60 protein-coding genes, 1 tRNA gene and 2 pseudogenes (2 of these 63 cut by a window edge) are annotated in these 57,295 nt (G+C 48.2%); 43 read left to right on the forward strand and 20 right to left on the reverse strand.

Annotated elements, in window-relative coordinates; translation table 11 throughout:
- The 6 genes from U6B65_04665 to U6B65_04690 all read left to right on the forward strand — a co-directional run.
- Positions 1–125: the end of an AraC family transcriptional regulator gene (locus U6B65_04665; protein ID WRS28430.1), read on the forward strand. 751 nt of this gene lie to the left of the window's left edge; only the last 125 of its 876 coding nucleotides appear in the window; its start codon lies off the left edge, out of view; the stop codon is at positions 123–125.
- 71 nt (positions 126–196) lie between these two features.
- Positions 197–775, forward strand: a complete 579-nt coding sequence (locus U6B65_04670) for a GrpB family protein (protein ID WRS28431.1) — start codon at positions 197–199, stop codon at positions 773–775.
- A 241-nt stretch (positions 776–1,016) separates the two neighbouring features.
- A complete protein-coding gene (locus U6B65_04675) occupies positions 1,017–1,493 on the forward strand; it encodes a TrmO family methyltransferase (protein WRS28432.1) in 477 nt (158 codons plus the stop codon).
- A gap of 497 nt (positions 1,494–1,990) precedes the next feature.
- Positions 1,991–2,602 (forward strand): hypothetical protein, encoded by a 612-nt coding sequence (locus U6B65_04680; GenBank protein WRS28433.1) that lies wholly within the window; start codon positions 1,991–1,993, stop codon positions 2,600–2,602.
- A gap of 96 nt (positions 2,603–2,698) precedes the next feature.
- Complete coding sequence (locus U6B65_04685) at positions 2,699–3,229, forward strand: GNAT family N-acetyltransferase (GenBank protein ID WRS28434.1); 531 nt, start codon at positions 2,699–2,701, stop codon at positions 3,227–3,229.
- A gap of 9 nt (positions 3,230–3,238) precedes the next feature.
- Complete coding sequence (locus tag U6B65_04690; GenBank protein WRS28914.1) at positions 3,239–3,670, forward strand: pyridoxamine 5'-phosphate oxidase family protein; 432 nt, start codon at positions 3,239–3,241, stop codon at positions 3,668–3,670.
- A gap of 12 nt (positions 3,671–3,682) precedes the next feature.
- Here U6B65_04690 and U6B65_04695 read toward each other — a convergent pair whose 3' ends face one another.
- The 6 genes from U6B65_04695 to U6B65_04720 form a co-directional block, all read right to left on the reverse strand.
- A complete protein-coding gene (locus U6B65_04695; protein ID WRS28435.1) occupies positions 3,683–4,144 on the reverse strand; it encodes a SufBD protein in 462 nt (153 codons plus the stop codon).
- Entirely contained in the window at positions 4,137–4,580 is a 444-nt protein-coding gene (locus U6B65_04700) for a DUF3788 domain-containing protein (GenBank protein WRS28436.1), read from the reverse strand. Before U6B65_04700 ends, U6B65_04695 begins: the two co-directional genes overlap by 8 nt.
- Complete coding sequence (locus tag U6B65_04705) at positions 4,577–5,008, reverse strand: DUF3795 domain-containing protein (GenBank protein WRS28437.1); 432 nt, start codon at positions 5,006–5,008, stop codon at positions 4,577–4,579. Before U6B65_04705 ends, U6B65_04700 begins: the two co-directional genes overlap by 4 nt.
- Positions 5,009–5,110: 102 nt before the next feature.
- Complete coding sequence (locus U6B65_04710) at positions 5,111–5,524, reverse strand: GFA family protein (protein ID WRS28438.1); 414 nt, start codon at positions 5,522–5,524, stop codon at positions 5,111–5,113.
- A gap of 77 nt (positions 5,525–5,601) precedes the next feature.
- The gene (locus U6B65_04715; GenBank protein ID WRS28439.1) at positions 5,602–6,807 is read right to left on the reverse strand and encodes an RtcB family protein; all 1,206 of its coding nucleotides are present in this window, start codon (positions 6,805–6,807) and stop codon (positions 5,602–5,604) included.
- 26 nt (positions 6,808–6,833) lie between these two features.
- Entirely contained in the window at positions 6,834–7,148 is a 315-nt protein-coding gene (locus U6B65_04720; protein WRS28440.1) for a cupin domain-containing protein, read from the reverse strand.
- Positions 7,149–7,474: 326 nt separating this feature from the next.
- Between U6B65_04720 and U6B65_04725 the strand changes: the two genes are divergently transcribed.
- Both U6B65_04725 and U6B65_04730 read left to right on the forward strand, forming a co-directional pair.
- Complete coding sequence (locus tag U6B65_04725) at positions 7,475–8,137, forward strand: helix-turn-helix domain-containing protein (GenBank protein WRS28441.1); 663 nt, start codon at positions 7,475–7,477, stop codon at positions 8,135–8,137.
- Positions 8,138–8,219: 82 nt separating this feature from the next.
- Entirely contained in the window at positions 8,220–9,128 is a 909-nt protein-coding gene (locus U6B65_04730; GenBank protein ID WRS28442.1) for a DUF4097 family beta strand repeat-containing protein, read from the forward strand.
- Positions 9,129–9,161: 33 nt separating this feature from the next.
- Here the strand turns inward: U6B65_04730 and U6B65_04735 are convergent, their stop codons facing one another.
- From U6B65_04735 to U6B65_04745, 3 genes and pseudogenes are all read right to left on the reverse strand, one after another.
- Complete coding sequence (locus tag U6B65_04735; GenBank protein ID WRS28443.1) at positions 9,162–9,692, reverse strand: methylated-DNA--[protein]-cysteine S-methyltransferase; 531 nt, start codon at positions 9,690–9,692, stop codon at positions 9,162–9,164.
- Between the two features lie 14 nt (positions 9,693–9,706).
- Positions 9,707–10,393 (reverse strand): DNA alkylation repair protein, encoded by a 687-nt coding sequence (locus U6B65_04740; protein WRS28444.1) that lies wholly within the window; start codon positions 10,391–10,393, stop codon positions 9,707–9,709.
- Between the two features lie 102 nt (positions 10,394–10,495).
- Positions 10,496–11,719, reverse strand: a pseudogene (locus tag U6B65_04745) (endonuclease Q family protein).
- Between the two features lie 430 nt (positions 11,720–12,149).
- Between U6B65_04745 and U6B65_04750 the strand changes: the two are divergent.
- Positions 12,150–12,797, forward strand: coding sequence for a bifunctional 4-hydroxy-2-oxoglutarate aldolase/2-dehydro-3-deoxy-phosphogluconate aldolase (locus tag U6B65_04750; protein WRS28445.1), 648 nt, complete (start codon positions 12,150–12,152; stop codon positions 12,795–12,797).
- Between the two features lie 230 nt (positions 12,798–13,027).
- Here the strand turns inward: U6B65_04750 and U6B65_04755 are convergent, their stop codons facing one another.
- Positions 13,028–13,258 (reverse strand): helix-turn-helix transcriptional regulator, encoded by a 231-nt coding sequence (locus tag U6B65_04755; GenBank protein WRS28446.1) that lies wholly within the window; start codon positions 13,256–13,258, stop codon positions 13,028–13,030.
- Positions 13,259–13,399: 141 nt separating this feature from the next.
- On the opposite strand from U6B65_04755, the gene U6B65_04760 reads away from it, so the two are divergent.
- From U6B65_04760 to U6B65_04785, 6 genes are all read left to right on the forward strand, one after another.
- Positions 13,400–13,552 (forward strand): hypothetical protein, encoded by a 153-nt coding sequence (locus tag U6B65_04760; GenBank protein WRS28447.1) that lies wholly within the window; start codon positions 13,400–13,402, stop codon positions 13,550–13,552.
- Between the two features lie 425 nt (positions 13,553–13,977).
- Positions 13,978–14,244, forward strand: a complete 267-nt coding sequence (gene rpsO, locus U6B65_04765) for a 30S ribosomal protein S15 (protein WRS28448.1) — start codon at positions 13,978–13,980, stop codon at positions 14,242–14,244.
- Positions 14,245–14,429: 185 nt separating this feature from the next.
- The gene (locus U6B65_04770) at positions 14,430–16,550 is read left to right on the forward strand and encodes a polyribonucleotide nucleotidyltransferase (protein WRS28449.1); all 2,121 of its coding nucleotides are present in this window, start codon (positions 14,430–14,432) and stop codon (positions 16,548–16,550) included.
- Between the two features lie 56 nt (positions 16,551–16,606).
- Positions 16,607–16,681, forward strand: a tRNA-Thr gene (locus tag U6B65_04775).
- A 226-nt stretch (positions 16,682–16,907) separates the two neighbouring features.
- On the forward strand, positions 16,908–18,098 hold the full coding sequence (locus U6B65_04780) for an IS256 family transposase (protein ID WRS28450.1): 1,191 nt from the start codon (positions 16,908–16,910) through the stop codon (positions 18,096–18,098).
- A 185-nt stretch (positions 18,099–18,283) separates the two neighbouring features.
- Positions 18,284–19,510: an IS256 family transposase gene (locus U6B65_04785; protein ID WRS28451.1), complete on the forward strand. Its 1,227-nt coding sequence runs from the start codon at positions 18,284–18,286 to the stop codon at positions 19,508–19,510.
- A 146-nt stretch (positions 19,511–19,656) separates the two neighbouring features.
- Here U6B65_04785 and rsmH read toward each other — a convergent pair whose 3' ends face one another.
- From rsmH to U6B65_04800, 3 genes are all read right to left on the reverse strand, one after another.
- Positions 19,657–20,700: a 16S rRNA (cytosine(1402)-N(4))-methyltransferase RsmH gene (gene rsmH / locus U6B65_04790; GenBank protein ID WRS28452.1), complete on the reverse strand. Its 1,044-nt coding sequence runs from the start codon at positions 20,698–20,700 to the stop codon at positions 19,657–19,659.
- A 170-nt stretch (positions 20,701–20,870) separates the two neighbouring features.
- A complete protein-coding gene (locus U6B65_04795; GenBank protein ID WRS28453.1) occupies positions 20,871–22,334 on the reverse strand; it encodes a hypothetical protein in 1,464 nt (487 codons plus the stop codon).
- Positions 22,335–22,660: 326 nt separating this feature from the next.
- The gene (locus tag U6B65_04800) at positions 22,661–23,851 is read right to left on the reverse strand and encodes an IS256 family transposase (GenBank protein WRS28454.1); all 1,191 of its coding nucleotides are present in this window, start codon (positions 23,849–23,851) and stop codon (positions 22,661–22,663) included.
- 382 nt (positions 23,852–24,233) lie between these two features.
- Between U6B65_04800 and U6B65_04805 the strand changes: the two genes are divergently transcribed.
- From U6B65_04805 to U6B65_04850, 10 genes are all read left to right on the forward strand, one after another.
- Positions 24,234–24,788, forward strand: coding sequence for a DUF5697 family protein (locus tag U6B65_04805; protein ID WRS28455.1), 555 nt, complete (start codon positions 24,234–24,236; stop codon positions 24,786–24,788).
- Positions 24,785–24,949, forward strand: coding sequence for a hypothetical protein (locus U6B65_04810; GenBank protein WRS28456.1), 165 nt, complete (start codon positions 24,785–24,787; stop codon positions 24,947–24,949). Before U6B65_04805 ends, U6B65_04810 begins: the two co-directional genes overlap by 4 nt.
- A gap of 50 nt (positions 24,950–24,999) precedes the next feature.
- Positions 25,000–25,446 (forward strand): DUF6100 family protein, encoded by a 447-nt coding sequence (locus U6B65_04815; protein WRS28457.1) that lies wholly within the window; start codon positions 25,000–25,002, stop codon positions 25,444–25,446.
- 271 nt (positions 25,447–25,717) lie between these two features.
- Positions 25,718–26,860, forward strand: coding sequence for a hypothetical protein (locus tag U6B65_04820; GenBank protein WRS28458.1), 1,143 nt, complete (start codon positions 25,718–25,720; stop codon positions 26,858–26,860).
- On the forward strand, positions 26,853–28,823 hold the full coding sequence (locus U6B65_04825) for a type IV secretory system conjugative DNA transfer family protein (GenBank protein WRS28459.1): 1,971 nt from the start codon (positions 26,853–26,855) through the stop codon (positions 28,821–28,823). Before U6B65_04820 ends, U6B65_04825 begins: the two co-directional genes overlap by 8 nt.
- Positions 28,824–28,835: 12 nt before the next feature.
- Positions 28,836–30,059: a S1 RNA-binding domain-containing protein gene (locus tag U6B65_04830; GenBank protein WRS28460.1), complete on the forward strand. Its 1,224-nt coding sequence runs from the start codon at positions 28,836–28,838 to the stop codon at positions 30,057–30,059.
- An 11-nt stretch (positions 30,060–30,070) separates the two neighbouring features.
- Positions 30,071–30,547: a hypothetical protein gene (locus U6B65_04835; GenBank protein ID WRS28461.1), complete on the forward strand. Its 477-nt coding sequence runs from the start codon at positions 30,071–30,073 to the stop codon at positions 30,545–30,547.
- Positions 30,540–30,965 carry a hypothetical protein gene (locus U6B65_04840; protein ID WRS28462.1) on the forward strand — a complete coding sequence of 142 codons (426 nt, stop codon included), beginning with the start codon at positions 30,540–30,542 and terminating at the stop codon, positions 30,963–30,965. The genes U6B65_04835 and U6B65_04840 overlap by 8 nt, the downstream gene beginning before the upstream one ends.
- Before the next feature lie 165 nt (positions 30,966–31,130).
- Positions 31,131–31,322, forward strand: coding sequence for a helix-turn-helix domain-containing protein (locus tag U6B65_04845; protein WRS28463.1), 192 nt, complete (start codon positions 31,131–31,133; stop codon positions 31,320–31,322).
- A 113-nt stretch (positions 31,323–31,435) separates the two neighbouring features.
- The gene (locus U6B65_04850; GenBank protein ID WRS28464.1) at positions 31,436–32,410 is read left to right on the forward strand and encodes a tyrosine-type recombinase/integrase; all 975 of its coding nucleotides are present in this window, start codon (positions 31,436–31,438) and stop codon (positions 32,408–32,410) included.
- Positions 32,411–32,620: 210 nt separating this feature from the next.
- On the opposite strand, the gene tnpA (U6B65_04855) is transcribed toward U6B65_04850, so the two are convergent.
- A complete protein-coding gene (gene tnpA, locus U6B65_04855; GenBank protein WRS28465.1) occupies positions 32,621–33,091 on the reverse strand; it encodes an IS200/IS605 family transposase in 471 nt (156 codons plus the stop codon).
- A gap of 174 nt (positions 33,092–33,265) precedes the next feature.
- Positions 33,266–34,798 (reverse strand): glutamine-hydrolyzing GMP synthase, encoded by a 1,533-nt coding sequence (gene guaA / locus U6B65_04860; protein WRS28466.1) that lies wholly within the window; start codon positions 34,796–34,798, stop codon positions 33,266–33,268.
- 278 nt (positions 34,799–35,076) lie between these two features.
- Between guaA and U6B65_04865 the strand changes: the two genes are divergently transcribed.
- The 13 genes from U6B65_04865 to U6B65_04925 all read left to right on the forward strand — a co-directional run bounded on the left by U6B65_04865 (position 35,077) and on the right by U6B65_04925 (position 49,091).
- Complete coding sequence (locus U6B65_04865) at positions 35,077–36,336, forward strand: Ig-like domain-containing protein (protein ID WRS28467.1); 1,260 nt, start codon at positions 35,077–35,079, stop codon at positions 36,334–36,336.
- A 346-nt stretch (positions 36,337–36,682) separates the two neighbouring features.
- Positions 36,683–37,696 carry a 3-deoxy-7-phosphoheptulonate synthase gene (gene aroF / locus U6B65_04870; GenBank protein ID WRS28468.1) on the forward strand — a complete coding sequence of 338 codons (1,014 nt, stop codon included), beginning with the start codon at positions 36,683–36,685 and terminating at the stop codon, positions 37,694–37,696.
- Positions 37,697–38,239: 543 nt separating this feature from the next.
- Positions 38,240–39,262, forward strand: a complete 1,023-nt coding sequence (gene aroF / locus U6B65_04875) for a 3-deoxy-7-phosphoheptulonate synthase (GenBank protein ID WRS28469.1) — start codon at positions 38,240–38,242, stop codon at positions 39,260–39,262.
- Between the two features lie 5 nt (positions 39,263–39,267).
- Entirely contained in the window at positions 39,268–40,095 is an 828-nt protein-coding gene (locus U6B65_04880; GenBank protein WRS28470.1) for a prephenate dehydrogenase, read from the forward strand.
- A gap of 29 nt (positions 40,096–40,124) precedes the next feature.
- Complete coding sequence (aroB, locus tag U6B65_04885) at positions 40,125–41,168, forward strand: 3-dehydroquinate synthase (protein WRS28471.1); 1,044 nt, start codon at positions 40,125–40,127, stop codon at positions 41,166–41,168.
- Positions 41,169–41,215: 47 nt separating this feature from the next.
- On the forward strand, positions 41,216–42,472 hold the full coding sequence (aroA, locus tag U6B65_04890) for a 3-phosphoshikimate 1-carboxyvinyltransferase (protein WRS28472.1): 1,257 nt from the start codon (positions 41,216–41,218) through the stop codon (positions 42,470–42,472).
- Positions 42,462–43,580 carry a chorismate synthase gene (gene aroC, locus U6B65_04895; protein ID WRS28473.1) on the forward strand — a complete coding sequence of 373 codons (1,119 nt, stop codon included), beginning with the start codon at positions 42,462–42,464 and terminating at the stop codon, positions 43,578–43,580. The genes aroA and aroC overlap by 11 nt, the downstream gene beginning before the upstream one ends.
- A complete protein-coding gene (locus U6B65_04900) occupies positions 43,549–43,830 on the forward strand; it encodes a chorismate mutase (GenBank protein ID WRS28474.1) in 282 nt (93 codons plus the stop codon). Before aroC ends, U6B65_04900 begins: the two co-directional genes overlap by 32 nt.
- A 614-nt stretch (positions 43,831–44,444) precedes the next feature.
- Positions 44,445–45,497, forward strand: coding sequence for an ABC transporter substrate-binding protein (locus U6B65_04905; protein WRS28475.1), 1,053 nt, complete (start codon positions 44,445–44,447; stop codon positions 45,495–45,497).
- Positions 45,498–45,654: 157 nt separating this feature from the next.
- Positions 45,655–46,566: an ABC transporter permease gene (locus U6B65_04910; protein WRS28476.1), complete on the forward strand. Its 912-nt coding sequence runs from the start codon at positions 45,655–45,657 to the stop codon at positions 46,564–46,566.
- 1 nt (position 46,567) lies between these two features.
- Complete coding sequence (locus U6B65_04915; GenBank protein ID WRS28477.1) at positions 46,568–47,365, forward strand: ATP-binding cassette domain-containing protein; 798 nt, start codon at positions 46,568–46,570, stop codon at positions 47,363–47,365.
- Between the two features lie 99 nt (positions 47,366–47,464).
- A complete protein-coding gene (locus tag U6B65_04920; GenBank protein ID WRS28478.1) occupies positions 47,465–48,055 on the forward strand; it encodes an HD domain-containing protein in 591 nt (196 codons plus the stop codon).
- A 313-nt stretch (positions 48,056–48,368) separates the two neighbouring features.
- Positions 48,369–49,091 (forward strand): hypothetical protein, encoded by a 723-nt coding sequence (locus U6B65_04925; GenBank protein WRS28479.1) that lies wholly within the window; start codon positions 48,369–48,371, stop codon positions 49,089–49,091.
- 143 nt (positions 49,092–49,234) lie between these two features.
- Here U6B65_04925 and U6B65_04930 read toward each other — a convergent pair whose 3' ends face one another.
- Positions 49,235–49,495 (reverse strand): GlsB/YeaQ/YmgE family stress response membrane protein, encoded by a 261-nt coding sequence (locus U6B65_04930; protein WRS28480.1) that lies wholly within the window; start codon positions 49,493–49,495, stop codon positions 49,235–49,237.
- Between the two features lie 340 nt (positions 49,496–49,835).
- On the opposite strand from U6B65_04930, the gene U6B65_04935 reads away from it, so the two are divergent.
- The 5 genes from U6B65_04935 to U6B65_04955 all read left to right on the forward strand — a co-directional run bounded on the left by U6B65_04935 (position 49,836) and on the right by U6B65_04955 (position 54,080).
- A complete protein-coding gene (locus U6B65_04935; protein ID WRS28481.1) occupies positions 49,836–50,228 on the forward strand; it encodes a VOC family protein in 393 nt (130 codons plus the stop codon).
- Between the two features lie 210 nt (positions 50,229–50,438).
- Complete coding sequence (locus U6B65_04940) at positions 50,439–50,921, forward strand: RNA polymerase sigma factor (protein WRS28482.1); 483 nt, start codon at positions 50,439–50,441, stop codon at positions 50,919–50,921.
- The gene (locus tag U6B65_04945; protein WRS28483.1) at positions 50,911–51,504 is read left to right on the forward strand and encodes a hypothetical protein; all 594 of its coding nucleotides are present in this window, start codon (positions 50,911–50,913) and stop codon (positions 51,502–51,504) included. Before U6B65_04940 ends, U6B65_04945 begins: the two co-directional genes overlap by 11 nt.
- A 306-nt stretch (positions 51,505–51,810) precedes the next feature.
- Positions 51,811–52,173 carry a BlaI/MecI/CopY family transcriptional regulator gene (locus tag U6B65_04950; protein WRS28484.1) on the forward strand — a complete coding sequence of 121 codons (363 nt, stop codon included), beginning with the start codon at positions 51,811–51,813 and terminating at the stop codon, positions 52,171–52,173.
- Between the two features lie 2 nt (positions 52,174–52,175).
- Positions 52,176–54,080 (forward strand): M56 family metallopeptidase, encoded by a 1,905-nt coding sequence (locus U6B65_04955; GenBank protein ID WRS28485.1) that lies wholly within the window; start codon positions 52,176–52,178, stop codon positions 54,078–54,080.
- 443 nt (positions 54,081–54,523) lie between these two features.
- On the opposite strand, the gene tnpA (U6B65_04960) is transcribed toward U6B65_04955, so the two are convergent.
- The 4 genes and pseudogenes from tnpA (U6B65_04960) to U6B65_04975 form a co-directional block, all read right to left on the reverse strand.
- On the reverse strand, positions 54,524–54,931 hold the full coding sequence (gene tnpA, locus U6B65_04960; GenBank protein ID WRS28915.1) for an IS200/IS605 family transposase: 408 nt from the start codon (positions 54,929–54,931) through the stop codon (positions 54,524–54,526).
- A 1,035-nt stretch (positions 54,932–55,966) separates the two neighbouring features.
- Positions 55,967–56,185: pseudogene (locus tag U6B65_04965) on the reverse strand (transposase).
- A 71-nt stretch (positions 56,186–56,256) separates the two neighbouring features.
- A complete protein-coding gene (locus tag U6B65_04970; GenBank protein ID WRS28486.1) occupies positions 56,257–56,715 on the reverse strand; it encodes a hypothetical protein in 459 nt (152 codons plus the stop codon).
- Between the two features lie 86 nt (positions 56,716–56,801).
- Positions 56,802–57,295, reverse strand: the 3' portion of a protein-coding gene (locus tag U6B65_04975; protein WRS28487.1) for an ankyrin repeat domain-containing protein. Its footprint extends 319 nt past the window's final position; the window shows 494 of its 813 coding nt (coding positions 320–813); its start codon lies off the right edge, out of view; it ends in the stop codon at positions 56,802–56,804.

The raw sequence follows: 57,295 nt of genomic DNA on the forward strand, positions 1-57,295 counted from the left end.
CAGCCATTGCAAAATACGATCCCACGGCTATCGGTTTCCAGTGGGATGACCAAAACCCACGCATTCAGCTGGAACCCATCGGCACCAGAGGCTACCGGGAGCTTGCCGCCATCAAGCCGCTTTAAATTCCAGCTGTAACAGAATCACAGAAAATGCCCACACAAATTAACCCTTTAAGGCAGGAGCTTGAGCAATCATGAACCCCATTAAAAGAAACCTTTCAGAAATGACATTGGAGGAGCTTTGGGCGCTTTTCCCCATCTGCCTCACCCCGCACCAGCCCTGTTGGATGCAGTGGTATGCAGAGGAGCTGCACAGGCTGGAAGCAATCCTCCCCACCGCCGAAATGGTGCGGATCAGCCATATCGGCAGCACCGCTGTTAAAACCATATGGGCTAAACCCATTGTGGATATTCTGGTGGAAACGGTATACCAAAGCGATTGGGGCATCATTCAAAGCAGCCTGCTGAAAAGTGGTTATCTTTGTATGTCGGATGAAAAACAGCGGATTTCCTTTAACAAAGGCTATACCCCCGAAGGCTTCGAAGAGCGGGTCTATCATTTGCATCTGCGCCGGGCCGGTGACCACGATGAGCTTTATTTCAGGGACTATCTCATGGATCACCCTCAATCGGCCAAGGCTTATGAAGCCCTAAAGCTTGACCTATGGAAAAGGTTTGAGCACAACCGGGATGCTTACACCCAAAGCAAGACCCAGTTCATTCAGGAGCACACGGCAAAAGCAAAAGAGCTGTATAAAAACCGTTACAACTAAAAGCATCGCATCCCCCGCCTAGACCTGTGGGTATGCGATGCTTTGTCTTTTGTTTCTTGCCCACACAACACACCAGATTGTATTCCCTTTCATTACGGCCTCCCGCATTTTTGCTGAATACTGATTCTTTTTCACTTATCTGAACCTTCAAAAAAATTTCAAAAAAGGCCTTGTAGTATAAAAACACACTGATATACTGAATATAACGGCGCCGTAAATAAACAAAATAGGAGCTTTATTTATGGAACAATTTATTGTAAACCCAATCGGAAAAATCTGTGTGGATGAAAGCGGTATGCGCATTGTGCTGGAAAAGAAATATTGGCCTGCGCTGACCAATCTGGAGGGCTTCGGCTATGTCAATGTTCTCTGGTGGTTCAGCCACAGCGACAATGCATCTTCCCGGGGCACCTTGACCGAGGCAAGCCCTTATAAGAATTCTCCCGTTGTTTTGGGAACCTTTGCGACCCGCTCCCCGGAGCGGCCCAATCCAATCGGGCTCACCTGTTCTTATGTAACCTATCTGGATCATGAAAGTGGAACAATCGGTTTGGCTTTTACCGATGCAGAGGATGGGACACCGGTTTTGGATATAAAGCCTTATACCCCCAGCCTTGACAGAGTGGAAGACCCCATTGTTCCCGATTGGTGTGCCAGCTGGCCCGCAAATGTTGAAACCTCCGGTGATTTTGATTGGAGCGGTGTTTTCAACTTCTAGCATAACTTTAAAGTTTGTTTCCCCTAATTGAGGGGCACCAGCGTTGACGGACAAAGCCTAAAAAGCCCTAACGCAGAATATTTAAAATTTGCGCAGCCTGACATCGATTTCCCCGCGGTGTCAGGTGCGTTTTTGTTTGTAAAAGGACTTGGAGTTATGGCTGCAAAGGCGCTTAATTTTGAGGCTTGAATTCATCTGCACACAGCTCTCTGAGGAGGAAATCACCCTGTGTGAAGCAGCAGAGTATCTGGAGAGCATACCTTACCATTTAGAAATCTCACCTTTTAGTTTCCTTTTGTTTCTGTGCCCAATAGTGTATTTCCGGTGGCTACAGTGGGTATATTTATCTAAAAGAAACGCTTATATCAGGCCCTTTTATGGAACTTATCTCGCTTGACTTGCGGAGAGACACGCTATATAATTTATACAACGGCTTGCTGAGCGGCTGCTCAGGTATTTCTCGGCCGGGATTTTGGATATATTACAGGAGGATTAAAATGCGAAAATCGGGTTCTATTCAGGTGATGACCGTTTCGGCCCTACTGATTGCGATTGGAATTGTGATTCCTATGTTTTCGCCCCTAAAAGTGGTTCTGGAGCCTGCCTCCTTTACATTGGCAAGCCATGTAGCTATTTTTCTGAGTATGTTTATCTCTCCCTTTGCGGCGATTGCCGTTACATTGGGCACCACCTTGGGCTTTTTGCTGGGAGGCTTCCCCATTGTTGTGGTTTTGCGGGCCGCCAGCCATATCTTTTTCACCGTGATCGGCAGCATTATATTACACAAGCGCCCTTCTGTGGTGCAGGGTGCCGCCAAGGCACAGGTTTTTTCTTTCTTCATTGGATTGATTCATGCTGTTGGTGAGGTTGCGGTGGTGAGCGCCTTTTATTTCGGAAGCAGTGTGCTTTCCTCCGGCTACTATACCAACGGGTTTATTTCTTCGGTGCTGGGGCTGGTGGGAATCGGCTCGGTTGTGCACAGCATGGTTGACTTTGCAATCGCCCTGCTTATCCTGAAAGTGTTTGCCAATCAGAGAGGCTTTTCTGATGTTTTCTCCTGTAACCCCTACGATGGTTATTCAGCGGCTAAACGTCTGAAATGCTTATAAAACTGGCTTTCAATTTGCAAAGCAGCCCTCTGCATCATGCTTTGGGCTGCTTTTTTATGCCCTTTCTCAGAGGTCGTATCATTAAGGAGACTGACAATGGATAAACGCTGGATACTGGAAACATCCCGGCTTGGTTTTCGCCCTCTCAGCCATGAGGATCACGGGGCCCTTGCCCCCATACTGGGCGATGTGCAAACGATGTATGCATGGGAATATGGCTTTAGCAGTGAGCAAATCACCCAGTGGATCGATGCGTGCCTGACCCGCTATGCCAATGAAGGCTATGCTTATTTCGCCGCTATCGATAAACAAACCGGTGAGCTGATCGGTGTAATGGGCCCCCTTAACGAGGATATCGACGGTCATGTTCATTTGGGGATTGGCTATATTGTGGCCAAGTGCCACTGGGGCAAGGGTTATGCCACCGAGGGTGCTCAGGGTTGGGTTCAGTATGCCTTTGATATCTTAGGCGCAGAATCAGTGATTGCGGATATCCGCCCGGAAAACACCGCCTCCCGCAATGTGGCTAAACGCTTGGGGATGCGCCAAATCGGCCAGCACATCAAGCATGTGGGCGGCAAAGATATGCTTCACATAATCTATGCATTGGAGCGGGAAAAGGAGTAAGGAATTATGATGCGTGACATTCCCAAAACAGTTGGAAACCTGATTGATAAGGCCAGCAATACCTTTATCAGCTATATTGATGACGACGGTTTCCCGGTTACCAAGGCCATGCTGTCTCCCCGGGAGCGTGAGGGGCTTCACACCTTTTATTTTTCCACCAACACCTCTTCCAACAAGGTTCGGTTTTTCCGGGAAAACCAAAAATGCAGCATCTATTTTGTGGATAAGCGGTTTTTCCGGGGCGTTAGCCTTTCGGGTACGATTGAAGTGCTGGAGGATGCAGAAAGCAAAAAGCGTATCTGGAAAACCGGCGATACCCTCTACTACAAGGGTGGTGTCACCGACCCGGATTATTGTGTGCTGCGCCTGACTGTAACCAAAGGCCGCTTTTACAGCAACTTTAAGTCGGAGGATTTTGAGGTATCCGCCCAAATGGAATAGGGAGCCTCCTGTTTAAAGAGGCTCCCCTGTTTGCTCTGCTATTTTCTCCAGCGCTGCCGCGATATCCTGCCGAATCAAGGGCGCCATGCTTGCCTTGTATCGGCTGGGGCGGGCCTTTCGCAGTGCATCGCATATATCCCCGGCAAGCTTCGGTTTATACAAAGCCATTTCCGGCAGTGCTGCAATGAATTGCCGTGAAACCGTTGGTTTTTCATCCATAATATGCCGCAGGCAGGAGTCGATGATTTCGTCAAGCTGGTACTCTTGATCCCATCTGGCGTTGGCGGCAATCAGTAAAAGACCCCGGGTGCGGATATAGGAATTTTCACTTTCCAGCATCTCGGCAAAGCGCTGAAAATAAGGATACACGCTGTCACCAAGGCGGCTTGCCTCCAACAGCGATTTCAGACAATCATGGCCGGTATTGGGGTTACGGTCTGTTAAGCCGATTACTGCCCCCTCTACATCATCCACCCTTAGCCGCCTTCTTTCCTTTAACACGCAGACTGATAAGGGCTTTTACATCCTCCAGTATTTCGGGGGAGGTTACATCAATCATCAGCCACCGGGAACCGTTAAAGGGTTTGCAGCTCCAATACAGCTCTCGGACATACTCGGTGCAGTTCCCTAAAAGCAGCTCCGCCTCCATGGCCTCCTTGCTCCCGATGGATACAAGGCAGGTAAAGTATCCCTCCGCTGGGTAGAGGGTACAGAGGGCACGGCTGCTTTTTCTGTATTTCACATTCCAGCCCGGTGCACCGGAACAGATGCTATAGTCGATTTTCGGTTCCACATTATAGGTGATTTCCAGATGATCCCGAAGCTCTTCCCAACTGGAGCTGGCAATATAGTCTCCAATCTGCTCTGGGGTGGGCTGACTATCCTTTGCAAATTGCTCTGTCCATTTCATTTTTGCATCCTCCTTCTGCCTAGTGGAAATTCTTTGCCGCAGCCGCTGCAATCGCCATCGTGCAATGAGATTATTCCACCGCAATCTGGGCAGCCATACTGCTTATGATGAGCGCTCAAAAGTGCCTCTATTCCCTGCTCCGCAGCAATCCGGGAAAACTCCACCAGACAGACTCCGTAACGGGTACGGTAGCTTTTATCCAGCGCTTTCATCTGGCCACAGGGGAAATCACCGCACGCAAAGCAGTGGCCTATTCCTTTGGCTTGGGTGCATTCTTTGATTTTGCAGGTCCGGCAGTGCTCCGGCTTGTTCTGCTTCTCCGACAGGCAACCGGGGCAGGGGCGCTTGCCCAAATGCTTGTAGCATACCATACAGTTCATGCCACAGGGTGCAAAAAGGGCTGTATTCAGCTTTGTGGGTTCACTCATCAGCCAATGCCCCTTCCTGTCCATTTCTTTATAGAATACCACACAGAACCTGACAATGGTTTACAATGTACAACTGCCGAAAATGCCGATAATGATGGGGACTTAGGGTTGGATTTCATTAAAATTGCTGTCGAGTTTTTTCCTTTCTCCTGCGAAAGAATAGTACTTAGGCTTCATGTCATAAAATAGTTCCAAATTGAATGAGGCATTCTTAATAATATCGTCAAACAATTCAGCATTCATACAATAATGGTTATCGGCGGGATTATGCCAGAACAGAGTACTCCCACAGACGGAGCAGAATCCGCGCTCAACTTCCTCGTCATGGTATATAGTGATTTTTTCTTCACCACGTTCGAACCTTACGTTTTCTTTCGGCCCGGGGTCAACGGAAAGCACTGGCCCCGAGTTCATTCGGCGGCAGTTGTCGCAATGGCAGGTATAGACAAAATCGCCGTATTCCTTGATAATTATTTCAACCCCGCCGCAGACACAATGCCCGTGAATATCATTCATTTATTTCTACCCCTCTTCCATCTCGTTATTCACATAATACCACACAGAACCTGACAGCTGCCTGTCAGCTTTTATCCTTATTCCTCGCCTGCCTTAAAGTTATACACCGGCCGAATGATGCTCTCAATGGTTACTGTATCGCCGATGTTGGCGGTGATATCCTCCATGCTTTTGTAGGCCATGGGGCATTCATCCAGCGTAGCCTTGCCCACTGAGGTGGTGAAGATACCATCCATCTGCTTTTTGTATTCCGAGACCGTGAAGCTTTGCTTGGCCTGTGAGCGGCTCATCAGCCGCCCAGCCCCATGGGGAGCAGAAAAGTTCCAATCCTCATTGCCCTTGCCTACACAAATCAGGCTGCCATCCCGCATATTGATGGGAATGAGCAGACGCTCGCCCGCCTTGGCGGAAACAGCCCCCTTGCGCAGAATCATAGCCTCGGTATCGATATAATTGTGGATGGTTGTAAAGCTTTCCTGCGCATGGAGCTTCATACCACTCAGCATCTCATCTACCATGGCTTTTCGGTTCAGCATGGCATATCTCTGGATAATGCCCATATCGTGGATATACTGCTCAAACAGCTCCCCCGATACATAGCACAGCGCCTTGGGGATGTTGGTGCGCTTGGTGTTGCACAGCTCTTTCAGGGCCTTTTTGATTTCCTTATCCCGCCCCTGCGCTTTGTAGGAAGCGATCAATCCCTCCTCGTGGGCAGCGGTGCTGCCGTTGCACTGCCGGTAGCCCTCCTCCTGATAATAGGAGGCCACCTCCAAACCCAAATGGCGGCTGCCGGAATGAACAACCAGATAATACCGGCCCTTATCATCCTGATCCACCTCTATGAAGTGGTTGCCTCCGCCAAGAGTGCCGAGGCTTTTTTCGGCCCGGGGGAGGTTAATCTTGTCGTAACAATAGAGCTGCGTTAGATCGATTTCTTCTATATAGCGGTGAGGCTTCTCCCGAACCGCAAAGCCGGAGGGTATCTTCTGATAAATCAGCTTATCCAGCTTTTGCAGCTCCAAATGTGCTTCCCGCAGCAGCACGGTTTCCATGCCGCAGCCAATATCCACCCCCACCAAATTGGGGACAATCTTATCCTGAATGGTCATGGTGGTTCCCACCGTGCACCCCGCCCCAGCATGGACATCCGGCATCAGGCGAATTTGGCTCCCCTGTGTAAACTCCTGATTGCACAGCTCCAAAATCTGCGAAACCGAGGCCTCATCCACTACATCAGTAAAGACCTTGGCCTTGTTGTATTTTCCTTGAATCTCCAGCATATCGTTCTCCTTATCCGTTACAGCTCTCAGCCCCAGAATACACACAGCCAGATACAGGCTGGCTCATTGCTGGTATAGCTGACCCGGTGGCGCTTATGGGCAGGAATCAACATTGTATCCCCTTTACTAAGCGGAGTTTCGGAGCCATCCTCCCATTGAAGCCGGGCGTTGCCTTGCAGCAGAGCCACAAATTCCTGTTCCGCCTGATCATACCAATCGGTGGCCTGCCCGGTGCTGACAATGCGTTCTATGCGTACTTCGCCGCTTTGGGCCAGAGAGGTGATCAATTCTTCCTCCAAAGGCAGAGGCGGCAGGGCAAATAGATTTTCGAATTTCATCATAAGCCCCCTCTCTATAGTATTGTTCTCAGTTTAACAGATACACAGTCTTTATTCCAGTTGAGTGTGTAAATAAAAACGGTGTAATGAGGGTTCCCCATAACATGGAGAAAGGTCAGCCAACCAATCGGCAAGTTTTCAGGTCTGATATTTTGCTTGAACCTTTTATCGGCCGGTTGGCAGAACCAAGATTTTGTATTATATACTCATATAGCTTCAAAACTGTTACGCAATTTTGAACCTATACAACTATAAAACATCTTGACGTTTGAAACAAAAAGGAATACAATTGCACTTGAATGAACCGTTCAGTAAACGAGGTGGGTGCAATGGAAAATAGAATAAATTTGATTTTTGACGCAGCCAGTCAACTATTTATCAACAAAGGTTATGCACGAACACAAATGAAAGACATTGCAAAAGAAATTGGCTTGTCAACGGGTATGCTCTATGTTTATTTTACAGGCAAAAGAGACTTATTAAGTTTTCTCTTAAAAGGAACGATGGAGCCAGAATTTGTTACACAGGAGTTTGAGCTGCCAATTCCTTCTGCATTATTTGATTCTTTAGATGATGCGATCATGGAAGCATTTGAAGAAAATACAAAAGCATTTTCTTCTCATCTCAATGACATTTCAAATTATCCTTTGGAACAAATGCTCTCCGACGCATTTGATGTTATATCAAAGTACGGAATTGGCTGCTTGCTCATTGAAAAAAATCCAGACGACTTAGGAAAGCTTACAGAGTTTTATAAAGAATACCGCCAGAAGTTTTATCATCAGGTTCTATCGTATATTACGCAATATATGGAAAGTGGAACCTTTCGTCCGGTAGAGTATCCGCAGCATGTTACACGCCTCATCATCGAAACCCTCTCGTGGTGGGGAATGCACATTGCCAATGATGCTTTCGAGACGCAGAAGAATCTGACAGTTGAAACAGCCAAAAGCATATGCATGGATAATCTGCTTCACGCATACAAGCAGTAAAATTTTTGCGGGGCAAGGGCCCCGTAAAAAAACAAGCCTTTATTAAATGAATGGTTCAATTATCAAAAGGAGAATCGTTTTTATGAAACACAAATTCATCTCATACATCTGTGTTGTTTTTTTACTTATGGGGGTTTTCTCAGGATGCGGCAGGCAAACAGCGACTGCGCTTGTCAATACACGTTCATTTGATATTGGGGATTTTAAGAATCTTCGGCTTGATTATGATGCGGATGATATCCATGTTCTGGAAAGTGATAACGATAAGGTAATTGTCAAAGAATACATGAACGAGAATAAAAAAAGCTACTATGCCAAAACCTCCATGCAGAACGGTGAACTGCTGATTACAGAGGGAGACAGGCCAAGACGTTCCAGCTTTGAATCCTATATAGAAATTTACATACCGCAGAACTATGCAAACAGCTTATCTCTGCACGCAACGAGTGGGGCAATCGCTTGCGAAATTGAGCTGAATTTATCGGGCGATTTCAGCATTGATACAACCAGTGGCGCAGTGGAAATATCAGGTACCAAAGCATCAACAATAAAGGCTACCAGCACAAACGGCAGCTTGAGTTTTGAAAATATCGATGCAGAGGAACTAAACATACAAACCACCAACGCCACAACTTCCATGAATCAGATAAACGGAGTCATCCGCTATCAATCAAAAGGCGGTAAACTGACAGCTTCTAATCTCAGCGGTTCCGGCTCCTTTAATGCTTCCGGGGAGGGTTCCATAGATATATCCTTTACCGATGTGACAAGCGATCTCTCCGCCTATTCGAAAAATGGAACGCTTATGGTTACCCTTCCAAGCGAACTTGACTTCAAATTTTCTGCTGCAACCAAAGAAGGCTCTATTGATGCCTCTTTCGCAGACCAACTCGCCATCACAGATAAAACCGCTGCCGGAACGGTGGGCACCGCTCCGGCTATAACTGTGAAATTGGAAACCCGGAATGGGGATATTAAAGTGGTCAGGTGACAATACAAAAAGACGGTAGCCAACCGAAAACCATTAGAGCCTATCCGCAGGCGGTGTGTGAAAAAGCTCCATAGGCACTTTTTCCAGCTTGAGAAGATGAATTTTACGCTGGATTCCGCCCGCATAGCCAGTCAGGCTGCCATCCATGCCAATCACACGGTGACAGGGAATCAAAATGGAAATGGGATTATGCCCAACGGCCCCGCCCACCGCTCTGGCTGAGGTGTGGCGATCCTCCTCCAGCTGATCCATCTGCTTTGCTAAGCTGCCATAAGTGGCTACAGTACCATATGGAATCGATAAAAGCAGCTTCCACACAGCCTGACGGTATTCGCTCCCCTTGGGAGCAAGGGGTAGGGAAAAATCCGGCTCTTTGCCGCTGAAATACAGTTCCAGCCATTCCTGCAATCGCTCAAAAATAGGAAGCTCCTTTTTCTCGGTGTGTTCCTCCAGACCGGCGGCATAATACTGCTGCCCCTCCAGCCAAAGGCCGGTTATGCTTTCTCCATCGCTTGCTACGGTGAGCAATCCCACCGGGGATTCGATGCGGTATGTATATTCCATTGCGCCTTTTCCTCCTAGATTTTTCGTTTCATGGAACGAATTTTCACTTTTGTTTCCGGGCTGATTTTTAGAGATTCTGTAATTTTCTGCAAAGCCTTGTTATATGTGAAATCATCCAGAGCGCATCTTTCAAGATAGTGCCCTGTATGCTCCGGGAACTGAATATAGCAAATGGAAACCGCCCATGCCACCGCCATTTTAACATAATAGCCCTCATGGCTCACGGCATCCAGCAGGTTAAGGGTTTGTTCCAGATAGCTCTCGTTTATGTAATAAAAAATCAGCATCACAACAGCAAACCGCAGCTCAAACTCCTGCTGAGAATTAAAATAGGGAGCCAGAAAATCCCAGACCTCTTCCGGGTTTTCCCGGGCAAGCTTGAGCCCTGCGCAAAAGCTGTCGCAAACCGACCAATTGTCTATTTTAGGGACAAAGCATTGTATAGCCTGCATACGCTCCTCAGGGGAACATTTTGCACAGCCGATCACCATGCCTTGAAGCATAATTTCCTCGAAGAAATCATCCCCCCCAGTATACAGATACGCCTGCCAATCCTCCTTGGCAAGCCGCTTTGCCATTTTGCGCAGCAGCGGGAGCCGCACGCCCAGCAAATTGTGGGTATTGGGGAGCAGACCGGATGCAAATACCCGGTAATCCTCCTCTGCCAGCTCCAAGAGCTGCTCTTTTATTTTTGCCTGCACCTGCACACTTCCCATCTGTTTGGAATATACTGAAAGGGGGCCTCTGCTGCAGACCCGGACAGGCCCTTACTTGCTGGAAAAACCTTTACTCTCTTCCGGGGTCAAAAGGCTGACCTTGCCGTATTCCCCATCGTAACCGGGGCTGACCGTAACCCGGCCTGTGCGCAGCCGCCGGATACCTTCCGCAGTGGCTTCCCCCGCAATGCATCCAATATTTTCTGTGGGCGCCTGCCGAAGAACATACAGCTCCGGCCCCACCTCCGCCAGAAGGCTTTCGTACACCCTCTTGACCCGAAGGCTTTTGGAGGAAAAACCAATGGAGGCCGCTATAATCTCCGCCAAAGGAATCAATGTTTCAAAGTGTGGTGCATCAGGGGGGATAAAGCCAACTTCCCGATCTGCCAGCTTTTCTACCCGGTGCAGCACACCCACCGTGGTTCGGCCGCCGCATACCGGGCATTCGCCGCCTGCCGCAAGGGTCTGCGCCGGGGTCTGGCATACCTTGCAGCTGCGGTGACCATCGTAGTGGTATTTTCCCTCTTCGGGATGAAATTCAAGAGTACCCCCAAATCCCCCATTTCCCTTTTCAAGGGCCTTGGCCATATGGGAATAGGAAAGTGCGGTATTAAAAAGATTGCATTCCCGGGCCAAATTTCCCGGGGAATGAGCATCGGAATTGGAAACCAGGGTGAAGCGATCCAATGCGGAAAGCCGCCAGTTCATGAGCGGATCGGAGGAAAGCCCGGTTTCCACTGCATGGATATAGGGGGCTAAATCTTCGAAGCACTCTTCAATGCTATTAAAATCAGAAAAAGCCCCCAACACGGAAAAATGCGGTGTCCAGATATGGGCCGGGATAAAAATGGCCTCTGGGCAGACCTCCAATGTCATTTCCAGCAGCTTACGGCTATCCAGCCCCAAAATGGGCCTGCCATCCGAATGAATGTTGCCGATTGCCTCCAAACGGCGGGAGAGCTTTTCCGCCTCCTCCAATCCCGGGAGAAGAATCAGGCTGTGCACCTTGCGAACCTTGCCATTTTTCTTATAAATGGAACTGATTTCGCCGCTGACCACAAAACGAGTGGTGGAGGAAGCACCAGCTACCATGCCAGGCTGTATCAGCTCTGGCTTTAGGGTATAAAGCCCTTCCTCGGCAGGAATCAGCTTTTCTTTCAGCTCCTGCCGCCAGATCGGGTGGGTAAAATCCCCGGTGGCGATCAAATCAAGGCCCTTTTTGCGGGCCCATAGTTCCAGAATCTCCGGCACACACTCCTTGCTGGTGGCCATGGAGTATTTGGAATGAATGTGCAAATCGGCTATAAACAAACCCGTTCCTCCTATATATGAGCGCTGAGAGTTAAATGATCGTTTCAGCAGGCATTATATACTTTTAACAAATAGTATACACTAATTTGTCCTTTGAAGAAAGCAGACAAATATTCCAATTGTATTGCAGACAGCATAATTGTATCTTTACCACAAAAGAAACGACGGAAAACCACAGCTTTCCGTCGTTCAAAAAGCATCACATACCCAAACAGAACAAATTCGCCCGGTCAAAAACCGGACGAATGCTTTGCACAGACTATTCAATTAAAATAGAGCCTTCAAACCGCTATTCGGCGCCCATATAGGCCTTGCGCACATCCTCATTTTGGAGAAGGTTTGCGCAGCTGTCGCTGAGAATCATCTCACCGGTCTGCATCACGTAGCCTCTGTTGGCGGTGTTCAGGGCGATTTTTAGGAGGTAAAAACCATGAATGTTCTGCAAAAATTACTAGACGGTAAAATCATTGCCATTGTAAGAGGGATTCCCACTTCTGCGATCTGCGATACAGCCCGTGCACTGCTGGCAGGCGGCATCAACGCTATGGAGGTCACCTTTGACCAGAGAAGTAAGGAGGGCCTTGCCGAAACCGCCGCCTCCATCAAGGCTGTAAAAGAACAGCTGGGGGATGAAATTCTGCTGGGTGCCGGTACTGTTATGACTCCCGAGCAGGTGCAAATTGCTTATGACTGTGGTGCCAAATACATTATCTCTCCTGACACCAACACTTCGGTTATTAAGAAGACAAAGGAGCTGGGCATGGTTTCCATTCCCGGTGCCTTTACTCCTTCGGAAATCGCTGTAGCCTATGCGGCTGGCGCCGATATTGTGAAGCTGTTCCCTGCCGGGCTGATGGGCCCCGAGTATTTCAAGGCTGTTCTGGCTCCCCTCTCCCACATGCCTGTATCCGCTGTGGGCGGCATCAACGAAAACAACGCCGCATCCTTCTTTAAGGCCGGTGTATGCTCGGTGGGCGTGGGCGGAAATCTGATCAACGCAAAGGCCATTCTGGCCGGGGACTTCTCCATGACCACCCAAACTGCCCAAAAGCTTGTGGAAGCTGTAAAGGGCCTGTAAAAATTGATATTGCTATGAAAAACCCGCCTGCACTCCCATTTCGTAATCTGGGGTTACAGGCGGGTTAATTTATAAGTTTTTCGGGTCTGCTATAAAAACAGCGAATGTTATAAATTTATAACATATATTTTCAGCATCATAAGGGTTATCATAAATATAGAGTTCATAACCGTGAGTGAAAAAACAATCCCAGCATTATTGAGGATTAAAAACTTCTGCACAATTGTCTTTCAACGAATTTCAAACAAAGCTCCTACTCCAACCTTTAAAGCATCGGCTATATCAAAAAGAACATCAAGAGATACCGATTTATCCATTTTGGTGGCTTCAATGTTGCTGATATGCGTTCGGCTCACACCAACAGCCTCAGCAAGCTGTTCCTGCGTTAAATCTTCCTTTTTGCGGTAATATGCAATATTCAAAGCTAGCTGCACATACTTATTCTCATGCTTTCTGGCCATAAGCTTCACCTCATAACCAGTGTATCTTATGCCCAGTAGAATTTACACAACTTAATAGTTTGTTATTGCAATTTTATAGTTTGCAATAACAAACTATTTGTGGTAATATTATGCTATCAAATTTGAAAGGTGGGTGTAACAATGCCAGATTATAAGCAAATGTATTTAAAGCTTTTCAATAAAACTACAGACGCAATACAAATTTTAATAGAAGCCCAGTTAGAGGCAGAAGCAGCTTTTATAAACAGCGTTGAAGAAGAAACGCCTGCACCTGTCAATGATCAGAAAACTTGAGATAACTGCAATTTATTGGCTGCAAATTTGGCTGCAAATTCGGTTCTGCTTTTGAATATTACCGCTGTGGACGTGAATACTATAATTGGTTTTACACTTCTTTTGGTGTTCTTGTTAAAGAGAGCACCAATCTTTGCCCTGTGGGCCTTCTTGATTTATTAAGAAGGAACCTGACTTTGCGTTTGCATAATTGTGTAAAACCATCAGCCGAGCAGCTTTGTCTGTTCGGCTGATTCTTTTACATAGATAAGCTAAAATTTAGAGGAATAATACATTCTAGTGACTTTACAAGAGAATTACAGTGTGTTATAATTTACAGGATGTAAGCCCTATACCGGGATTTGGGAATAATGCCCCGCTTTTTTGGGGGAGATCACCCACCCTTTTCTTAGTTTAGGGAAATATTTTACGAGGTGATATTTTTTATGCTGCTCAAAGAACAAAAAACACAGGTTATTCAGGAAAACAAGCGTCACGAGGGAGATACCGGTTCCCCTGAGGTTCAGATCGCTATCCTTTCTAAGCGGATCAACGATCTCACCGAGCATCTCAAACTCCACAAAAAGGATCATCACAGCCGCCGTGGCCTGCTCAAGATGGTTGGTCACCGCCGCAATCTGCTCCAGTATCTGAAGAAAAAGGATATTGAGCGCTACAGAGACATTATCGCTAAGCTTGGAATCCGTAAATAAGATTCCAAACAAATCACACTGGCTCTTGTGTGAGGCAGGGTTTTATTACCCTGCCTCTTTTGCAGGAGTGGGCGGTTCTGCGGGTTTAGCAGTGAATCCCAGTCGATGACAGAAACCCCAAGCGCATCGGCTTGGATTTATTGCTAAGACGTGGCCCGCCGCCAATAATTATGGAGGATTTTTTGATGTTTGATAATTTTCGCGTATTCGAGACAGAGCTCGCAGGGCGCAAAATAACCTTCGAAACAGGCAAAATGTGCGGGCTTTCCAACGGCTCCTGCTTGGTTCGCTATGGCGAGACCACTGTGCTGGTCAACGCTACCCTCTCTGAAAAGCCCCGGGATGGCATCGATTTCTTTCCTCTTTCAGTTGATTACGAAGAAAAGCTTTATTCGGTAGGCAAAATCCCCGGTTCCTTTATGCGTCGGGAAAGCCGCCCCTCCGAGACTGCCATTTTGGCTTCTCGTCTGGTGGACAGGCCCATTCGTCCCCTCTTCCCCGCCGGTATGCGCAACGACTGCACCGTGGTTATGACCGTTATGTCCACCGATCTGGATTATTCCCCTGAGATCGCAGGCATGATCGGCACCTCCTTTGCTCTTTCCATTTCGGATATTCCGTGGAACGGGCCCATTGCCGGTGTCAACGTAGGTTTGGTGGATGACGAACTGATTCTCAACCCCACCTTTGAACAGCGCCAGAAAAGCCGCTTGAATCTCACCGTTGCCGGTACTGCCGATAAGGTCTGCATGATTGAAGCCGGTGCTGATCAGGTTCCCGAAAATGTTATGATGGATGCCATCAAGCTGGCACACAGCGAAATCCAGAAGATTGTCGCTTTCATCTCCAAGGTGCAGGCAGAAATTGGCAAGCCCAAGCTGTCTTTTGAACCCCAAGAGGTTCCCCACGATATGTTCGAGGCTGTTAAGAGCTTTGCTTCGGATAAAATCAAGTATGCCTTGGATACCGACGATAAAACCGTTCGTGAAGCCCGCTTGGCTCCCATTGTCAAGGAAATTCACGAGGAGTTTGACCCCCAGTATCCCGAGCAGACTTCCAAGCTGGATGACTGCGTTTATAAATTGCAGAAATACATTGTCCGCCGCTGGCTGCTGGATGAGCAAAAGCGTGTGGATGGCCGTGGCATGAATGAGATTCGTCCCCTTGATGCGCAGGTTGGCCTGATTCCCCGTGTTCACGGTTCCGGTATGTTTACCCGCGGCCAGACTCAGGTTCTGACCATTGCCACACTGGGCCCTGTTTCCGATGCTCAGATGCTGGATGGTGTGGACGGTCAGGAAAATCGCCGCTATATGCATCACTATAACTTCCCCTCCTATTCTGTGGGCGAAACCCGCCCTTCCAGAGGCCCCGGCCGCCGGGAAATCGGTCATGGTGCTTTGGCTCAGCGTGCGCTGGAGCCTGTTCTTCCCGATTTAGAGGATTTCCCTTATGCTTACCGCCTCGTTTCTGAGGTTCTCAGCTCCAATGGTTCCACCTCTCAGGGTTCCATCTGTGGTTCCACACTGGCTCTGATGGATGCCGGTGTGCCCATCAAGGCTCCCGTTGCCGGTATTTCCTGCGGACTCATCACCGAGGGTGACCGCTGGATGACCATGGTGGATATTCAAGGCCTTGAGGATTTCTTCGGCGACATGGACTTTAAGGTTGGCGGTACTCATAACGGTATCACCGCAATCCAGATGGATATCAAGCTGGATGGTCTGACCTATGATATCATTGAGGAAGCTTTTGAAAAATGCCGCAAGGCTCGCCTGTATATCTTGGATGATATTATGCTCAAGGCAATCCCCACCCACCGTGAGGAGCTTTCCACCTATGCACCCAAGATGCTCAGCCTAACCATTCATCCGGATAAAATCCGTGAGGTTATCGGTTCCGGCGGCAAGGTGATTCAGCGCATCTGCGCCGAGTGTGATGTCAAGATTGACATTGAAGACAGCGGTAAGGTGTTTGTTTCCGGTATCAACATCGATAACGCCCGCCGTGCTGTTCAGGTCATCCGCACCATTGCAGAAGACCCGGAGGTTGGTGCCTTCTATAAGGGTAAAGTTACCCGCCTGATGAACTTCGGTGCTTTTGTTGAGATCGCACCGGGCAAAGAAGGTCTCGTCCACATTTCCAAGTTGGATATGGATCGTGTGGAGAAGGTTGAAGATGTGGTGAGTGTGGGCGATGAGGTTCTGGTTAAGGTTACCGAAATCGATCAGCAGGGCCGTATCAATCTTTCCCGCAAGGATGCCCTGATCGCTATGGAAGCCAAGAAAAAGCAAGCCGGTAACTAAGTAGGCTTTGTGATTTATACTCAAGTGGGAGTGGCAAGCTCCGCTCCCACTCCTAAGCTTGTGTGGCTCAATGGCAGAGCAGCTCATTCGTAATGAGCAGGTTGTCGGTTCGATTCCGACCACAAGCTCCAAAAAAGACATAGCTACTCCCTCAGGGAGTAGCTATGTCTTTTTATATCTAAATATGGTATTATAAATTTATAATACCATATACGCAAACAGCAATTTGAGGAGATAGATAAGGTACAATAAGTTTGATAAGGTACAATAAGTTTCGCAAATAAGAAAAGGACAAGGTTTAAGTCTCTGGTAAAATGGGAGTAACGACACCACCATTTTGAAAGGAGACAGAAAACCATGTCCGAGAAAATTGTACAACTAAACGAGGAAGTAATCAAGGTAGAAATCCGGGAACTGGTGCGCAATAGCGTGGAGGAAACACTCAATGGGTTGTTGGAGCAGGAAGCACAGCAACTGACCAATGCCGCGAAATATGAACGCAGTGAGGGTCGACAGGGCTACCGCAGCGGGCACTACAACCGGAATCTGACAACAACGTCAGGGGATGTGGAGCTGAAAATGCCGAAGCTGAAAGGAGTGTCCTTTGAGACAGCGATTATTGAGCGGTACCGCCGCCGGGAAAGCAGCGTAGAAGAAGCATTGATTGAGATGTATCTGGCCGGGGTATCAGTACGGCGAGTAGAGGATATTACAGAGGCATTGTGGGGAAGCAAGGTGTCACCAGCCACGATCAGCGAACTGAACAAGAAAGCGTATGTCCACATTGAAGATTGGCGGGGTCGCCCCTTGCAAGGCGGGAAATACCCATATGTCTATGTGGACGGCATCTACCTTCGCCGCAACTGGGGCGGAGAATATGAGAATGTGGCTATCCTCGTAGCCATCGCAGTCAATGAGGACGGCTACCGGGAGGTGATTGGCGCCGCTGAAGGGATGAAAGAGGATAAAGCAAGTTGGGTGTCCTTCTTCCAATGGCTGAAAATCCGTGGACTTTCTGGTGTCAAGCTCATTGTGGGTGACAAATGTCTGGGTATGCTGGAGGCCGTCTATGAAGTGTTTCCCGACGTCAAATACCAGCGCTGCACCGTGCATTTCTACCGTAATGTATTCTCTGTTACCCCTCGCTCCAAGGTGAAGCTGGTAGCGAAAATGCTTAAGGCTATCCATGCGCAGGAAAGCAAAAAAGCGGCACGGGAGAAGGCGAAAGCCGTTGTGCAAGAACTGCACGCCATGAAGCTGACCCAAGCGGCCAGAAAAGTGGAGGATAGCATTGATGAGACGCTTACCTATGCCGATTTCCCACCCGAACATTGGACACGAATTCGCACGAACAACGTCATCGAACGCCTTAACCGTGAAATCCGTCGCCGTACAAGGGTGGTCGGCGCATTTCCTGATGGAAACTCCGCTCTGATGCTCGTCTGCGCACGTTTGCGCCATGTCGCCGGTACTCAGTGGGGTAACAAGAAATACATGAACATGAAGCATCTTGCTGCTGCAGCAGACGATGCTTTGATCGCTGGTTAATCCCACATTATCAGAGGCTCAAAACCAATTTGCGAAAAACTATTGACACTACCTAATCAGGTAGTGTCAAGAATTATGCGCAAATTAGTTTGCAGCCTGTAATGGAATAAGGGGTAGTGTCCAGAATATTGTGTAAACCTCCGAAGTCAGGTAGAATAAAACTATGACTTTGGAGGTTTCGTATTATGGCAAGAAAAGAACGCAGGGACAACAGCAAGCTGCGGGAACTAATGGAAGAGTACGGGGTCAAAACAATGGAGGATGTTCACAACTTCGTGAAGATGCTCACCGGTGAGACGATCCAGACGGCGCTGGATGCGGAGCTGGAAAGTGAGTTAGGTTACTCAAAATACGACTACAAGAACAAGGAAACGGACAACAGTCGAAACGGGTATTCCCAGAAGACCGTACAGGGCAGCCTGGGCGAGCTGGAAATCAGCGTCCCCCGCGACCGAAAAGGCGAATTTGAGCCGCAGCTGGTAAAAAAGCACCAGACGGATGTATCGGCCATTGAGGACAAGGTTATCTTTCTGTATTCTCAAGGGGTTTCCACTCGGGACATCCAAAAAACCATGCGTGAGATGTACGGTATAGAAGTGGATGACAGCCGGGTCAGCAAGATCACGGACAAGCTGCTGCCGGTGATCCGAGAGTGGCAGGAGCGCCCCTTACAGAGCGTGTATGCCATGGTGATACTGGATGCGGTGCACTACAGCGTTCGTGAAAACGGCATTGTTACGAAAAAGGCCGCATATGTCGCCATTGGTACGGATTTGGAAGGAAAAAAGGATGTTCTGGGCATCTGGCTTGGAGCAACGGAGTCGGCAAAATATTGGCTGAATGTGCTGACCGGCCTCAAGAATCGCGGCGTAAAAGATATCCTGATTGCATCTGTGGACGGGTTTTCCGGGTTTGTTGAAGCCATCCATGCCACGTTCCCACAGACCGAAATTCAGCGCTGTATCATACACCAGATTCGTGCCTCAACCCGGTATGTAAGCTACAAGGATGTCAAGGAATTCTCGGCTGATTTGAAGCCCATTTACAAGGCTGCAACGGAGGAATCCGCCCTGACAGCGCTGGACGAGCTAGAAACCAAATGGGGCTCAAAATACGCCCTGGGCATCAAGAGCTGGCGGATCAACTGGCCCGAGCTTTCCACCATGTTCAAATACCCCGCTGAGATTCGCACGCTCATCTACACCACCAATGCCATCGAGAATTTCGACCGGCAGCTGCGCAAGGTGACAAAGACCAAGAGCGCCTTCGTTTCCGATGATGCGCTCATGAAAATTCTTTATCTGGCCACTATGAACGTCACCGGGAAATGGACCATGCCTATTCGAAATTGGGGTACCATTTTAGATCATCTTATGATTTATTTCGAGGATAGGGTGCCCGTCACCCTCTGATTTCAAATTCCTGACTTCGGACTTTACACATTTTTTTACGCACTGCCCGTTTAATCGGAGAAATGAATACCCTTGCATAGAAAATTTCATTATATGGATACCACAAGGCTAACCAATGACCAACAATCTTCGCTTGAGGTGTTTTTCTAAGCTTTAACAGCCCATCGCAGTTTTGCGGAGCGTGCACGAGGATTTTCCCTGCACTCTGCTGCTGATGCTCTAATGACATTTCTTGCCACATCGCTATAAATACCTTGATTTAATAAAGCCTTAAAGGATTTTTTAACAAGACGATCCTCGCCTGAATGAAATGTTAGTATGGCTACGCGCCCACCTGTTTTTAGAACATGAGGAAGCTTTTCCAAAAATTCAGATAAAACATCAAATTCACGATTTATATCAATCCTTAATGCTTGAAAGGTTCTTTGACTCGATTTGTTGACTGCGTCCTTACGCTGTTTTGCCGGTATAAAACTTAAAGTTTCATTGATTATTTCACGGAGTACCGTTGTAGTTGTGACATCCAACCCTTTTTTAATCTTGGAAACAATCGCAATCGAGATTTCCCTTGCATAAGGCTCGTCTGCATTTTTGGTTAAAATTTCTTCTAATTCGTATTGAGAAATCGTTCTTAGACGATCAGCTGCAGTATAGCCATCTTCAGGGTTTAAACGCAAGTCTAACGGGCCTTCGCGCTTATAGGTAAAGCCTCTTTCTGGATTATCTATTTGCATGGAAGACACGCCTAAATCAGCAAGTACAAAATCGAGACTACCCGGAGTTACCGCCCTATCTATATTTGCAAAATTCATCTGCTTAACCGTTAATATCTCCGAGCCATAGCCCAGCTTATTCAGACGATTCTTTGTTTTAACAATTTCAATCGGGTCTACATCAAGAGCATATAAACGTCCATTAGCGTTAAGGCGTTTCAGCATTTCTACTGTATGGCCACCATATCCAAAAGTTGCATCCAAGCCGGTTTGCCCCGGTTGTATTTGTAAGATTTCCAGTATTTCTTCTACACAAATCGAAATATGCATTCCGGCAGGTGTGTTGCCCTTTTGAATGATTTTCTCTATCGTTTCACCATATTTATCGGGTTCTAGCTCTTTGTATTTTTCACTAAAATTCTTAGGGTGCGTTCCTTGATACCTTGTCCGGCGCTTGTGCGGAACCGAATTATTCATTTTCTACCTCGCTGTTGTTATTAATATTTAGAATGATGTGCCGACAAAAATAAATCCTCTCTTATTGAGGCTGCTCTTTTATTGCAGTAATGAATGCGTCCGCATTTTCGGGAGGAGAAATCTGTTATCGATTATATGGATAACCAAGCATGAAGAAATAATGCAAATAGTCATGACAATCCTAGGGCTTTTCTTAACCCTAAATGCACCACGAACCGTTTGTCAAAATCAATTTCCGCTTCTTTTCTATAATTCCACGAATAAAAATCTCGCTGCTTATATTCGTTAAACCATTTGTTACCTATTGCCCCAAAAATATATAGTGCATCCAAAGTTGTGTTTAATTCTATATCTGGGAACAGGCGAGTGTGATGTTTTGCATAGAACTCTTCGACATCTGAATATTCAAATTCGACTTTTCTTAATTGGGCCAATAACTTAAACATTTGTGTAATAACAGGGTCATCATAATGTCCACATAATTCGTTTTTAATTTCTTGTAAGAAATAACGCGAATAATCCTCTTCTTTCTGTACAAAGTGAAACCATATAAACCGGTCAGAATGCGAAAAGTCCCTATCAGAAACAATGAAGTTACAGTAGGTGACTATATCGCGCGGACGAAAAAAAGTCCTACCTAGAATAAATTCTTCAGTCTTCCTACCATTTATGTTTTCTGGAAATAAAGAATAATAAATATCGTTGTCACTTTTACCAGACATATTCTTTATTGATTTCCTAATCTTATTATAGATCATTTGCATCAATGGTGAAAATTTGTCAACTGAGTTTCCCCAATCTATGCGAACTCCTGCATCAATACATATTTTATTTAGATCCCCATCATTTAGCACATCCATTATATCCGTACGAACCAAAGTGATAAGCTTACAATCAAGACCGTTTGAAAAAAACTGCCTATTAAGCTTTGCGGTGATTTTCAGAAGGCTTATAAGTATAGATTTATATTCAACATTGTTTCTAAATCGATCATCTAGTTCATCAAAAATCAAAGTCAGACGAGTATTTGTTTGTGATAAAAGACTAAGTACAATACTCTCTAAGTTTTCTATGTACTCTAAATATGAACCTTTTTCACTAATTGATTCTGAGCCGTGTTTCCCTCCCAAAGAAAAAAAATCTTTTAAAAAACCGCCTTCAACTTCATTTGATTTCGTAATTTGTACAATTTTATTTGCAGTTATCTTAATTGATGTATAATTCTTTAAGAAAAAATTATTGAGACTATTGTACTCAGAGCTGGATTGAAGTTTTTGATCTTGTAAAAGCATTTTAGATATACATATAAGTATCAGCCAATGCCATATTTCAGTATATTCATTTGGATATTCTTCATCTTTGGTTTTTAATATCTGAAGTTCTGTAAATTTGAAATCTTTATATGAAACAATTTCACACATCCAAGGAGCATTGCTTAGTTTTGCTTTTTTTTGAATATATTCAGAAAGCATGGATTTACCACTGCCCTTGCGCCCCAAAAGAAGGAACTTGTCCGGCTGAAGAATCTTCTGATAATTATCATCATAGTTAAAAAAGTATTGCTCAAAGTTTTGGTTATATGCAGCTTCCTCTTTCCCATCATTTTTACCAAAATAAAGATTTTGCAATTGCATATTATCACCTCATGATTCTTACATAATACTACTACCGATTATAGCCATAACCAAACCTCTAACCAATTCCGCAGTATGACTAATTCAAGAGATTATTAACCTGATAAGATATTACCAATCAAATCAAATATAATCCACATACATTATACACATATTTTTCAACAAAATCAAAAGGAACTCCAGCTTTTCATACAAGGCGAAGTTCCTTTTTATAGTAGGGAAAAAATATTTTTTATCCTTGGAATAACCAAGACATACCTTTTTAGCATCTTTGGTAGTGTCAATAGTTTTTCGCAAATTGGTTTTGAGCCTCTGATAATGTGGGATTAACCAGCGATCAAAGCATCGTCTGCTGCAGCAGCAAGATGCTTCATGTTCATGTATTTCTTGTTACCCCACTGAGTACCGGCGACATGGCGCAAACGTGCGCAGACGAGCATCAGAGCGGAGTTTCCATCAGGAAATGCGCCGACCACCCTTGTACGGCGACGGATTTCACGGTTAAGGCGTTCGATGACGTTGTTCGTGCGAATTCGTGTCCAATGTTCGGGTGGGAAATCGGCATAGGTAAGCGTCTCATCAATGCTATCCTCCACTTTTCTGGCCGCTTGGGTCAGCTTCATGGCGTGCAGTTCTTGCACAACGGCTTTCGCCTTCTCCCGTGCCGCTTTTTTGCTTTCCTGCGCATGGATAGCCTTAAGCATTTTCGCTACCAGCTTCACCTTGGAGCGAGGGGTAACAGAGAATACATTACGGTAGAAATGCACGGTGCAGCGCTGGTATTTGACGTCGGGAAACACTTCATAGACGGCCTCCAGCATACCCAGACATTTGTCACCCACAATGAGCTTGACACCAGAAAGTCCACGGATTTTCAGCCATTGGAAGAAGGACACCCAACTTGCTTTATCCTCTTTCATCCCTTCAGCGGCGCCAATCACCTCCCGGTAGCCGTCCTCATTGACTGCGATGGCTACGAGGATAGCCACATTCTCATATTCTCCGCCCCAGTTGCGGCGAAGGTAGATGCCGTCCACATAGACATATGGGTATTTCCCGCCTTGCAAGGGGCGACCCCGCCAATCTTCAATGTGGACATACGCTTTCTTGTTCAGTTCGCTGATCGTGGCTGGTGACACCTTGCTTCCCCACAATGCCTCTGTAATATCCTCTACTCGCCGTACTGATACCCCGGCCAGATACATCTCAATCAATGCTTCTTCTACGCTGCTTTCCCGGCGGCGGTACCGCTCAATAATCGCTGTCTCAAAGGACACTCCTTTCAGCTTCGGCATTTTCAGCTCCACATCCCCTGACGTTGTTGTCAGATTCCGGTTGTAGTGCCCGCTGCGGTAGCCCTGTCGACCCTCACTGCGTTCATATTTCGCGGCATTGGTCAGTTGCTGTGCTTCCTGCTCCAACAACCCATTGAGTGTTTCCTCCACGCTATTGCGCACCAGTTCCCGGATTTCTACCTTGATTACTTCCTCGTTTAGTTGTACAATTTTCTCGGACATGGTTTTCTGTCTCCTTTCAAAATGGTGGTGTCGTTACTCCCATTTTACCAGAGACTTAAACCTTGTCCTTTTCTTATTTGCGAAACTTATTGTACCTTATCGCATCTTTTACAGGAGTGGCTGCCGTTTCATTCAAAGAAATCACTCTAGAGGAAAAAGTGGCTGCGGAGGCAATTACCTCATGAATAAAACCCTCTGATAAAAAGATACACAGAAATTCAGTCTTTTATTCACAAGATTGAGTTTTAAGTAAGGCGCGTAACTATCTTAGTTTACGCGCCTTACCATATATAAAAGCAGTGTCAGGTGTGTAAATACCATAGCTTAGGCGCGTAAGTGTTCGCACTTACGCGCCTAAATATTGAACTAGGAGGTATGTACATTGGAAGGAGGAAAAGGCCCGTATCAAATCACAATGGAATACTGCTGGCAGCTAGTGCAGAAATACTCCATTCTGCAAGGAACACAGCTATATGTATTGCTCAAACGACACGCCGGCCTTTCCAAAAACAATCGTCACAAGCTGTTTCGTGCACTTTGCAGGCAATGGCATATTCATGAGCTGGAGCTAAGCGGTATTAAATATCTGGCACAGCAAAAGGAGCTGCAGCCAGTGGGGCGCTATGCCGCACAAATTGCCTGCTTCTGGGTACTACTGGACTATTTCGATCAGGTGGAGCGCCACTTTGCCACTGGCAGCTTTACACGAATCTCAATAGAGATCGCCGGTCAGGATTACAGTATTGTCTATGTGGCCAACGGAGAAGAACGGCTTTGTATGGAAAATATGAAGAAAGGGGGTGATACCCGGTATATCGCGGTGCTGGAAGACACCGGACAACTGCCGCTGATTCACGATAAAAAGCTTCGTGCCTTTGCCGTAGTAAGCACAATCGGAGAAATCACCTACTACACACCACGGGAGGAAGGCCTATGAACATAACAAAAATTACAATGGATTTGCTGCAGGAGAACACCAAAAACCGGCTCCGGCGCATACATAGGTATCTTGAAACCATTGACCTGATGGAAGGTGGAGAAAATCGCAGGCAGTTTATAATGCGCTCGCCGGTATTGCCCGAAATATTGAGCTGCTGACAAAGGAAAGCCGTGCAGCGCTTCTGGAGCTACACGCGGGATTGGAGGCTATGGGACTTGCCCCGGCGTATCTTCCACTGCCGGATGTATCCGGCGTAGAACTGGCGAAAACGAATGGCACGCTGGTCATCAAAATGGACGGCCTGCTGCCGTTCCCGGCAAAAGGGAACGTGTACTACCTCCATGAAAAGCTGAACCATGCACTGGGGCAGTGGCAGGTACAAAAAGGGCTTTGCGCACCCTTATTTACAGAGCGGTGCGCCGTGGTATTTCTTTACCATTACAGCTCCGGACAGTGGAACAGCAGGCAGGTAAGGGATTATGACAATCTGGAATACCGCTGTGTACTCAACACCCTTGCCCGCCGCCTGCTGTGGGACGACGACCCGCGCAGCTATGTGTGCTTTCACGGTGTAGTACCTGATACCTCGACCTATACTGAAATTCGGGTAATGGCGCTGTCGGCTTTTCAAAATTATATAAGCAATGAGTATTGAAAAAGTAACATTTCTTTCGGTAAAAAAGCATAGACGTTTTCGGTAAAAAATCCATCTTTTCAGCGAAGCTAGTTTTTTTACCGAATAAACATGCCTGATAGCGCAACGAATCAGGGTTTTATCTTTGAACAATCAGACAGGTTTAGAACACTCTATCGGATGATAGAGCGTTCTAAACAAGCCTTCGGGAGGTGAGTTTATCGGACGAAACCCAATTGTTGCCCCTGCCATTTTAGAGCTGTTATTCCTCGGTGGCTGTTTATCCAGACAAGTGCTTCACCTGCTGCCATACAGCTACGTCAAGGTGAATGACCGTCTAAGATACATGATTGATGACGGCCTCATTCGCTGTACCGGCAAAGGAGCGGACAAGCACTACGCTCTTCTTGATGCAGGACGGGAAATGCTCCATGCTTCAAACAGTTCACGTTACCCTCGCTGCCTGTTTGCGGACAACAACACGCTTCTGCGCGCTCCTGTTCGCGCTATGGCAACCGGGGATGCTGCCGCCCTGCTTCATCTTGGCGAATATACCGTACATCCCACAACCAAACCCGCCCTGCCTGCTCAGACCCCAATTTTTGAGGAGGAGATAGAAAGGCAGCTGTATCAAAATATGCCTCATTCATCCGGCAGCATACGTGCTTCACCCGTCAACTGCTATTACACCTCGGTAGAAATTAAGCGATATTTTGAAGGAAAGAACGCCGCCGGCCTGCGCTATTCCAGGGCCTGCGGCGTTTTGTACACCCCGGATGCTCTGCTGCGTGTATTTCACAGCCGGGATGTTGCGTTGGAGTACAAAAGTACTGGAGAAAACAAGCTGACATCCTTGTTGCCAAGGCTGTTTCCCGGCTATCTACCACCTTGCCGCGAAGCGCTTTTGGTACTGGGTGCCGGATTCACCGCAGCCCGTAAAATTTTGGCGGAGGAATTTGAACCGGAGCGGGTACGTATGGCAAGAATTTCAGGCCGTACCTGCCTGAGCACCAGAAACCTTGGCCGCCCCCTGTATTATCTGCCGGTGCAGCCAGCCAGCCTGCCGCTTCTGCGCCTTTTGGGATATCCCGGCTGGCTGGATTCGGTATCTTCTTTTCTGGCCGGACAGCTCTATGAGGAATACACCCTGCGGCAGGATGCGCTGTATGCAGATGGAGATGACGGGACAGCCCTCTTTATCGGCGTTCCTTTCGACCTGACCGCCTTTGCGGGACTGATCCGCCTGCTGCAAAACCGTCCCCAGCCCGTAAAGCTTCTGTGTCTTGATTGGCAGACAGCATTTTACCGGGAACTGATGGACATGTATACCGGGGATGCATCCAAACAGGTGCAGATTCTTTCGGTTACCAACGATACGGTTCGTGATATGGATGCGCAGCTTAGCAACTATTGGGGAGGTGATCAAGATGCGTAAGCTTTTCTCTAAATTGCTTTCCTTCCCTTTCAATAGGGCAAAGGAACTATGGAATAACAAAACATACAGGAGAATTGGCCTTGTGCTGATCCTCCTGTTTTTCTATCTGGCGGGTATTCTGGCGCAGTTCTTAAACAACCGGCACCAGTGGGTGCCGGGAAAGGAGCTGCACCTGCCCAGTGTCAATCCATTCAAATGCCTTGTAATGCTATTTACCCCCTTTGGGATACAGGCAATTGGCGGGCTGTTCTGCTTTGTACTGATTTCAGGTCTACTCTTCTATCTGCTAAGCGACAGCCGGGACCACCTTCGGTATGACAAAAAGCGCCGCTTCTATTACAGCACCAAGGGCACCTACGGCACAGCGGGCTGGATGGAACAAGCACGAACGGAGGAGGTGTTTATGCTGACGCCGATGGAGGAGGCTGATACAGCAACTGGTATCATCTATGGTCTCCGAGACGGAAGACTTGTATGCCGCAAGCCGGACAGCAGGCTCAACCCACACATTGCAGTATTGGGCGCATCCGGTTCCATGAAAAACCGTGCCTACGCCCGCAACGCTATTATTGCCAGTGCGCTTTCCGGCGAAAGCCTTGTGGTAACCGATCCCAAATCTGAGCTGCTGTCGGATACCCGGGGTTATCTGGAGGATATGGGCTATACCGTCAAGGCGCTCGATCTTGTGAATCCAAAGCGGAGTCACCGGTTTGACGGACTGGATGGCGTTTTGCAAAACCCGCTGGCGGTTTCGCAGATTGTGGAGGCGGTGATAGCCAACACAGGCGGCAGCACGGGAGACTACTTGTTTGATACGGCGGAGGGATACCTGCTGTCCGCCCTGATTTTTCTGCAAATGGAAAACGGCAGCGACGAATATCCCAGCCTTGGCAGAGCCTACAAAACACTGCTTTCGGCCAAAAGCCCGGACGAGCTTTCGGAGCAGTTCTGTGTCTTGCCCGAGAATTCCCATGGAAGGCAGAAATGGAACCTCTTTTCCATGGCATCCGAGAATGTGCGGGGCAACGTGATGATTGGGCTGGGAGCACGGCTGCAGGTACTGGAGCATGAGGAAATCGCAGAGCTGATGGCGTATCCTGACATGGATTTTACTGCTCTTGGCAAAGAGAGAACTGCCTATTTTTTAGTGCTGTCCGATCAGGACAATACCATGCGATTTATCTCCGCTATGTTCTTCTCTCTGCTCTTTATGCGGTTGGTGCACTATGCTGACAATGAATGTCCGGGTAAGCAGTTGCCGGTGGGCGTTAACCTGATTTTAGATGAATTCTGCAACCTGGTAGGGGCCATTCACTCGTTTCACATCAAAATCAGTACGGTGCGAAGCCGCAACATTCGTATCGCAATTATCTGCCAGTCCATCGGGCAATTGCAGAACCGGTATCCGGATAACCTGTGGAGCGAAATCATCGGCAATACCGACACTATCTTGTTTTTGGGCTGTACCGACCCTCTGACCGCGGAGTTCATCAGCGACCGCACCGGCGAAATCACCATCGGAGTGGATACCACCATGCGGCAGCGAAGCCTGTTTATGCCCTTTGATCTGGAACCCAGCTACCGCCAAAGTGAGGGAGCAGGACGGCGTATGCTGCTGACTCCCGACGAGGTTCTGCGGCTGGAGCCTGAAAAAATGCTGATCATTCTCAAGGGAGAACAGGTGCTGGAAGCGGAGAAATTTGATTATACCCGAAATGCAGAAAGTCGGAAGTTTCGAACCGTAGAGCCGTTTCCCGTACGAAGCACAGTGAAACCTGTTGAGCGTAAAATCTCTACACCATTAAAAGAGAGTGGCAGAAAAAAGCCCCGTTCATCTGCAAGCTTACACGGAAAGGCGGTGATGCAGCATGAAGCAGGCAGCCAGCTGAGCTTTTATGATACGGCAGAAACACAAAATGACGTCTCGGCACAGAAAACCGTGCGTCCTGATTTAACAAAATAACAGGAGGAGCTTATGGAATACCTGGAGAACATTTTGGAGCAGGAGTCGGATTTCCCGGAACAGACCGAACCGTCGCTGGAGGATTTGATGAGGGAGGGAGACATGCCGAATGAGCAGGAATACACCGAACAGGAAGAAGCCTCCGAAAAGCCGTCCAAAAAACGCCGTAAAAAGGCAGAAGAGAAACAAGGGCAGGAAGAACCTGTGGAGGAGCTATCCGTTTTGGATATCGGTGATGCGGAGACTTCCGACACAGAAGAAGAGCTGTATGATGAAGCTGTTTCCTCCGCGGAACAGGAACCGGGAACGGTAAAGCGCAGGAGGCGAACCCGGCAGGTTGAGCTTCTGGACGGCGAGGGTCGTGTCATTCAGGACCACCGCCCCATAGACGGCCAGCGGGAGCTTTCCCTGCTTAGTGCCGCACAGAACGGCAGACGCATCCTTTCCGCCACATTGGATGGCTTTGAAGCAGAGGAAGGAACCATGCCCCGGGCAGTCTTTTATGTGGGACCGGTCAAGGTCATGATCCCATTTAACGAAATGGGATTCCGTTCGGGAGAAGAGGAGCCGGACCACATCGACGCTCGGCTGCGCATTGGCGCCATGCTGGGCGCGAAGATTTACTATATGGTGCGCGGCGTGGATATGGAAAACCGGGTGGTCGGAGCCAGCCGCCGGGATGCTATGAACCTGCGCCGCCGGACGGTTCTCAATGCCAAAAGCTCCAACGGAGAATACCGTGTCCGGGAGGGTGTGCGTTGTCTGGCCCAGCTTCTCTATGTAGACCGCTTCGTAGCCCGCGTTGAAATTTATGGTATGGAGGTCTACCTGCATATCGGAGACATTTCCAACCTGTGGGGGAACGACATCCGGGAGGTTCTGCACATTGGCGAAGAGCGGCCGGTGGAGATCGTGGAGGTCATTCGGGATGATGAAACCGGAGAAGCTGTATCCATTACCGCTTCCATGCGGCTGGCAGAGGAAGCGCCGCAGGTAGGGCTTCAGACACAGAACACCTATACCGGAACCATATCGGGGTTTTCAGATACAGCATTCTATGTGAAAGCAGCCGGCATTCCACAGGAGATTCGTTGCCCTATTAAGTCCAATTATGTGGGGGAGCTGATGGAAATGAATGATGTGGTCAAGTTTTATGTCCGTGCCATTTACGACGGCGTACCCACCGGCGCTATCCTGAAAATACTGAAAAAAGTCAACAACCGAACCTGGTACTGATAGCGGCTCGGTTGTTCACAGAAAGGAGCGGAGCGGGGATTATCCCCGCTCCCATTGTTTTTATGGATATTCATGCTTTTAACGAGCTGTTTGAGCTATGCCGCAAGGCACCGGATACAGAGAAAATCCACGTCAAGGTTCTGCACAGCTCCTTGCATGGGAGAACGCTTCCGATGATTGTGACTGAAAGGCAGAGAACAGGCTTTGTGACCCTTACAGGCTGTTATCCCATAACAAGAAAAGCCTACCTTGCATCGTTGGATTCGGAAGGGTTGGCACGGTTTAACCTGAGCAATATCTATAGTACCCGCAACGCAGTGGTTACAGGCGGCATTGCAGAAAGCAGCGGACTATTTCTGGTCTATGCCATCGTGGATGCGCCATTTTTTGAAGAAACACTCTACGAAACGCTTCGCAAGGCGGTGGATACGCTGTATATGCAGTTTGTAACAGGCGGGGCTAAAAGAGAGGCGGCAGACTATGTTTAACAACAACACTATGATTGAAAAGCTGGAAGCCGCACTGGCGCAGAAACTGCGTGCACTCAATCACTATGTATCGGAAGCAAACCGCTTCAATGTTTCCATCCGGCAAAATGAACTGTTTGAAAAGAAGCAGTCTGTGGTTTTTATCTTTAAAATTACATCGAAGTATGGATTTTTGGAGTTCTGCTGCCCGCTTACTGGTGAACAGCGTAAACGCCTGGATGAGGCAGGGTATGTTCCACATCTGAGATGCGACAAATATCTGAAGGTGGGGACGGAGGAATGTATGGACCGCCCTTATGCCTACGCCAATATCCAATTCCCGTTGGGCAGTAGCGCTTTGGATTTTATGACAGCTCTGGAATATCTGCATAAGGAGCTGGAATTATTTTTGGCGGCGCTGGACCTTGAAAAATTATAGAATGACTAGGAGCTATACGGGCTTGAGCACAGTATGCCATGACTTACGCACGGATGAGCGTACCGCTGCGTATAATCGTTTCCTAGGGCTGTGCTGTACTCAATTTGTTGTTATGGATTGATAATGTTTTATTAGCTCATTTTTCAAATGGAAAGGAGCGTATTGATGAAAACAACCTACCCTTCTCATGATAAAAAATTTCTAGCTGCAAATGATGTCGCTGATATTCTAAATGTTTCAAGGAGCACCGCCTACAGAATAATCCGACATCTAAATGATGATTTGAAAAAATCCGGAAAAATCACTATTGCAGGTAAAATATCCTCTAAATATTTTTATGAAAATGTTTACTTATAGTAATCCTGCTTGTACTTCAGACATATGCAATGCTACAATATACTCGTGGTAGCAGAAGGAGGTGCAAATGCCTACCTACAAGGACGAAAAAACCAGATTGTGGTATTGCAAATTTGTTTTTACTGATTGGACAGGCAAAAAGACTCAGAAAAAAAAAGATGGGCTTTAAGTTGCAAAAAGAGGCGAAGGCGTACGAAACAGAGTTTTTAAGTAAGGCGCATGCTTCTTGCGACATGCTATTTTCTTCCCTCATTGAACTATATATGGAGGATTGCAAGCCGCGCTTAAAACCCACAACCTATTCAAACAAAGAATTCCTAATCGGCGCCCATGTATTGCCCTACTTTGGGCATACGCCAATCAACAAGATATCCGCAACTACAATTGGGAAATGGCAAACGACACTTATTTCGCATCCCACCTGTTATAGCGAAACGTATCTAAAAACCGTGCATAACCAAGTCTCCGCAATCTTTAACTTTGCCTGTAAATACTACAGGCTCCCGGAAAACCCTGCCCGGATTTGTGGGGCTATGGGAAAGAAAAATGCGGACTGTATGTTGTTTTGGACGGTGGATGAGTTTAAGAAGTTCGTTGCGGCTGTTGATGATAAGATTGTTTCCACTACAATTTTCAATCTACTTTTCTGGTCTGGAATGCGCTCTGGAGAAATGCTTGCGCTGACCTTAAACGACTTCGACTTTGATGCGAACACAGTGTCTATCAACAAAAACTACGCACGGCTCGACAACGAGGATTTAATCCTCGAGCCGAAAACACCAAAAAGCAAACGAAAAGTTACCTTGCCACCTTTTGCCTGCGACCTTATAAAGTATTACGTTGAAAAACTTGTAGATTACGAACCGGATGAACGCTTACTCAACGTAACAAAGTATTATCTCAAACATGAGATGAACAGAGGCTGTAAGAAAAGCGGTGTCAAGGTTATCAGAATTCATGACCTTCGCCATAGCCACGCAAGCCTGCTGATTGAGATGGGGTTCTCCCCATTGTTGATTAGTGAACGGCTGGGCCATGAAGATATAAAAAACCACTTTGCAGACCTATTCGCATCTTTACCCAAATAAACAGGGCGAGGTGGCTGAAAGGCTTCAAAGTTTCTTTTAGCCCCATTTCGTGTACCTTTTGTGTACTCGGAGATGAAGTCAAAACCTCCGGCTAAGCCGGAGGCTTGAATAAGCCCTAGAAGGGCACAATACAGACAGTACCCCTAAAGGGGTCCCGAAAGATCTGCCATCCGCATTGCTTTCTCGGGCAACCCCTAAAGGGGTACGTTTTTATGCCTTGGTGTTCTTGCTACCCGTAAACGGGTCAGTGTACTCCTTGAGACTCATCTGATCGGATAGCTCATCTTCCTCCAATTGCTTTTTGATATACTCCTGTATCTGCTTTTTATTCCGCCCTACTGTATCCACATAATACCCTCTTGCCCAGAAATGCCTATTTCCATATTTGTACTTCAAATTTGCATGACGGTCGAATATCATTAAGCTGCTCTTCCCTTTTAGATACCCCATTATCTGCGATACACTAAACTTTGGTGGTATACTGATTAGCATATGGATGTGATCTGGACATGCGTTCGCTTCTATAATTTCTACCCCTTTTTGATCACACAATTTCCTTAGGATAAACCCTATGTCTGCTTTAATTTCCCGATATATTACTTGTCTCCTGTATTTTGGTGCAAATACTACGTGGTATTGACATCTCCACTTGGTATGTTCTAAACTGTTTATGTCTTTCATTTAAAGACCTCCTCGATTTTTTAGTTAGGTTGGCAGACCTTAACTTTTAATATATCGGGGAGCTTTTTTCTTGTCCATACCTATAAGGTCTTTCTCCACCGGCAAAGCCGGTGGTTCTTAAGCAAAAGAAAGCCGCAAACCCTGTATTCATCAGGATTTGCGGCTGGGTATTCGTTATTCCCACTCAATGGTTGCAGGGGGCTTGCTGGTAATGTCATATACAATACGGTTAATATGCCGCACCTCGTTGATAATACGCCCGGAAATCCGCTCAAGCAGCTCATAAGGAATGCGTGCCCAATCGGCTGTCATAAAGTCGGAGGTAGTCACGCCACGGAGGGCCAAGGTATAGTCATAGGTGCGCTCATCGCCCATAACGCCAACCGAACGCATATCGGTGAGCACCGCAAAATACTGGTGAATATCCCGGTCAAGGCCAGCTTTTACCACCTCGTCACGGAAAATAAAGTCTGCTTCACGCAAAATAGCCAGCTTGGGTTCGCTAACCTCTCCGATTACCCGAATGGCAAGGCCGGGACCCGGGAAAGGCTGGCGCCATACAAGGGTATCCGGCAGGCCCAGCGCAGTACCCAAACGGCGAACCTCATCCTTAAAAAGCAGGCGCAGAGGCTCCACAATTTCTTTGAAATCCACAAAATCCGGGAGCCCGCCCACATTGTGGTGGCTCTTGATCACAGCGGCATCGCCGGTACCGGATTCAATGACATCAGGATAGATGGTACCCTGAGCCAGAAAATCCACCTTGCCGATCTTTTTGCCTTCCTGCTCAAAGACCCGGATAAACTCCTCACCGATAATCTTGCGCTTGGCTTCCGGCTCAGTAACCCCGGCCAACCTGCCAAGAAAACGCTCTCCCGCATTGACCCGGATAAAATTGATATCCTTATTGCCGAAAACAGCCTCAACCTCATCCCCTTCGTTTTTGCGCATCAGTCCGTGATCCACAAAAATACAGGTCAGCTGGCTTCCAACCGCTTCGCTGAGCAGCGCCGCTACCACAGAGCTATCCACACCGCCGGAAAGAGCCAGCAGCACCTTGCCGTCGCCAACCTGCTTGCGAATGGTTTCCACAGCCGTTTTGGCATAGTCCTCCATGGTCCAGTCGCCGGCTGCACCGCAAACGTTGAAAAGGAAGTTTTTCAGCATAACAATGCCATTCTGGGTATGCACCACCTCGGGATGGAACTGCATGCCATACAGCTGGCGGGAGGTATCCTCCAAAGCGGCAGCAGGAGTGGCATTGGTGTGGGCCGTGGTGCAAAAACCCTCAGGGAGCTGATCGATATAATCGGTATGGCTCATCCAAGTAACAGCCTTTTCGGGCAGGCCCTTAAACAAAAGGCTGTCCTGCTTAAAGAAGGTATCGGTTTTGCCGTATTCCCGGTTATCGGGAGAGGTTACATGCCCGCCCAATTTATGGGCCATGAGCTGAGCGCCATAGCAAAGCCCCAAAACCGGAACACCCAAACGGAAAATCTCCGCATCCACCGAGGGCGCACCCTCTGCGTAAACGCTGTTGGGCCCTCCGGTGAAGATGATCCCGATGGGGTTCTTTGCTTTAATTTCCTGCAAAGAAAGCTTATAGGGATGAACTTCACAATATACATTGCATTCCCGGACACGGCGGGCGATAAGCTGATTATACTGACCGCCAAAATCCAGTATCAGAATCATTTGATTGGCCATGGATGCTCCTCGACTTTCTTAGTTTCTTTCTACCGTATATTTTGACATGTTCATCCCCAAAAAGTCAAGTGTAACCCTTGCATTAAACAAAATAATTCTGCTTTTTTCGTACGAAACAGAGAATTTTGAGGAATTTTCTTTTCGCTGGACATTGCCTGCATCAAAACCATGCACCCGTGCCTTCGCATAAACCGAGAGCCTTTGCTAAGAATAGTTTTACAGCCTAAAAATCTTGGCCACAATGCAGGAAACTCTTAGCAAAAAGGATGGCGATTTCTGTGAAACGTCTTAAAATAGCTTTACTATGCGTTTTATCTGCTTATTCCATGAGCGTGGGTGTGCTGGCACTCAGCCCCTTTTCTATGCGAACCGCCCTGAGCTCACCCCGGCTGGTAAATGGTGTTATTTCGGTCACCCAAGGCGAAGTTCTCTCCTTTTCGGCGCGGGATTTAGAGCTTCGAACCTCTTTGCAGCCCGGCGAGCTGGAAGGACTTACCATCACCTCTCTTCCCGATCCCCGGCAAGGCCGCCTGATGCTGGGAGAAACACCAGTGCTCCAATACCAGCGGCTGACCCGCAGCGAAATTCAGAGGCTGACGTTTGAGCCAGAAAAACAGCTTGTGAACAGCAGCTTTTCTTTTATCCCCCAAGGGGGTGAAGCGGTCACGGCGAGCCTTTCCATTAAGGGGCTGGCCAGTGGTAATCTGCCCCCCGTTGTGGAGGGCATGAGTATTTCCACCGTGGAAAACATTGCTGTGCAGAGTTACCTGAATGTTTACGATTCCGAAGGCGATGCCGTGAGCATTCAAGTCACACAGCGCCCCACCCGGGGTGAGGTAACCTTTGACGGAAAAGCCTTTCGCTATCGTCCATACCAGAACATGATCGGCCCGGACAGCTTCACTGTGTGTGCCGTGGACAGCGCCTACAATTTTTCAAAAGAAGCAACGATCAACGTTGAAATCGAAAAGAGCCCTCTCGGATTTGTTTTTACTGATATGAAAAATAGCCCTTCTGCTTATGCCGCAATAAAGCTGCACCAAAGTGGTGTGGCCACCGGCCAGCGGGTGGGCAACCAGTGGTTCTTCTATCCCGAACACCAAATGACAAAAGGCGAATTTCTGGTTATGCTGCTGGCGGCTATCGGGCAGGATAAGAGCCTCCCCCCCACAGTCAACACCGGCCTGCCCAGCGACAGTATCATCCCAAGCTGGCTCAAGCCTTATGTGAAGCAAGGCCTTGCACTGGGTATCCTTGCAAAAAATGAGGATTTTCTTCCCGACCAGATCCCGACCCGGGCAGAGGCCGTGATTCTTACTGATCGTGCGGCGGGTATCACCGATGTGAAGCAATACAACCTGCAAATAAGCGATCTATCGGATATTCCAAGCTGGGCCATGCAGTCCTATATGGATTTGGCCGCCTATAAAATGCTGGATCTTTACGACGGTTCCGCCCACCCTTCCCAGCCTTTAACCAACAGCTACTGTGCTGATCTGATTTGGCAGCTGTATAAGCATTCCCATCGCTCTGCTTGAGTTGAGATACCAAGAACACCACCCACATCTTTTAATTATTTTTACCCTTTATGAAAATACTTCTTGACAAAAGCCCTTTACCGGGTGTAAAGTTACCACAAAGAATTTTGCTCGAAAAAGGAGCCTTTCATGGCTAAGCTTTTTTCCAACGCTGTTTATACCTACGGTTATCTGGGCTATTATCGCCCGGATTATTTTAGCTTGGAAAAAAGAATGTGCTTAGCCGAAAGCTTGGGAGGCTGAAAGGTCTCCCTGACCAAATAGGTGTAATCTTTGCGCCGGTGCTTTTGGAAAAAAGCACCGGCGTTTTATTTTTTCTAAAATAAAATTTGCAGGAGGCCGCGTCATGATTGTAATCATCAAGCCCAATACCCCTGAGGAAAAATTCCAGCAGTTTATCAGCTGGGTCGAAAGCATGGATCTTTCCACCCATATTTCCCACGGTCACGGAACCACCCTTGTGGGTCTGGTGGGAGATACCTCCGCCATAGACCTGAACATGGTGAAGTCCATCTCCATTGTGGAGGATGTAAAGCGCATTCAGGAGCCTTACAAAAACGCCAACCGCAAGATGCACCCCGATGATACTATCCTCAACATTTCCGGCCGTCTGTTTGGTGAAGGCCACCTCCATGTGATCGCAGGCCCCTGCTCGGTGGAATCCGAAGAGCAGATTTGCTTTGTTGCCCAAAAGGTGAAGGAATCCGGCGCTACCTTCCTCCGTGGCGGCGCCTTTAAGCCCCGTACCTCTCCCTATGCCTTCCAGGGTCTGCGGGCCGAGGGCATTGAGCTGCTTCTCAGGGCTAAGGAGCTAACCGGTCTCCCCATTGTCACCGAAATCATGAGCATTGAGCATATTCCCCTCTTCGAAGAAGTGGATGTGATTCAGGTGGGCGCCCGCAACATGCAGAACTTTGAGCTGCTCAAGGAGCTGGGCCATTTGGATAAACCCATCCTGCTGAAAAGAGGACTTGCCAATACCTTGGAAGAACTGCTCATGAGCGCCGAATACATCCTGGCAGGCGGAAACAAAAATGTAATCCTCTGTGAGCGTGGCATCCGTACCTACGAAACCGCCACCCGGAATACCCTTGATCTTTCCGCCGTTCCTTTCCTAAAAGCCCGCTCCCATCTGCCGGTGGTGGTTGACCCCAGCCACGCCTGCGGCATCGCATGGATGGTGGAACCTCTTGCCAGAGCCGCCGTTGCCGTGGGTGCGGATGGTCTCATTGTGGAGGTTCACAACGACCCAGAGCACGCCCTTTCCGATGGGGCCCAATCTCTGCGCCCCACTGATTTTGAGGCTCTTATGGGCCGCCTTGAGCCGGTGGCACAAGCCGTTGGTAAAAGCTTCCGTTAATCAAAAGTGTGCCGTTGGTTCTGCCTATGGCAGAGCCAACAGCCACATTGATTGGGCCTATAGTAGCCATGTCTGAAAACAAGTGTACTCGTTTTCAGACACACAGCAGAATGCTGTGTTCTCCTTCTTTTCCAAAGTGGGAGAACGGCATACTAAGAGGCAAAAACTGCGCCTTTGGCGCAAAGCAAGCTTTGCTTGCTTCTGAAAACGATAGTTTCGTTGTTTTCGGGTTTATTGACTATATATCATGCAAAAAAATGTTGACTTGCGGCTTAAACAGGAGTATAGTGGATAAATATACAGGGCTTTCGGAAGGATTTTGTCAATATGTTGGTTTTTTCATGTAAAGAAAACAGCAACTATTCTGCTGACCTGGGCTATTATTTTAGCGCAGGCTATTTTACATGGGAAAATTTAATATTGCCAAAGGCATAAGCCCATCATTGTCGGTACATTTTTCTCTGTATATGTACAGCCGGTGCTTTTGGTAAAAAAGCGCCGGCTTTTTGTATGCCGGGATGCAAATTGAAGGAGGATACAAGCATGGTTGTAATTGTCAAACCGCATACACAAGAGGATAAGCTGAACACCTTTATTGACTGGGTTCATGACATGGGGCTGCAAACCAACGTGATTGTTGGTGAAAAAACCACCATCATTGGTCTTGTTGGAGATACCACCTCCATAGACCTGAACATGATCAAATCTGTCTCCATTGTGGAGGATGTCAAGCGCATTCAGGAGCCTTACAAAAATGCCAACCGCAAGATGCACCCCGATGATACTATCCTCAACATTTCCGGCCGTCTGTTTGGTGAAGGCCACCTCCATGTGATCGCAGGCCCTTGCTCGGTGGAATCCGAAGAGCAGATTTGCTTTGTTGCCCAAAAAGTAAAAGAATCTGGTGCCACCTTCCTCCGTGGCGGCGCTTTTAAGCCCCGCACCTCCCCCTATGCCTTTCAGGGTTTGCGGGCCGAGGGCATTGAGTTGCTTTTAGAAGCCAAAAAGCTGACCGGTCTCCCCATTGTCACCGAGATCATGAGCATCGAGCATATTCCCCTCTTTGAGCAAGTGGATGTAATTCAGGTAGGCGCCCGCAACATGCAGAACTTTGAGCTGCTCAAGGAGCTGGGGCATTTGGATAAGCCCATTCTCCTCAAAAGAGGACTTGCCAACACCTTGGAAGAATTGCTCATGAGCGCTGAATACATCATGGCAGGCGGCAATAAGAATGTAATCCTTTGTGAGCGTGGCATTCGTACCTACGAAACCGCCACCCGCAACACCCTTGATCTTTCTGCCGTTCCCTTCCTGAAATCCCGCTCCCATCTGCCGGTGGTGGTTGACCCCAGCCACGCCTGCGGCATTGCATGGATGGTGGAGCCTCTTGCCAGAGCCGCCGTTGCCGTGGGTGCGGACGGCCTCATTGTGGAAGTTCACAACGACCCGGAGCATGCCCTTTCTGATGGGGCCCAATCTCTGCGTCCCACTGATTTTGAAGCCTTTATGAGTCGGCTTGCACCGCTGGCTGGCGTGGCCGGCAAAGAATTTGCCAGAAAAGGATAGTGGCTATGAATGTTGCAATAATCGGTCTGGGCCTTATTGGAGGCTCTATGGCCAAAGCCATTAAGCTGAACACCGATCATCGGGTTTTTGGCTGTGACCGCAGTCAGGAGTCTCTGGAGCAGGCGTTGGAATCCGGTGCTGTAGATGAAGATGCCTTTGGAAACTACGGGCAGTGTGATCTGGTTTTGATTGCCCTTTTCCCCACCGATGCGGTCACCTTTATTAAGGAGCACCGGGAGCAGTTCAAGCCGGGCTCTATGATCATCGATCTGTGCGGTGTCAAGCGGGCAGTCTGCCGAGAGGTAGAAGCCCTGTTTGCCGGAACCGACATCACCTTTATCGGGGGGCATCCCATGGCGGGAAGGGCCCTGTGGGGCTTTGAAAGCTCGGTGCCCGACCTGTTTCTGGGGGCAGCTATGATCTTAACCCCTTACCCCTCTACTCCCTCTCATTTGGTGGAAAAGGCCGGTGACTTCTTCCGCAGCCTTGGCTTCGGGAAAATCACCCTGACCACCGACGAGCACCACGACGAAATCATCGCCTACACCTCTCAGCTGGCTCATATTTTATCCAGTGCCTACATTCAAAGCCCCACCGCACGGGAATTTATGGGCTTTTCAGCGGGCAGCTTCCGGGATTTAACCCGTGTAGCCAAGCTCAACGAGGATATGTGGACCCAGCTTTTTCTGCTTAACCGGGATTATCTTTCTGACCAGCTGGGGGTGCTTATCGAGAACTTGACCGCCTTCCGGCATTCGCTGGATACACAGGATGAAAAGACACTGCACGAACAGCTTCGTCAGGGCCGCCTGCTCAAAGAACAGCTGAGCTAAGCCCTTTTGATAACAAGGAGGCAATCCATATGAAAACCATTCAGGTGGAAACCGGGCGTGCCTATCCGGTCTATATCGGGCAGGGAATACTCCCCGACTGCGGCCGTCTGCTGAAAGAAAGTCTGCGCTCCAAGCGGGCGGTTATTGTCACCGATGATACGGTAAACGGTCTTTATGGCAAGCAGACAGAGGAATCCCTGCGCTGTGCCGGGCTGGAAGTGCATACCTTTGCTTTCCCTCATGGAGAAGGTTCCAAGAAGTTGGATACCGCTCTGGAAATCATTAACTTTCTGCTGGAGCATACCATGACCCGCACCGATGTGGTGGTTGCCCTTGGCGGCGGCGTTGTGGGGGATATGGCAGGCTTTGCCGCTTCCATTTATCTGCGGGGTATTCCTTATATTCAGATTCCCACCACTTTTTTGGCAGCCATTGATTCCTCGGTGGGAGGCAAAACCGCTGTGAACATCCCCCAGGGCAAAAACCTGCTGGGCAGCTTCTACCAGCCCCGTATGGTCATCTGTGATACCGACACGCTGGATACCCTGACCGAGGACTGCTTCAACGATGGTATGGCCGAGGCTCTTAAATACGGCTGTATCTGGGATGAAAAGCTCTTTTCCCTGATGGAGTTTGGCGGAGCCCGCAAGCATTTGGAAGCCATCATCGCCCGCTGTGTGCAGATTAAGGCGGATGTGGTGGCGGAGGATGAGCGGGATACCGGCTTGCGGCAGATTCTCAATTTTGGGCATACCCTTGGGCATGCTATTGAAAAGGAAAGCGGTTTTTCCATTGCCCATGGCAAGGGGGTAGCCGCCGGTATGGTGGTGATTACCCGGGCCAGCGAGCAACAGGGTCTGACCCCAACCGGCACCACCCAGCGCCTGATCGAAGCTTTGGAGCGCTACAGCCTGCCCACCTCCACCCATCTTTCCCCCGAGGAACTGGCCAGTTTGGCTGGTGGGGATAAAAAACGGGATGGCGATCTGATTAATCTGGTGGTGCTGGACTGTATGGGTAAATGCCGCCTCCATCCGGTGGAGATCGGCAAGCTGGCGGCTTTTCTGAGCTGATCAGCGCACCCTGTTCTCACACCCTACACCAAGGAGGTTTACCTGTTTTGGACATATCCATCACGCCCTCTTCCCTGAGCGGTTCTGTGGCCGCACAGCCCTCCAAATCCGCGGCGCATCGGGCGGCAATCTGCGCCATGCTGGCTAAAGGGGATTCCCACATTGCGCCCATTACCTCAACAAGGGATATGCTGGCTACCTTTAACGCCGCCCTTGCCTTGGGTGCTAAAGGTACCCTGACATCTTCCTCTCTGACGCTGAACGGTATCAAAACGCCGCCTGCTCAGGCTGTGCTGGATTGCGATGAAAGCGGCTCCACTTTGCGCTTTTTCATCCCCATTGCCGCTGCATTGGGGGTAACGGCCTCCTTTTACGGCAGGGGCCAGCTCCCCACCCGCCCCTTGGAGCCGCTGGTTTCACAGCTTCGCTCCCATGGGGTGACCGTGGAGAAAAAAGGGGACGAAATTCTGACTATCAGCGGAAGGCTCACCCCCGGCCGCTATACCATTGCGGGAAATATCAGCTCCCAGTTTATAACCGGGCTGCTGTTTTCACTGCCCCTATTGGCGGGAGACAGTGAAATTATACTCACCACACCCTTGGCCTCCAAGGGCTATGTGGATATGACCCTCTCGATGCTGGCGCAGTTCGGCGTTGTGGTGGAAACTTTGCCCACCGGCTGGCGCATTCCGGGTCACCAAACCTATCGACCCCGGAATAGTATGGTGGAAGGGGATTTCTCCGGGGCGGCCTTCTGGCTGTGCGCCGGGGCGATTCAGACACCTGTCACTGTAACCGGCCTTTCCCGGGATACGGCACAGGGTGACCGAGCGGTGCTTTCTGTGCTGGAAAAGATGGGAGCATTGGTTCAGTGGGATGGGGATGCGGTCACCGTTTCGCCCGGAGCGCTGAGCGGCATCGAAATCGACGGGGAGGATATCCCCGATTTGGTGCCAGTTCTTGCCGTGGTAGCCTGCTTTGCACAGGGTGTAACCCGGTTTAGCAACGTGGGGCGGTTGCGCATTAAGGAATGCGACCGGTTGGATGCCATGACCCAAGGCCTAACCGCTCTGGGAACCAAGGTAGAACAGACTGAGGATAGCCTGACTGTAACCGGTGGGGTGCCGCTGGGCGGCGGGAGTGTCAGCAGCTTTGATGATCACCGCATCGCCATGGCGCTGAGCATTGCAGCACTGAGGTGTGCTTCTCCGGTGATTATCCGTTCGGCACAGTGTGTGGATAAAAGCTATCCCGATTTCTACAAGGATTTTGAAAAGCTGGGAGGAATTTGCCATGTCATCTAGCTGGGGCAAAAATATAAAGCTTTCCATTTTTGGGGAAAGCCACGGAAACGGAATCGGCGTGGTGCTGGATGGCCTCCCGGCCGGAGAAGCAATCGATATGGAGGAGCTGGCGGTCTTTCAGGCCCGGCGGGCTCCCCGCAAAAGTGCTCTTTCTACCGCCCGCAAAGAAAGCGATGGAGTAAAAATCCTTTCCGGCTTCTTTGAAGGTCACACCACCGGTACTCCTCTTTGCGGTGTGCTGGAAAACACCGATACCCGCTCGGGGGATTATAAGGAAATGTCCGCTCTGGCCCGGCCGGGCCACGGGGATTACACCGGCTTTATCCGCTACAGCGGCTACAACGACATGCGGGGCGGTGGGCATTTCTCCGCACGGCTGACTGCGCCTCTGGTGTTTGCAGGCGGCATCGCCAAGCAGATTTTAGCCCGCAGGGGCATTGTCATCGGCGGGCATATCGCCCAGATTCACGGCATCAAGGACACCTCATTTGATCCGGTTGCGGTGAATGCAGAGCTTCTGGAAGCAGTGACCTCTAAGGCCTTCCCAGTACTGGACGACAGCGCCGGTCAGGCCATGGAGCAGGCAGTCAAGACCGCTCACAGCCAAGGGGATTCGGTGGGCGGCATTGTGGAATGCGCCGCTGTGGGGGTTCCTGTGGGGATCGGTTCCCCGATTTTCGATGGCTTGGAAAACAAGCTGGCATCCATCATGTTTGGGGTTCCCGCTGTTAAGGGAATTGAATTCGGTGCAGGCTTTGAGGCCGCACAGCTCACCGGAAGCCAGAACAACGACTCATTTTATATGGAAGGTGAGCAAGTCAGAACCAAGAGCAACAACCATGGCGGCATTTTAGGTGGGATTTCCAGCGGTATGCCGGTTGTGATGCGTGTGGCCTTTAAGCCCACGCCCTCCATTGCCCAGACCCAGCAGACAGTGGATTTCAGAAAGCAGGAGGACGCTCCCCTGCAAATCAGGGGCCGCCATGACCCCTGTGTGGTGCTGCGGGCGGTTCCCTGCGTGGAAGCCTGCATGGCACTGGCTTTGCTGGACTGCCTGCTGGAAGGAGGTGTTCCCCATGGATTTAGACCAGCTGCGCGAGCAGATTGATTCCATCGATGAGCAGCTTCTTACCCTTTTTCTCCAACGCATGGAAATTGTGGAGGGTGTGGCCCGATACAAGCTGCGGGAAAAGCTTCCGGTTCTTCACTCTGACCGGGAAGCTGTTATTCTCGCCAAGGTGGTGCAGAATGCCGGAAGCTACCCGCTGGAAGCTGAGCGGTTCTTTCAGGCAATGCTGGCCATCAGCCGGGATATGCAGACTCAGCTCATAGCTGAGGCAGAGCAGGCAGAGAAGTGAGCGTCCCTCCGGCCTCTCGCAGCGCAGCTGCGGCCGCAGGCTTTGCCTGCGGGTTTCGCCAAAGGCGAAACGAGGCCGGCTGAGGCCCTGTACCTACTTTCAAAAATATTTTTCAGCACCCCGTTGACAAATGAATTTTTCCATGCTTTAATAAAAAAGAAGAAACCGTTGATGAGGAGATTAAACCCAAGGCGCACTTACAGAGAGTCCGGGGGGCTGGGAGCCGGATAGGAATGCGGGTGGGACAAATGGGCCTCTGAGGGCGAGCTGAAAGGCCATCGGGCTGAGTATGCAAGACGTGGGGCTTACGTTACAGAGCCTTGGAATGTGTTGGCATTCCGTATGAGATGGCCGTTCCGCTGTTAAAGGTGGATTTTAGGCAATCAAGGTGGTACCGCAGGTTTAACACCTGTCCTTGAAACAAGGGCAGGTGTTTTTTGTTTTGTAACGTATTTTCTCCCGGCAACCTTCCGATACTGATTAGTGAAAAGAGGCTTTAACAAATGAATCCTTTTGTTGATAAGAGCTTTGCTCCCGCCGGGCGATGGCGGCGTTCATGATCTTAATCACCCAAGCCATTACACCTTAAATTTTTATAAGAAAGAGTGATTACTATGATGAAAAATATAAAAGCCCTTTTAACCGCTTCTCTGCTGACTGTTTCCCTGCTGGCCGGCTGCTCCGGCGGCGCAGCTTCCTCCCAAGCGCCCGCATCTTCCGAAACACCTGCGGCTCAAAGCTCTGCGGCGGCTTCCGCTTCGGAAAGCGGCGAAACCTTTACCATTGGCCTTGCACAGCTTGTGGAGCACCCTTCTCTCAACACCATCCGCACTTCCTTTACCGAAGAGCTGGAGGCTTTGGGTTACGGAGCCGATAAGGTAACCATCGATTACAAAAACGGGCAGGGCGAGCAATCCACCCTCAATTCCATCGCCCAAACCTTTGTAGGCAATCAGGTTGATCTGATTGTAGCCATTGCCACCCCCACCGCTCAGGCGATGGCCTCTGCCACCACTGAAATTCCCATCCTCTTTTCCGCTGTCACCGACCCTGTAGGGGCCCGTTTGGTAGATGATGCCAACAAGCCTTCCGGAAACATCACCGGCACCTCCGATTCTATCCCCGTTGAATCCATCTTTGCTCTTGCCAAGGAGCTGCGGCCCGATGACAAAACCTTCGGCCTTGTTTACAATCTGGGCGAAGATAATTCCGTTTCGGTTATTAAGGAAACCAAAGCCTACCTGGATGCCAACGGTATGAAATACACCGAGGTGACCGTTGCCAATTCCAGCGAGGTTCAGCAGGCTGTTCAGTCCCTGGTGGGCCGTGTGGATGCCATCTTCTCCCCCATTGACAACACCGTTGCCAAATCCATGCCGCTGGCCGCCGACATTGCTCTCAAAGCCAAAATTCCCTTCTATACCGGTGCTGATTCCATGGTCGAGGATGGCGGGCTTGCCACTGTGGGTATTGATTACGAAGAGCTGGGCAAAAAGACCGCTCAGATGGCTGTGGAAATCATCGAAGGCAAAGCTATCTCCGAACTGCCTGTAGCCACCATGGATAACTACCGTGTTGTGATCAACACTGAAACAGCCGAGGCTCTGGGGCTGGATGTTTCCGGAATCCAGAATGCCGATTTGGTCACCACAAAAGCCGCCGCTTAATTTTGCAGAACAGGAGTTTAGCGTGATTTTTCACGCTAAACATGATATGCCAATCGCTCTCCGCCTATGGCGAAAACCGCGATTGATGCACAAAAAGACCATTCCTTCTTTATGGTTCTTTTGTGCCCGAACATATATGAAAGGAATGGTCTTTGTCATGAGCTTTGTTGCCTTTCAGGGATCGGTTGAGCTGGGCCTGATCTATGCCATTATGGCTATGGGGCTTTTCGTTTCGTTCCGCATTCTGGATATAGCCGATCTCACTGTGGATGGCAGCTTTACCACCGGCGCCGCCCTTTCCGCCCTGTGCACCTTGGCGGGGCACCCCTTTCTGGGTCTGTTGGCTGCCATGGCTGGCGGCGTGGGAGCCGGATTGATTACCGCTCTTTTACAGACACAGCTGAAAATCCAGCCCATTCTGGCCGGTATCCTCACTATGACCTCCCTCTATTCCATTAACCTGTTGATTATGCGGGGCAGCCCCAATCTCTCACTTCTGCGCATCAAAACAGTGTTCAGCCCTTTTGAAGAGCTTGCACAGATCGGCGGAATCAGCCTTTCCAAGATACTGGTATCTGTCGCTTTGGTTGTGCTCTGCACTGTATTTTTGGTATTGTTCTTCCGTACACAGCTTGGCCTTTCCATCCGGGCAACCGGTGATAACGAAGAAATGGTGCGGGCCTCCTCCATCAACACCAACGTAACCAAGACCATCGGTCTTTGCTTGGCCAATATGCTGGTCAGCCTTTCCGGTGGCCTGCTTGCTCAGTACCAATCCTCTTCGGATATCAGCATGGGCATTGGTATGGTGGTTATTTCTCTTGCTTCTCTCATTATAGGCGAAGTGATTCTGGGCCGCAAAAGCGTGGCCCGGAATCTCGTTGCCGTTACAGTGGGTTCCATTTTATACCGTTTGATTCTGTCTCTGGTGCTCTCCGCCAACCTGAACCCTTCCAACCTCAAGCTCATTTCTTCGGTGATTGTTGTGGTTGCCATTTCTTACCCGGTGGTTCGGGAAAAATGGGCCTTTCACCGGGCTGTCTCTAAGCTGCACAGGGAGGGCAAATAATATGCTGCAAATCCGCAATGTATGCAAAACCTTCAACAAAGGCACGCCCAACCAAAAGCAGGCCTTGGGTGACTTTTCTCTTCACCTGAAGTCCGGGGATTTTGTCACGGTCATCGGCGGGAACGGGGCGGGAAAATCCACCCTGCTCAACACCATTTCCGGGCTTTTCTGGGTGGATGGAGGGCAGATTTTGCTGGATGGCGAGGATATCACCTACCAGAAGCAGCATCGGCGTTCCCGGCATATGGGGCGGCTGTTTCAAGACCCGCTTATGGGCAGCGCACCCAATATGACCATTGAAGAGAATCTTTCACTGGCTTATCTGCGCAGCCGGCAAAACCGCCGCTTTTCCTTTGGTCCCCGTAAAGAGGACCTCCAGCTATACCGTGAAAAGCTGGCACTTTTGAATCTGGGGCTGGAGGATCGCCTGCATACAAAAATGGGCCTGCTCTCAGGCGGGCAGCGTCAGGCAGTCACCTTATTGATGGCCACCATTGTAACCCCCAAGCTGCTGATGCTGGATGAACATACCGCCGCTCTTGACCCGGCCACAGCCGATAAAGTTTTGGAGCTCACCCGCAGCATCGTGGCAGAAAACAAAATCACCACCCTGATGGTCACCCACAACATCGGTTCAGCACTGGAGCTGGGCAACCGCACCATTATGCTGGATAACGGCAATTTGGTTCTGGAACTGGAGGGTGAAGCCCGCCGAGAAATGACGGTGGAAAAGCTTCTGAAAAAGTTTAAGGAAAAAAGCAACAAAGAGCTGGATAACGACCGCATGCTCTTAAATTAACCTGATACATCCCCGGAGAAGCCACGTGTTTCTCCGGGGATGTTTGCTGTTAGCACCGCGCTGTGCTATACTAACCACATAAAGAAAGGTGGATATACCATGGATGAACGTTTTGAAAAACAACTCCACTTTCTCATTGAAGTGGATCAAATGAAGAATGTACTTAGGCAAACACTGCTGGCAGATGGCTCCCGCCGGGAAAATGACGCCGAGCACTCTTGGCATTTTGCCCTGACAGCCATGCTTTTATATGAATATGCCCAAGACAGCCGGGTGGATTTGAGCCGGGTGATTAAAATGGCTCTGATTCATGACCTCATTGAGATTTATGCCGGTGATACCTTCGCCTTTGATATTCAGGGCAATCAGGATAAAGAAGCCCGTGAACGGGTGGCCGCTGACCGCCTGTTCGCTTTGCTGCCTCCCGATCAGGGGCAGGAGATCCGCAGCCTTTGGGAAGAATTTGATGCCATGGAAACCCCCGATTCCCAATATGCAGCCGCTATTGACCGGCTCCAGCCCTTTGTCAACAATTCGGTTACCGGGGGGCATACATGGAAAAAGAATAAGATCACCGCCGCTCAGGTATACCAGCGAATGGATATGGTTCGCATCAGCGCTCCACGCCTCTGGCCTTTTGTGGAAGAAACTATCCACCGTGAGATAGAGGCTGGCAGTATACTCCCCTAAGAGCAAAATCGCCTAAGCATTATGGGCAATAAAGGTCAAACGTGAGTTTCTTTCGATGCGCCACAGTCAAACCGTGCAATCACTCTAAAAGCATCTTTTATAGATGCTTTTTTACTTTTATGAATTTATTCACATTTTGGTTTCAAAACCTTTGCTTTTGGATGCATAAAATCCACTTGGTTTGCGCACTGTTTTTATGTATGGAACTTTTCCAGTATCTTTAAAATTCAAACGCATTCAAAACGATTCTTCACTCGTTTTGGCCACAGGATTGTTTTCTAAAGCATTTATAAAAGAAAGAGGTTTTATCTGTATGAAGAAAATTACATCGGTTTTATTGGGGCTTCTGCTTATAGGCTCCTTAGCTGCCTGCAACCTAAGCGGTTCAAACAACGGAAAAGAATCCACTTCCCCTGAGCAATCTGTATCGTCGGAAGAAAACATCCCTATCCCTTTACCGGAAGAACCCTCTGAGCTGGAAGAGACAGCCGCAAGTGAACAGGAACGCCTTGTGGTAATGGATGCAGCGATGTACCGGGGCATGGTGGATGACATTCGCCAGCAGGATGGGCAGCTCCATTCCTTCCGGTTGACACAGGCTCAGGGCACCAGCTTCGGCCCGGCCTCGGTTACGGTCAAGACAGATGAAAACACCCGCATGAGCTTTGATGCTGGGCTTTTGCAGCAGGGGGATTATATAGAGGTGTTTTATGGCCGGCCCTTGGAACAGTCGGCTGAAACTGAAATTACCGCTCTTACTTTAAACCATTTGGGAAAGGCAGAAAATGTGTTGTTTAGCGGTACCTTTGTAGTCCTGACCAAGGATGAAAAAAAAGAAGGCTCTGGCAGACTGCTCCTCACATCCTTGAATACCAACGATGAATGGGTGTTCCACTATTCCGAGGAAACCCAGATTTACCTGAACTTAGATGACCTGATAGCGGGTGATTCTTTAAGTATTTTATTCTCAGGTGCCTCAACCAGAAGCATTCCACCACAAGCCTTTGCTCTGGAAATTCGACGCTTCGCAGAATAATCCGACAGCTTGGTCGGCACCTCAACACATAAACTGGAAAAAAGCGCACAGCCTTTTAACAGGGTTGGGCGCTTTGTATCACTATAAAATAAAAAAGCACCCGGCCATGGCAGAGTGCTTGTGCAGCAAAATATGCATATATTTTATTCGTGTTTCCTGCGTGAAAATGCGTTGACAATAAGCAAAAGAACTACGGCGCCAATGATGGAGACAAGCAAGCTCCAGAGGTTAAAGCCGGTAACGCCGCTTCCACCTAAGAAATTCATGATAAGGCCGCCGATAAAGGCGCCGATCACACCGACCAGGATATTTTTACCTGCGCCCATCTCCCTATTGTTGCCTGTGATCATGCTGGCAATCCAGCCGGCAAGCGCTCCAATAATAATCCATCCAATGATACCCATATTACACCTCCTTTGGTGTTATTATTCCGATCTGTCAGGAGCTTTATTCTTTTTTCTCGGAACAGAAACATAAATGCCCCCTATTCGAATTGATGAACAGGCAATCATTCTGTATAATGGAAAGAAAAGAGGACAAAAATTATGGGAAGCAACAAACAAAAGCACCGTGACATCAGACGCCAGCGGGAGCTGGAAGCAAAAAACGGTGTTTGTTGAGTATCGTACACTTTTCTATATCCAGGGCGCGGCAATCGCACATAAGAAACAAATGATATTGCACTTTATAGGGAGGAACTAGGAATGAATAAAATTTACCTGCATTTGTTTAGGTGTAAGAAACATGGAAAAATCAGTTCAATTTTATAGGGACATGTTAGGGTTCCAAACAGATGAAAAAAGCAATAGTCCCCAAGTTGTATTTTTTCATACACCCGGCACAAAACTTGAGCTCTACCCTTTGGAGTTATTGGCAGAAGATATCAGCAAAGAATCGCCACCTCATATAGCCGGCGGCTTTGGAGGGATCACCTTAGCCTATAATGTGGAACACAAAGAGGATGTTGATAAAACAATAGAATTGGCCAGAAGTGCTGGTGCTAAAATTGTGAAAGAGCCTCAGGAGGTTTTTTGGGGCGGATACCACGCATATTTTGCTGATTTAGACGGTTATTATTGGGAAGTTGTATGGGGGCCTGATTTTAGATTTGATGACCAAGGTATGCTGATCTTATAGCAAGATGCCAAGCATGTATGATTAGCATAAGGAGAACCTAAAAGAGCAGACTTGGCTTTTCCCACAGCTGAGTGTGCTCTTTTTTACTACTTAAATAATTGTTTCTGGCTATCATAAAATTCTCTGATATTTCAAAATGTTTGTAACCTTTCGATGTTATCATTTGTATTATTGGTGAAAGGCTTTTCAAACAGATCAAGGAGCATGCTTATGAAACCAACTGTAGAGATACTGGTTGAGAAATATCGGAACAGTCTTTATGCTGTGGCATTTAATATTTGCAAAATCGCACAAGATGCCGAAGATGTTGTTCAGGATACCTTTATCCAGTATCTGGCACACAAAAAAGACTTTGAATCAGAACAATACATCCGCGCTTGGCTTATCCGGGTAGCAATTAACAAGGCAAAGAACAAGAACAATGCTTTTTTCAGACGCAACTCGCTGCCCTTGGAGGATTACATAGAAACATTGACTTTTGAGACAGAAGAAGCCTCTGAATTATTTGAAACTGTAATGAAGCTCCAAGAAAAATATCGCATTGTTATCCATTTGTTTTACTACGAGGATTATTCTGTGAATGAAATCGCTGATATTTTGAAAGTGACTCCAAGCAATGTGAAGGTAAGGTTATCGCGCGGAAGATTATCACTTCGCAACACGTTAAAGGAGGTATGGCAAGATGACGAATAAAGAAAAATACAAACAGGCGTTTTCTGCAATTCATGCCTCTAATGATTTTTCTTTGGAGGTAGAAAAGATGAAAAAAACAAAGGGGCAGCATAAGTTCAAAGTGATGGCTGCTTCTATTGCCGCTTGCTTAGTCATTGTGGGCAGTGCCACGGTGGCATATGCCGCCGATGTTGGCGGAATTCAGAGAACCATTCAGCTCTGGATTCACGGCGATCAAACGGAAGCGACCATCCAGTTCGATGGAAACGGAAATTACAGTATGGACTACACCGACGGCAACGGAAATGTAGGGCATCAAGGTGGAGGTGGCGTTTCGTTCGCACCCGATGGAACTGAAATACCTGCATCAGAAGAAGAACTCATGGAGCTGCTGAGGGCGCCGGATGTTGAATATGAGGAAGATGGCTCCGTTTGGGTTTATTGGTTCAATCAAAAAGTTGACATCACCGATAAGTTTGAGAACGGGGTTTGCTATGTCAAGCTAGAAAGCGACAAAGAAACCTTGTACATGACCGTAAAGTATCAAAACGGTTATTCCACCAGCCCTTATAGATACCTAAGTCCCTCTGAGTTTAAAGAATGACCCACTCTGCGCAGAACAAAACCCTGCTCGGAATTATAAAAAGTGTGCTTGTATGAGATTGTAAATATATCCGATACAATACCATCAAATTGAGCCGTCGCATCTTTACTCGGATGCAATGGCTCTTTGTTCGCTGTATTTCCAGAATAGTCCGGCCAATACTTGCATAAAGCAGGTGAGCGGCTTCTGACTTTCATATTTCGGATTCCTTTCTGCTCTTTACAAAATGATGGATTCCATATTGACACTCCAGTCTACCCGTGTTAGACTAAACCTGTCTAATGACATGCGACTGGAGGCTATACAATGGAAAAATATAAGCTGGGCGAGATGGAACAGCGTTTTGCCGATCTGATTTGGGCAAACGAACCGCTCACTTCTCGCGCCTTAACCGAGCTTTGTGAAAACGAATTTACCTGGAAGCGCACAACCACCTATACCATGCTTAAGCGCCTGTGCGAGCGTGGCATTTTTCAAAACAATGGCGGTATAGTGACATCACGCATGTCCAAGCACGAGTTTGGTGCGGCGCAGGGTGAGCAGTTCTTAAACGATGCCTTTGGCGGCTCACTGCCGCAATTCTTAGCGGCATTTGCCCGCCGCAACAAGCTCACCCCGAAGGAAATTAACGAAATACAACGGCTGATTGATGAACACGAGGAGGAATAGGAATGCTGGACCAGTTTTTTTTTAAAATACTCAACATGAGTTTTACAGGCAGCATTGTCATCCTTTTTGTACTGCTGACACGGCTACTGCTCAAAAAGATTCCAAAAGTATTCTCCTATGCCCTATGGTCAGTTGTGCTGTTTCGGCTTATCTGTCCATTTTCCTTTGAGAGCGTGTTCAGCTTGCTGCCCACCAAAGCAAGCCCGATTGCGCAGGATATTGTCTATATGCAAACGCCCAAGATTGATACAGGGGTTGCCATAATCAACAGCACTGTCAATGAGTTTCTTCCAGCTGCCACTCCCTACGCAAGCATGAACCCGCTACAGTTTTGGCTGTTTATCGGCAGCACGGTCTGGGTGACGGGAACTGTTTTTATGCTCAGCTATAGTCTTCTATCGCTGTGGTCACTCACAAAGAAGCTGGAAAACGCGATTCCCTATCAGAATAGTATTTATCTATCTGATCAAATCCACACCGCTTTTGTCCTTGGTGTTTTTCGACCCAAAATTTATCTCCCGTATCGCTTGAGCGATGGGCAACGTGAGCATATCCTGCTTCACGAACAGACACACATCAAGCGTTTTGACCATCTGGTAAAGCTGATAAGCTTTTTTGTCCTCTGCCTGCACTGGTTTAATCCGCTTGTTTGGGTTGCCTTTTTTGCAAGTGGCAAGGATATGGAAATGTCCTGTGATGAGGCTGTGGTGAAAAAGCTGGGAAACAGCATCAAAAAGGACTACTCTTCCTCTCTACTAACCCTTGCCTCCGGCAGACGTATGGTGGGTGGCACACCCCTTGCTTTTGGCGAGGGTGATACCAAGGGGCGCATTAAAAATGTGCTAAGCTATAAAGAACCTGCGTTTTGGGTGATTTTAGCGGCGGCGGTAGCTGTAACAGGCGTAATTGTGGGGTTAATCTCAAACCCTAAAGATAAGAATATCACTTTTGTAGGTGTCAATGCTATTATTCTTGAAATAGACAAGGATACTCCAAGCATGACTGTCGAGGGTATTGATGAAAACAGCGTGATTGGCAACAGGTGCATTGTAACCTGGAAAAAAGATGCACTGATTACCCTTGCCACAAACAGTAAACCAACACAGCTTTCCATTGATGATTTTTCAGTTGGAGATTCTGTTGTCCTGTTTATTGATGGGTTACAAGAATCTTATCCCGCAAGGGCTACCGCCAGCAGCATCCAGCTTCAGCCAAGCGGGGCGATGGAGCTTGTTGCTTTGCGCCCTATGGTCATGATAAACGGGGCCTTGTATTTGGATACCGGCAAGGAAAGCCCACTGGGAGCCGCTCATCAAGTGGACGGCACCATCAAAACCAGTGTTTCTCCAAACAAAAAGCCCGCAGAGCACGAACAATCAAACTTTGGATTTGTTGGCAGTGAGTATGTGCTTGGTAGTGATTTTGTTCAAGTGAAAATAGATGGAAAATGGATTGTTTTTGAAGCAGAAGTTTCTTCTACAGAAGATTCCGTAAATGCACTGCCTGCCCGGCAAGATGAACTTACCTTTTTCGTCAAGCCCGATGAGCCACCACAGGTGATTGGCGAAACGGCTGCCATCATTTGGCTGAAATCCTACATGGAAGAAAGCACGCCACCTGTGGAGCGAATTGAAGATTATAATATTAACGCGGTAACTGTTATTTCCGGAACACCAAAGTCCGGGCAAAATCGGGAAGACATGAGCTACCATTATGTTGTTCGCATAAACTACGATATTACCACCGCTTCCGAAGAGTATTTTGCTCCCGGTGACGGCGTTGCCGGTAAAGGTACATTTAAAGGCCTGTTTCGGGAATTGTGCGTAAAGGATCTGGGCAGCGGTAATTTTGCTATTATCAGTGCTGGCACTGGTGGCGGAGAAAGTGAGTTTGCGCAGTTGTCATAGTAGAATTTGAAAACAATGGGTTGGGCGGTTCGATATGCCGCTTCGGGCTTTATCCCCTCCCGTGACAGTTCCTCCGCCTGCTGAACATGGGCCGATATAACGGTCAGCGGCGTTTTCATCTCATGGCTCATATTTGTAATTTATCACATATCCCCCCGCGGCAACATTCGTTTCTCAGTGATAAAACCATTATATTTTGAAGAGCGCGAGGAGGGCAAGTATAGGCTTGCCCTCCTCGCGCTCTTTAGGCGAAATTTAAAAACTAGGCAAGTCCTAGCATTTAATAGATTATGCAGTGGAATTATAGGACTTTTCCGCTGCAAACCTGCATTAAAATAAAAATCCACCGGCGTAGCCGGTGGTATTTCTTATGCGGGCGAAGCCCTATGGTACTAGCCACGTCTCAAGACGTCTTTTACGATCTGCCATTTGCGAGGGGATTGTTACTTGCTACCCGTAAACGGGTTTTCGTACTCTTTGAGCGTGATTTGATCGTAAAGTTGATCTTCTTCCAATTGGTTTTGGATATACTCCGCTATCTTCTTCGCATTTTTTCCTGCTGTATCCACGTAGTATCCTCTACACCAAAAACTGCGATTCCCATATTTATATTTGAGATTTCCATGTCTTTCGTGTATCATCAAGCTGCTCTTTCCTTTGAGAAATCCTACGAAACTTGATACGCTCATTTTCGGGGGGATTTCCACAAGCATATGAATATGGTCAGCGCATACCTCTGCTTCTACTATGTTTACTTGTTTCCATGTGCATAGTTCTCGCAGTATCTTCCCTTTTTCTGCTCTCATATTTCCATAAAAGATCTTTCTACGATACTTGGGCGCAAAAACTATGTGGTACTTGCAACTCCATTTAGGCCAGTTTACAAGGAACTACACGCAGACCGAGAAACGGGCTGCTGACAACAAAAAGGCTGCATGTTCCCGGAGAGGGAATATACAGCTTTTTTGTTGTCGGGGATTCCAAAGGGGCTTGCCCCTTGGCGCACGACTTTGCGGAGCAAAGTGTAGTGTGTTATACGCTCTGTCAGCGATGCCGTGAAAATGCCGTTGCCGCCGTGGAGGGCAAGGGTATTTGAAGCGGCAGGAAAGCGGGCGGGAATTTGTGGCGTGGAGCCACAAATGACAGGCCGATTTCATCAGCGGACAGGGCGTATATGGAACCCTCATCAATCGTCCGAACTTCGAGCCAACTTGGCCCGAAATCCCGCAAGGTATCCAGAGGCGTTCCCCCCTCTGGAATTCCCCCCACTCGCCGTATGGCAGAGCTTCCCATGTAAAAGAACATGGGAACCTTGCTGTTTAGTGTGGGCTTCGGCTTATGTCAATGGGCTTTTGCGGCATATGCTCCGTTTCGTCCGCTATTCCACATTCCCATTGACAACGCCTTTCGCCGTTTGATTTTCTCTGTTCTTTGGAAGAGTCCGGGGGCACGGGGGCAGAGCCACCGAAAAATTGAAGATTATAGCAACGTAGCGGAGCCGATTTTGACGTAGAATGGAGCGGACGGCAACGGGGCAGGGTTTTATCCTGTTCCCCGTTGTCGGTGGCGCAGTGGAACGGCAAAAATCCAGCCAGTCAAAGGGTTGAAGAGTGGAGATTTTGCGTCAGCAAAATACTACTCGGCCCTTGACTGACTGGATAGGCGTAGCGGCCTGATATACGGGAAAATTTTGGGCACGCCAGAAAATCTTGTGTAAAAGCAATTTTTCCACAGACAAGAAAACAGCAAAAAGATACGGATTTGTTCACCGAATTAAAGGTGGGGAATTGGCCGTGTTGACCGTTCTCCCAGCGGGCGGCGGCAGTATGCGCGGCGAAGCCGTGAATGCTGCTGCCACCTGCTGGGAAGCCTAAGCGACGGTCCGATTATCCGACCTGCCGATCTCCAAATAGGACTTCCAACTGGCTGATGACTTGGTCCCAATTTCGGCAACGGGCTGTCCAGTGTTCGACAATGTTTTTGGAGGCCAGATACAGGATTTTGAGCAGGGAATCGTCATTGGTAAAGGACGGCTTGTTTTTCGTGATTTTGCGGAATTGTTGGTTGAGTCCCTCAATGATATTGGTTGTATATATGATTTTCCTCGATCTCAAATTTTGCAATTACTTATTCATCTTATGCCGCCAAGCTAAATACCATCCTCAAACACGGAGGGTTATGATAAGCAAAGCAAATCCTTATTTTTGATAAGTAAATCCCGTTCCCATTGATATAGCCATTCCTCATGCGCAGAAATCCAGTTGTCAATTTTCAGGGCTTCTTCTATCCATTCCTCTGGATATAGAATTTGATTCTCCCCATATCCATGTTGAGAATTATGGTAATCGTGTAGCCCATAAACAAAAATATCTGCTAATTCCTGCTCCCCAGATTGCTTTAGATATTGCACAGTAGACTGTATATTGTTTGAATCTTTACCCTCGGCCTCATAAAACGTCCATACGCCTTGTCGTACAGACATTGCGAGCCAATTTACTATTGTCAAATAAGCAATAGCACGTAGCGGTTTTTTTGGCATTCTCCAAAGTGCTCCAGCAAAATCTGCTTCTACCCTCCAAAATTCAATAATGTCTATATTTGAAAGTTTCTGATAAAGCTGTTCTATATTATCCATTTTATCTCCTATTAGTAACCCTTTTTAAAGCTTCTACTCAATAATTAACCTTATGCCACTAAGGCAATCTATACATATTGCCCATATTATAACAAATAGTCGCAACCGTTAATAAATGCTTTGCGCTCCTCTGAGACAATTGCACCATAGTACGGATTATCTTTAGCATAATATGGCTTCATAAACTCAATCCATGGCCGATCAGTATTTACCTCGTCTTCGGCGGAAAAACCGTGTGTTAGTTCACGATTGAAAACTAAATTGTTAACCAATATTTGAGTGCGGAGAACAAAAGGATATAAATGTGTATATCTCAAATCCTCTTTAGGAAAAGAACCTGAGAATCTATAAATGTTTGCACCATGGGTAATCATCAAATCCATAAGTTGCGTTGTGACATCGGCCAAAAAAATTTGATATTCAGCTTCATCACTATTCTTGTATCCCTCACAAATGGCAACTGTCCACACAGGACGTAACCGATTATCCATCTTATTGGGGTCGGCTCCAAGTTGTAGCATATATGCAAAAAGTTCAATAAATTTTTTGGTCTTACTTCGTGTTTCTTCTGGGGAATATT

This window comes from Oscillospiraceae bacterium MB08-C2-2 (genome assembly GCA_035621215.1).
In the GTDB taxonomy this organism is placed as follows: Bacteria; Bacillota; Clostridia; order Oscillospirales; family Ruminococcaceae; genus WRAV01.

Bases quoted from the DNA above. Each gene is read 5' to 3' on its own strand.
- U6B65_04670 (WRS28431.1), top strand. From the start codon at position 197: ATGAACCCCATTAAAAGAAACCTTTCAGAAATGACATTGGAGGAGCTT.
- U6B65_04675 (WRS28432.1), top strand. From the start codon at position 1,017: ATGGAACAATTTATTGTAAACCCAATCGGAAAAATCTGTGTGGATGAA.
- U6B65_04680 (WRS28433.1), top strand. From the start codon at position 1,991: ATGCGAAAATCGGGTTCTATTCAGGTGATGACCGTTTCGGCCCTACTG.
- U6B65_04685 (WRS28434.1), top strand. From the start codon at position 2,699: ATGGATAAACGCTGGATACTGGAAACATCCCGGCTTGGTTTTCGCCCT.
- U6B65_04690 (WRS28914.1), top strand. From the start codon at position 3,239: ATGCGTGACATTCCCAAAACAGTTGGAAACCTGATTGATAAGGCCAGC.
- U6B65_04700 (WRS28436.1), bottom strand. From the start codon at position 4,580: ATGAAATGGACAGAGCAATTTGCAAAGGATAGTCAGCCCACCCCAGAG.
- U6B65_04705 (WRS28437.1), bottom strand. From the start codon at position 5,008: ATGAGTGAACCCACAAAGCTGAATACAGCCCTTTTTGCACCCTGTGGC.
- U6B65_04710 (WRS28438.1), bottom strand. From the start codon at position 5,524: ATGAATGATATTCACGGGCATTGTGTCTGCGGCGGGGTTGAAATAATT.
- U6B65_04715 (WRS28439.1), bottom strand. From the start codon at position 6,807: ATGCTGGAGATTCAAGGAAAATACAACAAGGCCAAGGTCTTTACTGAT.
- U6B65_04720 (WRS28440.1), bottom strand. From the start codon at position 7,148: ATGATGAAATTCGAAAATCTATTTGCCCTGCCGCCTCTGCCTTTGGAG.
- U6B65_04725 (WRS28441.1), top strand. From the start codon at position 7,475: ATGGAAAATAGAATAAATTTGATTTTTGACGCAGCCAGTCAACTATTT.
- U6B65_04730 (WRS28442.1), top strand. From the start codon at position 8,220: ATGAAACACAAATTCATCTCATACATCTGTGTTGTTTTTTTACTTATG.
- U6B65_04735 (WRS28443.1), bottom strand. From the start codon at position 9,692: ATGGAATATACATACCGCATCGAATCCCCGGTGGGATTGCTCACCGTA.
- U6B65_04750 (WRS28445.1), top strand. From the start codon at position 12,150: ATGAATGTTCTGCAAAAATTACTAGACGGTAAAATCATTGCCATTGTA.
- U6B65_04755 (WRS28446.1), bottom strand. From the start codon at position 13,258: ATGGCCAGAAAGCATGAGAATAAGTATGTGCAGCTAGCTTTGAATATT.
- U6B65_04760 (WRS28447.1), top strand. From the start codon at position 13,400: ATGCCAGATTATAAGCAAATGTATTTAAAGCTTTTCAATAAAACTACA.
- rpsO (WRS28448.1), top strand. From the start codon at position 13,978: ATGCTGCTCAAAGAACAAAAAACACAGGTTATTCAGGAAAACAAGCGT.
- U6B65_04770 (WRS28449.1), top strand. From the start codon at position 14,430: ATGTTTGATAATTTTCGCGTATTCGAGACAGAGCTCGCAGGGCGCAAA.
- U6B65_04780 (WRS28450.1), top strand. From the start codon at position 16,908: ATGTCCGAGAAAATTGTACAACTAAACGAGGAAGTAATCAAGGTAGAA.
- U6B65_04785 (WRS28451.1), top strand. From the start codon at position 18,284: ATGGCAAGAAAAGAACGCAGGGACAACAGCAAGCTGCGGGAACTAATG.
- rsmH (WRS28452.1), bottom strand. From the start codon at position 20,700: ATGAATAATTCGGTTCCGCACAAGCGCCGGACAAGGTATCAAGGAACG.
- U6B65_04795 (WRS28453.1), bottom strand. From the start codon at position 22,334: ATGCAATTGCAAAATCTTTATTTTGGTAAAAATGATGGGAAAGAGGAA.
- U6B65_04800 (WRS28454.1), bottom strand. From the start codon at position 23,851: ATGTCCGAGAAAATTGTACAACTAAACGAGGAAGTAATCAAGGTAGAA.
- U6B65_04810 (WRS28456.1), top strand. From the start codon at position 24,785: ATGAACATAACAAAAATTACAATGGATTTGCTGCAGGAGAACACCAAA.
- U6B65_04815 (WRS28457.1), top strand. From the start codon at position 25,000: ATGGGACTTGCCCCGGCGTATCTTCCACTGCCGGATGTATCCGGCGTA.
- U6B65_04825 (WRS28459.1), top strand. From the start codon at position 26,853: ATGCGTAAGCTTTTCTCTAAATTGCTTTCCTTCCCTTTCAATAGGGCA.
- U6B65_04830 (WRS28460.1), top strand. From the start codon at position 28,836: ATGGAATACCTGGAGAACATTTTGGAGCAGGAGTCGGATTTCCCGGAA.
- U6B65_04840 (WRS28462.1), top strand. From the start codon at position 30,540: ATGTTTAACAACAACACTATGATTGAAAAGCTGGAAGCCGCACTGGCG.
- U6B65_04845 (WRS28463.1), top strand. From the start codon at position 31,131: ATGAAAACAACCTACCCTTCTCATGATAAAAAATTTCTAGCTGCAAAT.
- tnpA (WRS28465.1), bottom strand. From the start codon at position 33,091: ATGAAAGACATAAACAGTTTAGAACATACCAAGTGGAGATGTCAATAC.
- guaA (WRS28466.1), bottom strand. From the start codon at position 34,798: ATGGCCAATCAAATGATTCTGATACTGGATTTTGGCGGTCAGTATAAT.
- aroF (WRS28468.1), top strand. From the start codon at position 36,683: ATGATTGTAATCATCAAGCCCAATACCCCTGAGGAAAAATTCCAGCAG.
- aroF (WRS28469.1), top strand. From the start codon at position 38,240: ATGGTTGTAATTGTCAAACCGCATACACAAGAGGATAAGCTGAACACC.
- U6B65_04880 (WRS28470.1), top strand. From the start codon at position 39,268: ATGAATGTTGCAATAATCGGTCTGGGCCTTATTGGAGGCTCTATGGCC.
- aroB (WRS28471.1), top strand. From the start codon at position 40,125: ATGAAAACCATTCAGGTGGAAACCGGGCGTGCCTATCCGGTCTATATC.
- aroC (WRS28473.1), top strand. From the start codon at position 42,462: ATGTCATCTAGCTGGGGCAAAAATATAAAGCTTTCCATTTTTGGGGAA.
- U6B65_04900 (WRS28474.1), top strand. From the start codon at position 43,549: ATGGATTTAGACCAGCTGCGCGAGCAGATTGATTCCATCGATGAGCAG.
- U6B65_04905 (WRS28475.1), top strand. From the start codon at position 44,445: ATGATGAAAAATATAAAAGCCCTTTTAACCGCTTCTCTGCTGACTGTT.
- U6B65_04910 (WRS28476.1), top strand. From the start codon at position 45,655: ATGAGCTTTGTTGCCTTTCAGGGATCGGTTGAGCTGGGCCTGATCTAT.
- U6B65_04915 (WRS28477.1), top strand. From the start codon at position 46,568: ATGCTGCAAATCCGCAATGTATGCAAAACCTTCAACAAAGGCACGCCC.
- U6B65_04920 (WRS28478.1), top strand. From the start codon at position 47,465: ATGGATGAACGTTTTGAAAAACAACTCCACTTTCTCATTGAAGTGGAT.
- U6B65_04925 (WRS28479.1), top strand. From the start codon at position 48,369: ATGAAGAAAATTACATCGGTTTTATTGGGGCTTCTGCTTATAGGCTCC.
- U6B65_04930 (WRS28480.1), bottom strand. From the start codon at position 49,495: ATGGGTATCATTGGATGGATTATTATTGGAGCGCTTGCCGGCTGGATT.
- U6B65_04935 (WRS28481.1), top strand. From the start codon at position 49,836: ATGGAAAAATCAGTTCAATTTTATAGGGACATGTTAGGGTTCCAAACA.
- U6B65_04940 (WRS28482.1), top strand. From the start codon at position 50,439: ATGAAACCAACTGTAGAGATACTGGTTGAGAAATATCGGAACAGTCTT.
- U6B65_04945 (WRS28483.1), top strand. From the start codon at position 50,911: ATGACGAATAAAGAAAAATACAAACAGGCGTTTTCTGCAATTCATGCC.
- U6B65_04950 (WRS28484.1), top strand. From the start codon at position 51,811: ATGGAAAAATATAAGCTGGGCGAGATGGAACAGCGTTTTGCCGATCTG.
- U6B65_04955 (WRS28485.1), top strand. From the start codon at position 52,176: ATGCTGGACCAGTTTTTTTTTAAAATACTCAACATGAGTTTTACAGGC.
- U6B65_04970 (WRS28486.1), bottom strand. From the start codon at position 56,715: ATGGATAATATAGAACAGCTTTATCAGAAACTTTCAAATATAGACATT.